This is a genomic window from Caballeronia sp. LZ043 (assembly GCF_031451075.1).
In the GTDB taxonomy this organism is placed as follows: Bacteria; Pseudomonadota; Gammaproteobacteria; order Burkholderiales; family Burkholderiaceae; genus Caballeronia.
Genome location: NZ_JARUXT010000011.1, coordinates 56271 through 111583 on the forward strand (window position 1 = coordinate 56271; position 55313 = coordinate 111583).

The following is a 55313-nucleotide window of genomic DNA, read 5'->3' on the forward strand; positions in this document are numbered from 1 at the left end:
GCTGATCGCCAGCAACGCGAGCGCGCACAGCGCGAAAGACTTGTCACGCATGACCGAGCACTCCTTTGGGACGCACCAGCAGGACCAGCATGACGAGCACGAAGATCGCGAGATTCGCGCTCGACGGATCGAAGTAGTAGCCGCCAAAGCTTTCGATGAGCGCGATGAACACGCTGCCGAGAATCGCGCCGGGCACTGAGCCGAGACCGCCGATGACCACCGCGATGAAGCCTTTCACGAGATAGCTTTCGCCGAACTCCGGCGACACGATCGAGACCGGTGCGATCAGCGCACCCGCGATCGCGCCGAGCGCCGTCGCGACGACGAAGCCGCGAAACGCGATCGTGTTGTAGGGAATGCCTTGCAGCATCGCGGCTTCGTGATCGATCGACACGGCGCGCATCGCGCGGCCCATGCGGGTCGCGTTGAGCGACCACAGCAGGCCGCCCGCCAGCGCCACGGCCACGCCGCACAGCAGCAGCCGCTGCGCGGCGAGGGTCGCGCCGAACAGCTCGACATTGCCGCCGACGAGCGGCGGCACGGAGCGCACCGCGCCGCCGAAGACTTCGCGGAAGATCCCTTCGAACAGCAGCACGAAGCCTGCCGACAGGATGAACGAGCCGGCGAGATCGCGCTGGAAGCGGCGGAACGCGAAGCGGAACACGATGGCCCCGAGTCCCGAGGCGAGCACCACGCCCGCGACGAAGCCGCCGAGATAGGCGAGTTGCACCGGCACGCCGCGCATGACGAGCCAGGGAATCGCGACCGACACGATCAGCGCGGACAGCGTGAAGAACTGTCCGTGCGCGAAGTTCACGATACGCAGCACGCCGAAGATCAGCGTCAACCCGAGCGCGAACAACACGTACACCGAGCCGATCTGCAACGCGGTCAGTGTGAGTTGGAAGAGTGTCTGCATGATATTCGGCGATGACCTGGTTTATTGGCCGGTGCGTTGCTTGAGCTCATCCGGGCTGATGCGCGCCAGTTCCACCAGCTTGTCGCCCTGGATCTGCGTGACGATGACCGGTACGAGAATCTGCTGCGGGCTGCCGTACACGGACTTCTCGCCGAACGCGGCGCGACCGTAGAACGAATCGAAGGTAATGGCCGGCAGGGTGCCGGCGACGACCGTCGGGTCGATGCTCTGCGCCTTTTCCATCGCGGCCTTGAGCGCCTTCACGGAATCGTAGAAGCCGACCTGGATCGCGTTCAGCGACTCGCCCGTCACGCTGCGCGCGCCCTCGTTCAGCTCGCGCTGGCGTGCCGTCACGCCGGGTCCGTCGAAGGTCAGCGCGGCGCCCATGTACGCGTTGTTCGCCGCGCGTCCGCCGGTCGCGAGCAGGCCGTCCGCGCCGGTGCCCACTTCGACCACCTTCACGCCCTTCCAGCCCAGCGCGTCCATTTCCTTGAAGACGAGGCCGCCATCGGCGGGCGGGCTCGAACACAGATCGACGACGTCCGGCTTGAGGCCCGCGAGCTTGGCGGCGACCGGCTGGAATTCCGTCGTGCCACGCTCGTACCAGTCGCTCGCGACGACCTTCACGCCGACCGCTTCCCAGGCCTTGCGCGCGAGCTTCTCCGTTTCCTGGCCGGTGGCGTCGTTGGGATTGAGCAGCGCGACACTCTGGATCTTCGGGTTGGCCTGCTTCACGTAGCGCACCAGCGGCGGCGCGATTTCGATCGGCGTATTCATCTGCGTGAAGGTCAGCGGATATTTCGGACCCTTGATGCTGGCGCCCCAGGCGGTCGTGAACAACAGCACGCCCTCACGCTCGGTGAGCGACTGCAGCGCGCGCGAGGGTGCGGTGCCGAGACTGCCGCCGATATACTTCACGCCGTCGCGGCTCAGCAAGGTCTGCGCGACTTTCGCGCCGTCCGCCGCGTTGTACTTGTTGTCGTACGCGACGCACTCGTAGTTGTAGACCGTGTTCGATACCTTCACGCCGCCCGCCTTGCGGATTTCCTCGGCGGCCGCCTTGCACAGCCATTCGCTGCCCTTGCCCCAGTTCGCGCCCGAGCCCGAGAGAGGCACGGACAGTCCGATCTTGATGACGTTCGGCGAGTCGGCGAAGGCGCCGGGCGTCGCGCCCAGTGCGGCGAACCAGAGCATCAATGCGCGTTCGATCGTCTTGCGCTTCATGTGTGTCTCCTGATGGTTTCGTTTTATCGTGGGCTCATTTGACGAGCGCGGCCTGCGCGGGTCAATCGGGCCATGCGAAGTGATCCGTACGTTGGAATTCGGCTGCGCGCGCTGTGTATCGTGCAGAGCACGCGCGCGCGTAGCCGGACGGGCGTCGAGCCCGAACACGCGATGATTCATCGAACGGAACGAATGTGCGGGTGCTTGAACGCCGCGATTCAGGTGATCGAACGCGCGGCGAGATGCCCTTCGCGAATCGCCGGCTGGATGTCGCGCGCAGAGAGCGCATCGCCGACGACATGCAGTTGCGCCACGCGCGAACGCAACGCCAGCCAGAGTTCGTTCTGCGACTGGCGATAGCCGACGATCACGACCGTGTCCGCGTCGATGGTTTCGGTCCTGGCGCCGAACAGCGGCTTGATCTCGGCGCGGCCCTTGCCGACCGATACCAGTTCCGCCTGCGTGACGATGCGGAAGTCGCCGGCCTTGTGGAAGCGCTGCAGCGCGGACTGAGTGCGGCCCGTCGCTTCCATCGCGGGCGCGAACATCAGATGGCGCGTGACATAGGTCACCTTGACGCCGCGCTCGATCAGCATCTCGCAACAGCCTATCGCCTCATAGTGCCCGACGTCGTCGACGACGATTGCCGTGTCGCCATAGGCCTTCTCCCTATCCGTGATCAGGTCGAGCGATGTCAGCACGCGCGCATCCGGTGCGATCCGCACCTGCGCGGCGGGGCTGGCCGTCTGTACGAATTCATGCGCTTCGGCGGGCTGCGATCCGGTAGCCACGATGACGACGTCGGGATGTTCGGCGAGCACGTCGGCGGCGTCCATGTAGGTCGACAGACGCACGTCCGCGCCCAGCCGATAGATCTCGTTTTCCAGCCAGATCGCGATGTCGCCGATGGCGTGCAGCTTCGGCATGCGTCGCGCGTAGTTCAGCAAGCCGCCGAGATCGGCCATCGCTTCGACCAGCGTCACGCGATGTCCTTGCAGCAGCGCGACGCGCGCCGCTTCCATGCCGGCGACACCGCCGCCGACGACGAGCACGCGGCGCGAATTGTTGGTCTTGACGATCGTATCGTCCGACAAGCTCGCCTCACGTCCGACCGCGGGATTCACCGCGCATCCCATCCGTCCGCTGAAGACCCCGCCGATGCAGCCCTGGTTGCAGCCGATGCACGGCCTGACTTCATGGCCCCGCCCTTCGCGCGACTTCACGACGAGCATCGGGTCCGCGATCATGCCGCGCACGATGTTGATGAGATCGGCCGCGCCGGTCTTGAGTGCCTGTTCGGCGTCGTCGAGCGTCGCGTACCGGCCGACGATGATGCGCGGCACGGTTACGTCCTTGCCGATGTCCTCGCTGAACGGCAATTGATAGCCGACGGGCTGATCCATGCCCGCGTAGCGATCGACATGAAAGTAATAGTCGCCATGCGTGATGTTGACGAAGTCGATCAGCCCTTCGGCTTGTGCGCGCAACGCGATCGCATTGGTCTCACGCGCCGAAAGGATGCGCTGGTCCGAACTGTCGCCGATACGCATGCCGAGCGCGAACCCCGGCGACGTCGCCGCGCGAACGGCGCGCAAGGCTTCCAGCAGGAAGCGGATGCGGTTCTCGAAGCCGCCGCCATAAATGTCGGTGCGCCGGTTCAGCACCGGCGAGAAGAACTGCGAGAACAGATAGCCGTTGCCCGCGAGTATCTCGGCGCCTTGCATGCCCGCTTCCTCGACGCGCACGGCGGCTTTCGCGTACGCTTCGACGAGTTCGCCGATCTGGTCGGTGGTCATCGGAACCGGCGGTGCGACCGCATAACGCCCCGGCAGCGCCGATGCCGCCCAGGGCAAACCGCCACTCGCCGACGGGTCCGTATAGCCGCCGTGCCAGAGTTGCTGGAACAGCTTCATGCCGGTAGGCGCGATCGCCTCGACCAGCCGGCGCATCGGTGCGATGGCGCCGTCGTCGCGTACGCTCAGCGCGAAAGTCGACGAATGATGCACGGATGCACCTTCGATGATCGACAGTCCCGCGCCCCCTTTCGCCCGTTCGAGGTGATAGGCGATCAGATCGTCATTGATGTACTCGCGTGAGAAGGACGTGGCATGCGCTGTCCTGACGATGCGATTCGGAATCTCCACCGCGCCGATGCGGATCGGCGACAACACTCGTTCATACATGTGCGTATCCTGGTTCTCGCGATGCCCGGAATCGCGCCGGTCACGCGAACGCATCCATTGGAAGACCGGGAATGAACATGCGCAACCGCTGCGCGACCGCTGTTCCGTACCTCGGAACCCACTCCTGGCGGACAAAGACATAGGCTCGTCCTATGGCGGGCACACCAAATCGGTATTTCCCTGCTGGACGGTCAGCGTTTTAAAGTGGGGCTTGGACAACCGCTGGCGACGGACGCGCCGCATGCGCGCACGGAGGATTCGAATGAACAAGGAATGCGCGGTCGATATCGTCGCGCCGACTTCGGTGGCCGCACTCGCCGCCACGCTCGACTACGAGGCGTCGCCGGCTGACGGCGAAGCGCTGCCACCGCTGTGGCACTGGATCTTCTTCCGGCCGACCGTGAGGCAAACGCTGATCGCGGCGGACGGCCATCCGCAGAAAGGCGGCTTTCTTCCCGACCTTGGCTTGCCGCGCCGCATGTGGGCCGGCGGGCGCCTGCGGTTTCCGGCCCCGGTACGCGTCGGTGAACGCATCACACGCGAGTCGCGCGTGCTCGATGTGCGCGAGAAGCAGGGACGAACCGGCCGGCTCGGCTTCGTGACGGTCGCGCACCGCATCGAGAGCAACGGGACGCTGGCGATCGAGGAAGAACACGACATCGTGTATCGCGAAGCGGGCACGACGGCGTCGGCGCCCACCGCCGCACCCGCCGACGAAGCGTGGCAGCGCACGCTGATGCCCGATGAGACCTTGCTGTTCCGCTATTCCGCGCTGACCTTCAACGCCCATCGCATTCATTACGACACGCCCTATGTCACGGGAACGGAAGGCTATCCCGGCCTCGTCGTGCATGGTCCGCTGATCGCCACGCTGCTGATGGACCTGCTCAGGCGTCAACGGCCGGATGCCATCGTGCGCGAGTTTTCCTTCAAGGCGCTGCGTCCCTGCTTCGCCGGCAACGCATTGCATCTGTGCGGCCAGCCGTCCGCCGATGGCAAGTCCATCGAGTTATGGTCGAAGGACCAGGAAGGCTGGCTTGGCATGACAGCTCACGCCACGCTCGACTAACGCATACCACCCATCATGATCGAAACCAACGACGCATATCAGGACATTCGCGACGCCGTGCGCGACCTCTGCAAGCAGTTCTCGAACGAATACTTCCGCAAGGTCGATGAAGTGCGCGGCTACCCCGAAGCATTCGTCGATGCACTGACGAAAGCGGGCTGGCTCGCCGCGCTGATTCCGCAGGAGTACGGCGGCTCGGGCCTGGGTCTCACCGAGGCGTCCGTCATCATGGAGGAGATCAACCGGTCGGGCGGCAATTCCGGCGCGTGCCACGGCCAGATGTACAACATGGGCACCCTGCTGCGGCACGGCTCGACGGAGCAGAAGCAACGCTACCTGCCGAAGATCGCGTCGGGCGAATTGCGTCTGCAATCGATGGGCGTCACCGAGCCGACCACCGGCACCGACACCACGAAGATCAAGACGACCGCGGAAAAGAAAGGCGACCGCTATGTCATCAACGGCCAGAAGGTCTGGATCTCGCGCGTGCAGCATTCCGACCTGATGATTCTCCTCGCGCGCACGACGCCGCTCGCCGACGTGAAGAAGAAGAGCGAAGGGATGTCGATCTTCATCGTCGATCTGCGCGAGGCGGTCGGGCACGGTCTCACGGTCCAGCCGATCATCAACATGGTGAATCACGAGACCAACGAACTCTTCTTCGACAATCTCGAGATCCCCGCCGAGAACCTGATCGGCGAGGAAGGCATGGGCTTCAAATACATCCTCGATGGCCTGAACGCGGAGCGCACGCTGATCGCGGCGGAATGCATCGGCGACGGCTACTGGTTCATCGACAAGGTCAGTGAATACGTGAAGGAGCGCGTCGTGTTCGGCCGGCCCATCGGCCAGAATCAGGGCGTGCAGTTTCCGATTGCACGCGCGTATGTCAACGTGGAAGCGGCCAATCTCATGCGCTTCAAGGCCTGCGAACTCTTCGACGCGCACCAGCCCTGCGGGGCGCAGGCGAACATGGCGAAGCTGCTGGCCGCCGATGCATCGTGGGAAGCGGCCAACGCCTGCCTGCAGTTTCACGGCGGCTTCGGCTTCGCTGCGGAATACGATGTCGAGCGCAAGTTCCGCGAGACGCGGCTTTATCAGGTCGCGCCGCTCTCGACCAACCTCATTCTGTCGTACGTGGCCGAGCATATTCTCGGCTTGCCACGTTCTTTCTGAGGAAGCCTCGTCATGCGTCCGCTGCAAGACATCAAGGTCGTCACGCTGGAGCAGGCGATCGCCGCGCCCTTCTGCACGCGCCAGCTCGCCGACATGGGCGCGCGCGTGATCAAGATCGAACGTCCCGGCGCCGGCGACTTCGCGCGTGGCTACGACGAACGCGTCTCGGGACTGTCGTCGCACTTCGTGTGGACCAATCGTTCGAAAGAAAGCATCACGCTCGATGTCAAGCAGCCGCAGGCGCTCGAGATCGTCGAAAAGCTGCTCGCCGATGCCGACGTGTTCGTGCAGAATCTCGCGCCCGGCGCGGCGCAGCGGCTGAGCCTCGACTACGACACGCTGAGCACACGTTATCCGCGCCTGATCGTCTGCGACATCAGCGGCTACGGCGCGGATGGCCCGCTGCGCGACAAGAAAGCCTACGACCTGCTGATCCAGAGCGAGTCGGGGTTTCTGAGCGTCACGGGTTCCGACGGCGAGCCGGCGAAGGCGGGGTGCTCGATCGCGGACATTGCCGCGGGGATGTATGCGTACACGAATATCCTTGGCGCGATCATCGAGCGCGGCAAGACGGGCCGCGGCAAGCGTATCGACGTGTCGATGCTGGAGAGCATGGTCGAATGGATGAGCTTTCCGCTCTACTACGCGATCGACGGACAGACGCCGCCGCGCCCGGCCGGCGCCTCGCATGCGACGATTTTCCCTTATGGTCCGTTCCAGGCCGGCGATGGCAAGACCGTCATGCTGGGCCTGCAAAACGAGCGCGAATGGAAGAAGTTCTGCGAGATCGTGTTGCGCCGTCCCGAACTCGAAATGGATGAGAGGTACTGCGCCAACAGCCGCCGCGCCCGGCATCGCGACGAACTCACGCGCACCATTGTCGAGGCATTTGCGGACATGAGCGCCGCGCAGGTGATCGAGCGGCTGGAAGAAGCGGGTATCGCCAATGCGCGCATGAACGACATGCACGACGTCTGGCGCCATGAGCAGCTCGACGCGCGCGGCCGGTGGACGCGCGTTCGCACGCCCGTGGGCGAGATCGCCGCGCTCTATCCACCGGGCTTGAGCGCGGCGGATGAACCGCGTATGGATGCCGTTCCCGCGCTCGGCGAGCAGACCGAAGCCATACTCGGCGAGCTCGGGTACGATGCGCGTTCGATCGAACGCCTGCGCGCCGAGGGCGCGATCTGATCATCAGGAACGCGCTGTATCGAGGATCGCCTGCGCACGCATCACGACGGGCCGATCGACCATCTTTCCCTGCACCGCAACCGCCGCGCCATTCGCTTGCGCGAACGCTTCGAGCACTTCCCTTGCCCAGGCGAGTTCCGCTTCGCTGGCGGCAAAGCATCGGTTCACGGTATCGACCTGTTTCGGATGGATGCAGATTTTCCCCGCGAAGCCGCGTCGCTTTGCGTTGAGCGTGTCGGCGTGGAGTGCGGCTTCGTTGTCGATGGCGGGTGTCACGCCGTCGATCGGGGCGCCGATGTGCGCGACTCGGGAGATCAATGCGAGTTGCGCGCGGTAAGGGTCCAGTTCGCTGCCATCGGATGCCATGTTCAGGTCGGCGCAGAAATCGAGTGTCCCGAAGATCAGCCGATGCACATGCGGCGCACGCGCGATCTCCAGCGCGCGATGCATGCCTTCGGCGCTCTCGATCAGCGGGAACACGGGCATGCGGCTGCGTGTGCGCGTGACGAGTTCGATCACGTCCGTCGCGCTTTGCGCCTTCGGCAGCACGACGCCCGCAACGCCGCGCACGGTGCAGAGCCGCGCGTCCTGTTCGAACCAGGGCGTGTCGCGCGCGTTCACGCGGATCAGCACCGGGCGCCCGGGCGTGAGCCACGCGGCAATGGCTGCGCGCGCCTCGTCCTTGCGCTCGGGCGCGACGGCATCCTCCAGATCGAGGATGACCGCGTCGGCGCCGCTGTTCAGCGCCTTCGCGAATCGCTCGGGACGATTGCCGGGGACGAACAGCAGCGAACGATGACGGGTCGCGTTGGGCATCGTGGTCATCGGTCGTTACAGGCTTTGCACGAGTTCAGGCACCGCGCTGAACAGATCGCTGACGAGACCGTAATCGGCCACGCTGAAGATCGGCGCTTCCGCGTCCTTGTTGATCGCAACGATCACCTTGCTGTCCTTCATGCCGGCCAAGTGCTGGATCGCACCCGAGATGCCGACCGCCACGTACAGCTGCGGCGCGACGATCTTGCCCGTCTGGCCCACCTGGAAGTCGTTCGGCACGTAACCGGCATCGACCGCCGCGCGCGATGCGCCCAGCGCCGCGCCCAGCTTGTCCGCCAGCGGTTCCAGCGTCTTCGTGTAGTTCTCGCCGCTGCCGAGACCCCGGCCGCCCGACACGATGATGTGCGCGCTCGTCAGTTCCGGACGGTCCAGCTTCGTCACTTCGCGGCTCACGAACTGCGAGATGCCTGCATCGGCGGCGGCTTCGATCTTCTCGACTGCTGCACTGCCGCCTTCGGCTGCGACCGGATCGAAGCCGGTTGCGCGCACCGTGATGACCTTGATCGGATCGCTCGATTGAACTGTAGCAATGGCATTGCCTGCATAGATCGGACGCTCGAAAGTGTCGGCGCTGTCGACGGCCGTGATGTCGCTGATCTGCGCGACGTCGAGATGCGCGGCGATACGCGGCGCGATGTTCTTGCCGTACGCCGTGGCGGGAGCCAGGATGTGCGAATAGTCCTTCGCGATGTTCAGCACCGTGCCTTCGACATTTTCAGCGAGACCGTCGGCAAGTTGAGGCGCATCGGCGAGCAGCACCTTCGCTATGCCTGCGATCTTCGCTGCAGCATCGGCTGCGCCTTGCGCGTTCGATCCCGCGACCAGCACATGCACGTCGCCGCCGATTTTAGTTGCAGCCGCAACCGTATTGAGCGTCGCTGCCTTGATCGACGCGTTGTCGTGTTCCGCAATGATCAGAATCGTCATGTTCAGATTACCTTGGCTTCGCTCTTCAGTTTGTCGACCAGCGTCTTCACGTCCGGCACGGTAATGCCCGCGCTGCGCTTCGCAGGCTCGGTGACCCTCAATGTCTTCAGACGCGGTGCAACGTCCACATTCAGATCCGCAGGCGTCACCGTGCTCAATGGCTTCTTCTTCGCCTTCATGATGCTCGGCAGCGTCACATAACGCGGCTCGTTCAGACGCAGGTCCGTGGTGATCACGGCGGGGAGTGTCAAGGAAAGCGTTTCCGCGCCACCATCGATTTCACGCGAGACCGTGACGCGTCCGTCTGCGATCACGACTTTCGACGCGAACGTCGCCTGGGGCAGGCCCGCCAAGGCAGCGAGCATCTGCCCCGTCTGATTCGAGTCGTCGTCGATAGCCTGCTTGCCGAGAATGACGAGTTCAGGCTTTTCCTGATCGACCAGCGCTTTCAAAATCTTCGCGACGGCGAGCGGCTGAAGCTCTTCCGCCGTCTCCACCAGCACCGCACGATCCGCACCGATCGCCAGCGCCGTGCGCAAGGTCTCCTGGGCTTGCGCGACGCCACACGAAACCGCGATCACTTCCGCAGCAACGCCCGCTTCCTTCAGACGCACTGCTTCCTCGACGGCAATTTCATCGAACGGGTTCATCGACATCTTTACATTGGCGATGTCGACACCGGAGTGGTCCGACTTCACGCGGACCTTCACGTTGTAGTCGACCACGCGCTTGACTGGGACAAGTATCTTCAATGGCGTCTCCTTGCAGTATCGTGAACGGGGCTTTATCGAGGCTCCATTTGAACGTCCGCCCGACGGACGCGCAAATACCAGTTTGTTTTGCCCGTCATAGACTCGCCCTATGACACGGGCAGGCCGGTTTCTTGCAACGCGTCACGACAAGAGCCCACACATCGAGAGGACACGAAGATGAGCGCAGGAAACCGACTCGCGGGCGCACCGCAGCCGATGCATGTCTGGAAATCCGCCTCGGGCATTCCGCTCGCCGCCGACACATGGGGCGACCCGGAAAGCCCGCTCGTGGTGCTGCTGCACGGCGGCGGGCAGACGCGCCACGCGTGGGGCGAAACCGGTGCACGGCTGGGTGACGCGGGGTACTTTGCCGTCGCCTACGATGCCCGCGGGCATGGCGATTCCGGTTGGAGCGAGGACGGCGATTACAGTCTCGACGCGCTTGCGCAGGACCTCCGCAGCGTAATCGAGCAGGTACGCGGCCCGGAGACCAGCGCGCCGCCGGTGCTGATCGGTGCATCGATGGGCGGCGCGACGAGTCTCGTCGCCATCGGCGAAGGCCATGTCCCGGCGAGCGCGCTCATTCTCGTCGATATCGTGCCGTACACGGAGCCCACCGGCGTCGATCGCATTCGCAGCTTCATGCGCCAGCGTCCGGACGGCTTCGATTCGCTCGAAGCCGTCGCCGACGCCATCAGCGAATATCGTCCGACGCAAACCCGCCGGCCCAATCTCGATGGCCTCGCGAAGAACGTGCGGCTCGGCGACGACGGACGCTATCGCTGGCACTGGGACCCGCGCTTCATTCAGCGGCCGCTCGATATCGAAGGACGGCACGCCCGCCTGTCGGCCTGTGCGCGCGCCGTGTCCGTGCCGACCCTGCTCGTGCGCGGCGGCAGTTCCGATGTCGTCAGCGAGAAAGGCGTGCGGGAGTTTCTCGCGCTGTGCCCGCGCGCGGATTACGTCAACGTCGCGGAGGCCGGGCATATGGTGGCGGGCGATCGCAACGACCGCTTCGGCCATGTCGCGATCGACTTTCTTCTGCGGAACGTGCCGGTCGAAGATCGGCACGCCTGAGGCCGGCGAGCCCGGGCTGTCGAAGTACGGAAATATGCCCGCCCCGTCCTTGACGATGGAACGTGCGGACTCGCATCGTGAGCGAACGCATCGTTAATCCCCATCGAAGGACGACTCATGAGAAGAGCAGCCATCGTCTCACCCCTGCGAACGCCGGTTGGCGCATTCGGCGGCAGTCTGCGCGGCGTGCCGGTCGAAGACCTCACGCGGCCCGTGATCCAGGCAGTGCTGGAACGCACGCGCATCGATCCGGCGCGCATCGACGATGTCGTGTTCGCCCAGTCGTACGCGAACGGCGAGACACCCTGCATCGGCCGATGGGCTGCGTTGAACGCGGGCCTGCCCGTCAGCGTGCCCGGCATGCAGCTCGACCGGCGCTGCGGCGGCGGCTTGCAGGCCATCGTCACTGCGGCAATGATGGTGCAGAGCGGCGCGGCCGATGTCGTGCTCGCGGGCGGCGTGGAGAGCATGAGCAACATCGAGTACTACACGACCGACATGCGCTGGGGCAAACGCTCGGGCTCGGTGCGCTTTCACGACCGGCTCGAACGCGGGCGCGAGCGCTCGCAGCCGGAAGATCGCTTCGGCCATATCTCCGGCATGGTCGAAACCGCCGAGAATCTCGCGCGCGAATACGGCATCACCCGCGCCGAAGCCGACGCGTTCGCCGCACTCAGCCATCAGCGCGCGGCGGCGGCATGGAACGCGGGCAAGTTCGATGACGAAGTGGTGCCCATCACGGTGCCGCAGAAAAAGGGCGAACCGTCGATGTTCACGCGCGACGAAGGCATTCGTCCCGACACTACCGCCGAATCGCTCGCCCGTCTCAAGCCGGTCATGAAGGACGGCATCACCACGGCGGGTAACGCGAGCCAGCAGAACGACGCATCGGCTGCGTGCCTGATCGTCGCGGAGGACAAGCTCGATGAGCTCGAACTCTCGCCGCATGGCTATCTCGTCGGCTGGGCAGCGGCGGGATGCGAGCCGGCGCTGATGGGCATCGGCCCTGTTCCCGCCGTCGAGAGATTGTTTGCGCGCACGGGCTTCTCGTTCGATCGCATCGATCTGGTTGAACTGAACGAAGCCTTCGCCGCGCAGGCGCTTGCCGTGCTGAAGGGCTGGCGATGGGACGATCGGGAGCGCCTGAACGTGAACGGCTCGGGCATTTCGCTCGGTCATCCGATCGGCGCGACCGGGGTACGCATGTTGACCACGCTGCTGCACGAACTGCGGCGGCGCGGCGGGCGTTACGGTCTGGAGACCATGTGCGTCGGCGGTGGCCAGGGCATGGCCGCCCTCTTCGAAGCGGCGTAGGTCGAAGGCGAAGCGCGCCGTTCAGATGGGCGGCGTGTTGGGCTCGGTCGAAAAATGATGCTGGCGAATGCGCCACGCGGCATCGTGCGATGCGATCACGAGCGTCGTACGCAGCCGCGATCGCGAAGTTCTGTTGCCGGCGAGCGTGAAGGTGAACTCGCCGTAGCCTTGCGCGAGGAAACAGTCATGCGCGAGCCGGATGACGCGCTGCTCGACCAACGCGAGCGTCGCCGATTCGATCACCCCGCAATACGACGAGAAATACGCGAGGATCGCGCGCGCTCCGGCAGACTGGCCCTTGCGCCCGCCGAAGAACAGCGCGTCCGGCGCATAGAGCGCGGTCAGCGCGTGCGGATCCCAGTTGCGGGCCGCTTCGTTCCAGGCGCGTTCAACCCTGCGAAGCGTATCCAGGCATTCGTTCATGATCAATTCTCGTCGTGACATGGGAGATGCGGGCAGGAACAGGGGCCACGCGCCGTCACTATGCCTGAAACATCGTGCCTTCCCCCGCTACGGGCGCGCTTCCCGCAGCATGTTGCGTGCGATGACCAGTTGTTGCACCTGCGTCGTGCCTTCGAAAATGCGGAACAGGCGAACATCACGATAGAACCGTTCGACGCCGTACTCGCTCATGTAGCCCGCGCCGCCGTGGATCTGCACTGCGCGATCCGCGACGCGCCCGCACATTTCGGAGGCGAACAGCTTCGCGCACGAGGCTTCCGTGCTGACCTTCAGGCCATCGTCGCGACGGCGCGCGGCATCGACCACCATGCAGCGCGCCGCATACAGTTCGGCGCGGCTGTCCGCCAGCATGGCCTGAACCAGCTGAAACTCGCCGATGGCCTGACCGAACTGCTTGCGCTCGATCGCATACTGCACCGTGTCGTCCAGCATGCGCTGCGCGACCGCCACGCAGATCGCCGCGATGTGAATGCGCCCCTTGTCGAGCACTTTCATCGCGGTCTTGAAGCCTTTGCCCTCCACGCCGCCGATCAGATTCGCGGCCGGCACACGGCAGTTGTCGAAGATGACGTCGCAGGTATGGGCGCCGCGCTGGCCCATCTTCTTGTCGCGCTTGCCGAAACTCAGGCCTGGCGATCCGGCCTCGACGATGAACGCCGAGATGCCGCCCGAACTCTTGTCCTCCGGGTCGGTGCGCGCCATCAGCGTGAAGATGCCGGCCTGCGGCGCGTTCGTGATGTAGCGCTTGGTGCCGTTCACGATGTAGTCGTCGCCGTCGCGGATCGCTGTCGTGCGCAGCGACGCCGCATCCGATCCGGCCTCCGGTTCCGTCAGCGCGAACGAAGCGATGATCTCGCCCGTCGCAAGACGCGGCAGATAACGCTCTTTCTGTTCCTCGGTGCCGTCGAGCAAGATGCCCTGCGAGCCGATACCGACCGTCGTGCCGATCAGCGAGCGGAACGCGGGCGATGCACGCCCGAGCTCGAACATCGCGAGCACCTCTTCTTCCATCGTGAGTTGCAGGCCGCCGTAGGCTTCGGGAATCGTGAGTCCGAAGAGACCCATTGCCTTCATGTCGTCGACGACGTCCTGCGGAATCTCGTCGGTGTCGGCAACTTGCGCTTCGTTGGGAATCAGTCGTTCACGCACGAAGCGCGCGATGTTGTCGCGTAACACGTTCATCGTTTCGATGTCGCGGATCATGGTCTGCGGGCTCTCCGAATGCAGGGATGATGCAGTCCATGCTGCGATCCGTTCATGCAGGCGTCAACGGCCTGCCCTGCGCCGTTCCGTACTCTGGATCCGTCACAAGCAGGTACGCCATGCTTCGGTCATGCAGCTGCCTTTCGATGTACGGAAGGGCAAGAGATAGCGCATTGACATGCGCTTGCGCCGCGCATCATCGTCATGACGAACGTCCATGGATTCAACGGAGACAGACATGACGAAGCGCACTATGGAAGGCAAGGTCGTGATCGTATCGGGGGCGGGCGGCGGCATTGGCCGCGACATCGCATTGCTGATGGCCCGTTATGGCGCGCGCGTGGTGGTCAACGATATCGGCGCATCGCTCGAAGGCACCGGGCGCGACAGCTCGCCCGGCGAGCGCGTCGTCGAAGAGATCCGCGCAGCGGGCGGCGAGGCCGTCTCGAACATCGACAGCGTGGCGGACAGCGGCGCGGGCGCGCGCATCGTCGAACAGGCGCTCGATGCGTTCGGCCGCATCGATTGTGTCGTGAACAATGCGGGGATCCTGCGCGACCGCTTCTTTCACAAGATGTCGGATGACGAATGGGATGCGGTGCTCAAGGTGCATCTGTACGGCAGCTTCAATCTGAGCCGCGCCGCCGCGAACCGCTTCAAGGAACAGGAAAGCGGCGCATTCGTGCATATGACTTCGACCTCCGGCCTGATCGGCAATCTCGCGCAGGCCAACTACAACGCGGCGAAGATGGGCATCGCGGGGTTATCGAAGTCCATCGCGCTCGATCTCGGCAAGTTCAACGTGCGCTCGAACTGCATTGCGCCGTTCGCATGGAGCCGCATGGTCAGCTCGATTCCGACCGACACGCCCGAACAGGCCGCGCGCGTCGAGAAGATCAAGCAGATGACGCCCGCGAAGATCGCGCCGCTCGCGGTCTATCTCGCGAGCGACGCCGCGCGCGACGTGAACGGCCAGATCTTCACCGTGCGCAATAACGAGATCTTCCTGATGAGCCAGCCGCGTCCCGTGCGCTCCGTGCATCGCAGCGATGGCTGGACGCCCGAAGCCATCGCCGAGCACGGCATGCCGGCGCTGAAGGCATCCTTCGTGCCGATGGATCGCTCCGGCGACGTGTTCAGCTGGGACCCGATGTAACGCGACGGAGACACCCGTGGCAATCGACTATCACACGCTCAGGAACTGGGCGTTCGACGACGTGCGGCAAACCTACACCGAGCGTGACTGCGCGATCTACGCGCTGAGCGTCGCGTTCGGCAGCGAGCCGCTGGATACGCGTGCGCTGAAGTTCACCTACGGCCCCGAACTCGTCGCCGCGCCGACGATGGCCGCCGTGCTCGGCTTTCCCGGCCTGTGGATGCGCAATCCGGAGACCGGCATCGACTACGCGAAGGTCGTGCATGGCGAGCAGCGCGTGACGCTGTTGCGGCCGCTGCCCGCCGCAGCCACGATCATCGGCCGTACGCGCGTGCAGTCCGTCGTCGATAAAGGCGAAGGCAAGGGTGCACAAGTGCTGACGTCGCGCGACGTCATCGATGCCGCAAACGGTGAAGTGCTGGCGCGCGTCGAGCAACTGAACTTCTGTCGCGGCGATGGCGGCTTTTCCGCGCGTGGCCAAGCCGGCGATGCGCCCCTGCCCGCGCTCTCTCCGATGCCGGACACCCAGGCCGACCTCGTCTGCGATCTGCCGGTGCGTCCGGAGGGTGCCTTGCTGTACCGGCTCAACGGCGACCTGAATCCCCTGCATGCCGACCCGGCGAGCGCACGCGCCGCGGGCTTCGATCGTCCCGTGCTGCACGGGCTGGCGACGTACGGAATAGCCGGCCATGCGATTCTGCGCGCCGTTTGCGCTTACGATGCCACGCGTCTGAAGATGCTGTTCGCGCGCTTCTCCGCGCCCGCTTATCCCGGCGAAACGATACGCGTCGAGATATGGCACAGGCACGGGGCCATGCTGCGCTTTCGGGCGAGATCGCTGGAGCGCGATGTCATCGTATTGAACAATGGCGAGGCTCGAATCGAATGAGAAGAGAGAGCGTGCCGCGCCTGTGCGGCACGCGCCTTCGCTTCATGCACCGCTTGCGGGCGAGACCGGCGTGTCGAGCGGATATTGAGGCGCACGCTTTTCGCGAAACGACGCAACACCCTCGCGCACTTCCGCGCCGCCGAAACCCAGCATCTCCAGCGCGAGCGATGCATCGAACGTGGGACCGGCCTGGCGCAGCCAGTTGTTGAGCGCGTACTTCGTGAGCCGCACGGCGGAAGGCGCACCGTTGACGAGGCGCGTGGCAACGTCCAGCGCCGTGTCCTGAAGCTCGGCGTCGTCCACGGCGAGCGAGACGAGCCCGATCTGCTCGGCCTTCTCCCCGCTCACCGGCTCGCACAGCATGAGGTGGTATTTCGCCTTCGCCATGCCGCACAGCAGCGGCCAGATGATGGCCGCATGATCGCCGGCGGCTACGCCCAGCCGCGTGTGCCCGTCGACGAGCTTCGCGGTTCGGGCCGCCACCGAGATGTCCGCGAGCAGCGCGGCCACCAGTCCCGCGCCGACTGCCGAGCCGTGAATGGCCGAGACAATCGGCTTCGAGCAGTTGATGATGTTGTAGACCAGGTCCTTCGCTTCACGCCAGACGCGCATGCGGGCATCGAACGAGTCGATCATTTCCTCGACCATGTCGAAGTCGCCGCCCGCGGAAAACGCGCGGCCCGCGCCGCACAGGATCACGGCGCCGACTTCGGGATCTTCGTCCACATCGCGCCAGACGCGCGCGAGTTCGTCGTGACCGCGGGCATCGAGTGCGTTGAGACGCTCCGGCCGATTCAGCGTGATGCGCAAGACCCCGCGCGCGGGACGATCGAACGCGAGCGTGGAATACGACGCGTATGACTTCGATTGCTCTGGCATGGATTCCCTCTTCCTCTTCGCAGATGAGTTGAATCCATCGTGATGATCGCATCGCGCGGCGTCAATGCAGCGGGACGCCTCGTTCCGTGCGTTGGAAGCGTGCGTGCCGCGCGTCAGGGCTCGCAGTCGACATCGGCGAGCAGTTGCGTCAGCCGTTGTCCGGCGGCGTGCAACTCGGGAATCGCGCGCTTGCGGATCGCCGCCATGTCCGGTTCGAGTTCGACCGCGCCGCAGTTGAGCGACATCAGCGTGCGCGTGCGGCCCACCCTCAGCGGCAAGGCAATGCCATACGCGTTGCGCTGGAATTCGCCTACCGCCATGCAGACGCCGGTGGTGCGCAGATCGTCGAATGCGGTCTCGAGGTTCCTGCGCACCACGTCCGCATTCTTTCCCGGCGTCGCGAGGATCGCCGCGATACGCTCGCGTCGCTCCGTCTCGGGCAGCGCATACAGATGCGCCCGACCGACCGAGGTGGTTTCCATCGGCAGCAAGGTGCCGACGCCCAGCCGCAGGGTCGCGATCTTCGCGCTCGTTCTGCACGCGATATACAGCATGTCCAGATGATCCGGCACAGCCAGCGCCACGCACAGTTCGAGTTTGTCGGCGAGCTTCTGAAGGAAGGGATTGACGAGGCCCGCAACGGGATTCGCCTCGAGATAAGCATGCCCGATGCTCAGCGCGCCCGCGCTCAGTTCGAACTGCCGTCCGCCGCTCACGCGCCTCAGGAAGCCTACGCGGATCAGCGTGGCGGTGATGCGCGACACGGTCGCTTTCGGAAAGCCCGTGCGGCGCACGAGTTCCGCGTTCGACAGCGGCGCGCGCTCGGCGCGAAACGCGCGCAGGACTTCGAGCCCGCGTTCGACCGTAAGCGTAATGGGCGCGGCAAGCGTGGATTCGGCAACGGTGTTCATGCTCGCCTCATTCATCGAAAGGGACCTGCTCCTGCAGGTGCTGCGCGATCGCGGCCAGGCGCGGACCCAGTTCGCGCTCGATGCGGGCGCGCCCGAGCTTCGCGCTCGGCCCGATGCATGCCAGCACGAGCGGCGTCTGGTCGCGGATCAGCAGCGGCGCGGCGACGATCGCGAGATCCGGTTCCCATTCGCCGAGCGAGGTGCAGTAGCCCGCATTGTGAGTCTGCGAAATGCCCTCGCTGATGCGCCGCCGCAAATGCGGCCAGTCGCGGCCGGCACGACGTTCGACATTGCCCAGCAAATAGAAGCGTTCGAGTTCCGGCAGCGCGGCGAGCAGCGCCCAGCCCATTGGCGATGATGCGATGCGCAAGCGCGCGCCCGCATGCAGATCGAGATCGAGCGTGGCGGGTTTGCTCGCGCAGGTTTCGAGCACGATCACATCGAGACGGTCGCGCGCGGCGAGCACGACATAGGTGCCGCTCGCATCGGCGAAAGCCTGCATGCTCCGGCGCGCGAGCCGCTGCACGCTGGACTGCGCGATGGCGGCATAACCGAGCGAGAGCACCGATGCCGCCAGCCGGTATTTGCGCTGCGCCGGCGCGTAATGCAGGAAGCCGAGCGCGACCAGCGAGCGCAGCATGCGCGACACGGTCGGCGCGGGAATGCCGGTCTCGAAGACGATTTCCTGATTGCCGAGCCACGGCTCCTGTGGCGTGAAGGCGCCGAGTATCGCGAGACTGCGCGCGAGCGGCACGACCATGGTCGGGCTTGCGCCATCGCGTCCCGCATGCGTGCTGTCCAGCAGTGCCGCATTCCAGGCCGGGCGGTTGATCTCCGGTCGTGGCGTGGCGATCCGGCTCGGCTGCGTCGACATGATTGGCTCCAGGGAGGTTCGGCCCGATGCGTTCGATTACAGGATTTCCCGCGCAGCACGTCAATCGCCCTGCGAATGTGTTCCGTGCTTTGAAAGGCCCATTCTTGACCGGAATATCCCGTGCAGCCAGTGTGATCGACCCTTAGCGGGTGGGTGCGGGTGCCTATAGGGGTTTTCACTGTACGGACCGTTCCGCCGCGTGAACGTCCTGAAGACACGTATCAGCAAAGGCGATGCGGGCCGCTCACATTGAGCGGTCGATCTCGCGCAGCGTCACGCCCTTCCACGTTTCGCGTTCGACCAGCTCGGCGATGAGACCCAGCAAGGTCCGGCGAACGGCGACGGTGGCCGCATGCATCGGCATGCTGTTGGGCCAGCAAACGCTCACGGGCCGGCGGATCACGGGCTCGACGATCTTGCGCATGCGCGGCATGCGGGCCGGATCGAGCTGCGCGACGGCCGAGGCCGGCAGTATCGTGCACGCGCGGCCCGAATGCGCGATCAGCAGCAAGGACGGCAAGGAATCGATATCGGCCACGACGTTCAGATCGATCTTCTCGCTCGCGAAGACACGTTCGATCAGCATACGCAGGCCGTTGGACACGCCCGGCGCGACGAGCTTCACGCCGCCGAGTTTCGCGAGCGCACATGTGCCGGAACGCGCGCCGATGTCGCCGCCCGGTTCGCCGAGCAGATACAGCGTTTCGTCGAACACGGGCACGCTGCCGATGCCGGGCGTATCCGATTCGCGGAACAGAATGGCCAGATCGAGGCGGCCGTTCGCCAGCAGTTCGTTCAGATATCCGCTCATGCTTTCGAAGAACTGCAGGCGGATCGCGGGAAACATGTCCTGCACGCGCTCGAACAACGGCACGGCGAGCACGGACGCCATCGTCGTCGGCAAGCCGATGGCCACGGTGCCCGACGCCGCGACGCCGCCTTGCGTGACTTCCTGCCGCAACTGCTCCATCTGCCGCAGCACGACGCGTGCATGACGGTACAGCGCCTCCCCTTCGGCGGTCGGCGTCACGCCATGATTGCTGCGCAACAGGAGCGCCACGCCGAGTTCTTCTTCGAGCCGCGCGATTTGCTGACTGAGCGAGGGTTGCGCGACGAACAGCTTTTCCGCAGCCTTGCCTAGACTTCCGTAATCGACGATGTGAACGAAATAGCGAAGCTGACGGACGTCCATGCAGTGTCTTGAAGCATCGTGAAGAGGTGCGTGCATTCTTGCATGGATCGCTCGAGGAAGGCGCTTTTCAACGGGGTTTCAAAGGACGGAACGCATGTGCTTGCTGCATGGACATCGGACCGGGAGAGCACTTAACGTGTCGCTGGCATGCCCACCCGGGCAACTTCAAGCCAACTTCGCACGATGACCTCATGCACGACCCAGCGACCCTCGATCTCACCGCCGTGATCCGTGCCGGCGATACCGTCATGTGGGGGCAATCGCACGCCGAGCCGATCACGTTGATGCGCGCGCTCGTCGCGCAGCGGCATCGCATCGGACGGACCCGGCTCTTCCTGGGCATCGGTCTCGCGGATGTGCTCGCGCCCGAACACGCCGATGCCTTCGATTTCCTCGCCTACTGCGGCAGCGGCGCGAATCGCACGCTTGCGCGCGCGGGACTGCTCGACATTCTCCCGGCGCATTACTCGCAACTGCCCGGGCTCATGAGCAGCGGATCGTTACGTATCGACGTCGTGATGCTGCAGGTGTCGCCGCCCGATTCATCAGGACGCTACAGTCTGGGCCTCGCGCGCGAGTATCTGGTCGGAGCGCTGAAGCGCGCTCGCGTGATCATCGGCGAGGTGCATCGTGATGTACCGTGGACGCATGGCGGACCTTATCTGCGCCGTGCGGATTTCGACTTGCTCGTGGAGTCCGACGCCGTCTTCGCCAACCCGCCCGCCTCCATGCCGGGGACGGTCGAGACAGCCATCGGCGGGCATGTGGCGAGTCTCATTGTAGATGGCGCGACCTTGCAGACCGGCATCGGCGCGATTCCCGATGCAGTGCTCGCGCAACTCGCGGACCGGCGCGATCTCGGCGTGCACACGGGCAGCATCGGCGACGGCATCGCGGCCCTGTGCGAAGCGGGGGTCGTCACGAATGCGCGGAAGACGATCAATACGGGCATCACGATCGGCGGCGTCATCATCGGTTCGGAACGGGTGCGCCGCTTCGCGCATCGCAATCCGGCGGTTGAGCTGCGCGGCACGGAGTACACGCACGATGCCAGCGTGCTCGCGCAGATCCATCGCTTCGCCGCCATCAACTCCGCCGTCGAAGTGGACCTGACCGGACAGATCAACGCCGAAGTCGCGGCGGGCACGTATGTCGGCGCGGTCGGTGGGGTCGGTGATTTTCTGCGTGCGGCGCAGGCCAGCCGCAACGGAGTGCCGATCGTCGCGATGCCCTCGACGGCGGGCCGGCACAGCCGTATCGTCGCGCAACTCTCCGGTCCCACGACGATCGCGCGCAGCGACGCCTGCGTGATCGTCACCGAATACGGCATCGCGGATCTGCGCGGGCTGTCGATCTCGCAACGCATCCCGCGCATGATGGCGATCGCGCATCCGGATCACCGCGAGCAACTGGAACGGCAGGCGCGGAACGCGGGTTAGCCGGAAACATGTTTCCTTGCTTCCTTGTATAGTAGGCCATCGATTGTCACGCCTCGCCTGCAGGCCATCTACCCGAAGTCGATTGACCGGACGATAAGGGAAACGATGAAATACAAGGACTATTACGCCCTCATGGGCGTTCCGCGAAACGCGACGGAAGCGGAGATCAAGACCGCTTATCGAAAGCTCGCGCGCAAGTTCCATCCGGACCTGAACAAGGAGGCTGACGCCGAGACGCGTTTCAAGGAGATCGGCGAGGCGTATCAGGTTCTCAAGGATCCCGAGCAACGAGCGGCGTTCGACGCGCTCGGCACCGGCTTCAAGGACGGCGAGGAAATCCGCCCTCGCCCGGAGGCGAGCGGCGCATATGGCAGCGATGGCGACGCACAGGCTGCCGAAGACTTCTTCAGCGATCTGTTCGGGAGGCATGCGCGCCAGTCGGCACGCTCCTACACGCCCGAGTGGCCGGGCGAAGATCTTCATGCCAAGGTCACCGTCAGCCTCGAAGACATCTACAACGGCGCGCAACGGACCTTGTCCCTGCAGACGCCCGTGATCGACGATCAAGGACGCGTCACGTATCAGACGCGCACGCTCGACGTAGCCATACCGAAAGGCATTCTCGACGGGCAGCGTCTGCGGCTCGCGAGTCAGGGCGGCCTTGGCATGGGCAACGCGCCGCGCGGCGACCTGTATCTGGAGATCTCCGTCGAGACGCCCAGGCGATATCTTATCGACGGACGAGACGTGACCTCCGATCTTCCGCTGGCGCCCTGGGAAGCCGCGCTCGGTGCGGAAGTCGTCGTACCCACGCCCTCGGGCGACGTGACCGTGACGGTTCCCGCGGGATCGTCGGCTGGCAGGCGTCTCAGGCTCAAGGGTCGAGGCATTCCCGGCAATCCTCCCGGCGATTTCTACGTGATGCTGGGCATCGTCCTGCCTCCCGCGGATACCGACGCCAGGAAGGCCGCCTACGCCGAGATGCGTAAGGCGCTCGATTTCGACCCGCGCGCCCATTTCTACAGGTGACCCTCATGAATGGAAACGATCCTTCTCATCTGCACGGTGAGATCGTCGAGGAACGCATCGAGTTCACGATGGTTGAGCTGTGCCGCATCACGGGTGCATCGCACGAAGATTTCGCCCAATGGGTCGAAGAAGGCGCGTTCGAGCCGCAGGGTGCGCGCGTGGAGGAATGGCGGTTCAGCGGCACGTGCCTGCGCCGCGCCATCACCGCGCAACGCCTGAAGAGCGATCTGGAGCTGAACGCGCCGGGCGTCGCACTCGCGCTGGATCTGCTCGATCAGATCGAGGCATTGCGCAAGCAGCTTGCGCGTTACGGCAACCACGGCCAGGCCCGCGACGCCGCTTGAACATGCCGTGAGCGGCGGCTGATGGCCTACTCGTTCTCCGATCGTCCCTAGCTCAGATGCAGCTTCGCCCCAACGTCGGGAAGCCGCGCCCGGATCTCGGCGAACACGCCCTTCTCGAGCACCCGCCGACTGGTCTGGTAGAGAAATTCCGCCGTATCTTCGTATTCGCCCGCACGCGAAACCTGAAAGATCGTGCGCACCAGCGGCGGATCGGCAACCGGGATGGCCGCGATGTCCTGCAAATGCGCCCGCCCCTGCAACAACGCGAGGGCCGGACAGATCGACCATCCCAGATCGGCCGCGACCATCGCCAGGAGCACGTCCGCCGCGTCGATCTCGAGATGGCGATCGGCGCTCACGCCACGGCGCCGCAGATACCGCTCCGTCACCGCGCCATAGTGCGAGCGCTTGCTGAAGCGGACGAACGGCAACTCGCGCGCCAGCGTCTGAAGATCGGCTGAACGATATTGCTCGCGCCGCGCCGCATGCACGACGAGCAGCGACGGCTCCACGAACAACGGCCGCCGCACGAGGTTATCCATATCGTCCATGGGATCGGAGGTGACGATCAGATCGAGTTGCCGTTGCAGCAGCGCAAGCGAGAGACTGTCGGCGAACCCGGCACGCAGGACGACCTGATTGCCCTGTGCAATCGTGTGCTTGACCACCGCCGGGCCCACGGTGGCCGCGTACGAATCGATCATGCCGATGCGGATCTCCGGCCGGCCGGTCAGGTCCGCTTCACGGACCACCGCAAGCAGCCGCTCCATCTCTTCGACGACCGTCTGCGCGTGCCGCCGCAGCGCGATGCCGGCAGGCGTGAGCAGCACCGGACGGCGGCTGCGGTCGAGCACCTTCGTGCCAAGAATCTCTTCGATCTGCCCGACCGCCTGCGAAACGGCGGACTGCGTGACGCCGAGCGCGCTTGCCGCCGCGGAGATGCTTCCGCTCGACGCGACGGCGTCGAAGACGCGCAAGGCACGGATATCGAGTCGCGATGAATCGCTCACGGGTTATCTCCGGAATTCGGAAGAACGTGGCCGGTTTCTCATCGTTCGACGGGCATGACGCGAATCGTGTCGAGCACCAGTTCGAGCAGCGGCGCCACGGTCTCGCCACTGTCCGCGAGGTTATCGACCCGCGACTCCAGCGCGCGTGCGTGTTGAGTGTCACAGGCCGTTTCGGCAAAGCGCCGGAACTTGTCGCGCAACGCCGCGGCGCCGAACGGCAGATCAGGATCGCCGAGCGCCTGCGTCGGACCTGAATCGAACCGCCGCCCGTCGTTCAGCTCGACCGTCACGCTCGCGTAACGCTGCTGCGGGAACTGCGCATTGAATCCAGGATGCTCTTCCGCGCGAATCAGGCGGCTGACGCGCAGCACCTCGGGATCTTCGAGTCCTGCGCCCTGAAGCGCGTCAAGGGTAACGGCGCCGTGTTTCAGCGCGACCGCCACCGGAAACGGCAAGCTGTATTGCGACACTTCGGTGGTCCTGGGCTCGGGATGATCGAGACGGATCGCGTTGTGGAACGTCTGGATGCGCACGGCGCGTATCTCGCCGATTGTGAAGCTGTGATCCTGCCTGAGCCGCTGCGCCGCGTCGATGGCCGGGTGCGCCCAGCGGCACACCGGCTGCGGCTTGAAGTATTGCTCCATGATGCGCCAGCGCTCGCCGAGATCGTTCCAGTATGCGCGCGACGCTTCCTGCTCGACCGTAATGGCGGGCGCGCCGGTGAAGCCCTGCTGCGCCAGGAAGCCCGCGCTCAGACCCGCCATGCAGCCCCAGCCCGATCCGTCGCGCACCATGGTCGGATGATCGACGCAGCGCATCATCTGGCTGCGCGGACCATGATATTCCGCGATGCCGAGCGCTTCGCGCGTCTGGTTCGCATCGAGCCCGAGCCGCCGCGCCGCCAGCGCCGCCGCCGCCAGCGCGTTCCAGGCGCCCGACGTGTGGTAGTCGCACGCGCTCGCATGCAGCGCGATGCCGGCCCGTGTGCCGACCTCGTAACCCAGCGCGAGACAGGTCAGGAATTCGTGGCCGCTCATGTCGCGTTGCAGATCGGCCAGCGCGAGCAGCGCCGCTATCACGGTCACGCCGACATGGCCCTTGGTCTCCGCGTGCCCATCGTGGCCGTCGCAGCTGTCGATCGTCATCGCCCCGGCCAGTCCCGCGCCGATGGGACTCGCGTGGCGTCCGTCGAACAGCAGACGCGACCGCAGTCTGCCCGCTGCGAAGAACTCAACGGCATGATCGCTGGCGATCCGCGAGAAGTCCGTGCGCCGCCCCATCATCGCGACGCCGAACAGATCGAGCAGGCATAGCTTGCCCTGCTCCACGACGTCGTCGGGCAGATCATCGAAAGTCAGTTCGTGAATGAAGCCAGTCGTGGATGCTTTCATGGAATGTGCGGCGCCAGCCATGTGATCAGAGCAGTCCGGATTGCTGGAGGAAGGCGCGAGCCACGTCTTGCAGCGATTTCTTCTCGAGATCGACGCTGGCATTGAGGCGAATCATGGTGGGCGTGTCGAGCCGGGCGGCCAGTGCGTTCAACGTGGGCGCGAGCGTCGGGTTGGCATCGAGCGTTGCCTTGCGCACCACCGGCGCGAGTGTGTTCGGCTGGATGAACCCCTTGTCGTCCTTCAACACCACAAAATTGAACGCGGGAATGCGGCCGTCTGTCGTGAACACGAGCGCGACGTTGACTTGCCGGTCCTTCAGCGCCTGATACGTGAGGCCCGAATCCATCCGCATGATCTCGCTGGGACCGAAGCTGAAGTCATAGGTCTTTTCGAGCGGACGCAGTCCATCCGCGCGGCCGTAGAACTCCGAGTTGCAGGCGAAGATCATCGACTGGCCACCGCGCACTACCTTGGCGAGATCGCTGATCGACGCGATACCCAGTTTCTTCGCCTCGTCCTGATTCATCGCGAACGCATAGACGTTGTCGACCTTCGATGGAGCGAGCCAGACGAGACCCTTCGGCGCGTCGAGTTCGCTGACCTTGCGGTACATGTCCTGCGCGCTCAGCTTGTCGGTGAATTTGTCGTAGTTGTTCAGCGCAGTGCCGACGTATTCCCAGTACACATCGATTTGCCCATTCTCCTGAGCCTGACGCAGCACCATGCTTCCCATGCCGACTTTCTTGTCGACGGAAAAGCCCTTTGCTTCGAGCAATTGCGCGGTGAGTTCCGCCATCAATTGCTGCTCGGTGAAATTCTTCCCACCAATCACGACCGTTTTCGACCAGGCGGAGACCGGTGGAGCGAGCGTCGTCAGAACGAACAGCAGTGCACACAACTTCCTGAGAAATGAATTCTTCATGGCTTTTCTCGCTGTCATCAAAAGGCGGGATATGGCTGCCTTGGCGAAGGAGCTCATCGCAACGACACCCTTGTCATCTGAATCGACAAAAGAATCTGTGCGGTACATAGTGAGCTGATACTAATGTCATGAGCCGGAAAAACGAAATTAACGCGGCAGATTAAGCAAATCTAATACTGATTTGAAAGGCCGTTAATCTGGTTATCGGAGGAAGGGTGACCTCGGCCGGCATCGTGGAGGCCGTGGCGAGTCTCGTCACGAAATCGATGCTCTCAGCCGAAGTGCGCGGCGACAGTGTGCAGTGTCGTCCGCTCGACACCACGCGCGATCATGCGAGGCGCAAGCTGGAAGAAGCCGGTGAGTCCGACATGATGGCGCAGCGTTCTGCGCAGCGTTCTGCGCAGCGTGCCAGGAGGTTTGCGTGCTGCGAGCGGACAAATAGCGGGCGCGGCTACTGAGGCGCGGGCCCTTCGCGCAACGCCCAATATTTGTTGCCGATGAATCCCACGATGACATACACCGGAATGCCGCTCAACTGTGCAGAGTAGGGCGCATGCGTGATGTGCAGGACGAGCAGGACCACGCACAGATTCGCGAGATACGAAACGAGCACCACGACGAGGAAGCGGAGTGCCGCGTGACGCGTGGCGGCAGTCTGGAACGTGAACTTGCTGTTGAGCGCGAAACTGATCGCGACACCCACGCCGTAACCGATCATGTTCGCGATCACCGGCCGTGCGCCCGCTGCCTGCACGCCCAGGATGATGGCGCCCGCGAGCACGGTGTTCACGCCTCCAACCAGCAGATACTTCAGGAACTGCAAGCGGACATTGCGACTGGAAGTTGCATTCGCAATCATTGATGAGAAGTCAGAGTGGTGAGCGTGGGGATGCCGGCAACACGGAATCAGGCACCGGTTGCGTACACCGCATATTGCGCACCGAGCGGCACGTGAGTCAGATATTTTTCCAGCGGACGCAACGCGGCGAGCGCGTGCGGGAAAAAGATACGGTAGCGCACCTGAACATCGGTAAAACCGGCATCACGGCATGCGCGCTGCATCCTGGACGCGGTGATGAGCCTGGCATTGACATCGAATTCACAGGTATTGACCGCGCGTACGGTCAGCGGATTATAAGGGTTGTGCTCGAATATCACGAGCGTGCCGCGCGCACCGACCACGCGATGCAATTCACGCAGCAGACTCACATGCTCGGCATGATCGATGTGATGAAACACACACATCGCATAGGCGAGGTCGAATTCGCCGGGCTCGAACGGAAGCGTGCGCCCGTCGAAATGCACGAAGCGTGCGTCATCCGCGAAACGGCTCTTCGCAAGCTCCAGAGACCGCTCCGATACGTCCGCACACGTCAGCTGCGCGGCAGGCAGATACTGGCGCACCCACGGCACCGACGTGCCCACGCCCGCGCCGAAGTCCAGCATGCGCGCGGGCACGGCGTTGCGGCGTTCCATTTCCTCGGCGATATCGCGAATCTTGTACTCGGCAAAGAACGCCGGACCTTCTCCGGATGCTGAAATATTTTTTGTATGCAACGCGAGATATTCGTCTGCAAAGCTATCGAATTCGGCCTTGTCCATACGCGTGCTCTCTCCCTTTCATTCATTCGTCTGCCCTATCCGGACTACCCGTTACTGTAGCGCAATGCGCAGTTCGACGATGTCGTGATGATTCATCAGATGTACTTGGCTTACAACTTCTTTCATATGCATAAGACACGGATCGAGTCATGAAATTCTTGTGTTTGATTTCGCACTGCGCTTAGTATGTACGTGACATTCATGTCCCGCATTTGTCTGCATCGCGCGTGCCGCTTCGACATCAAAGGCTGCATTGCCGCGTCCGTCCCTTGCCATCACGGGAAATCCGTTCGCGTTGCACGTCGCCCAACGCCTTGGGCATCAGGGGTTCCGCCTATGACGACGTTGAATCTCATCGTACCCTGCTACAACGAAGAAGAAGTCATCACGGAAACGTGCTCGCGTCTGCTTGCGCTTCTGGAGCGTCTCATTGCCGCGTCCCTAGTCAGTGACGAGAGCAGGATCACCTTTGTAGACGATGGTTCGCGCGACCGGACCTGGTCGATCATCGAGACCCTGCACGCATCCAATGCGCGTTGCCGGGGCATCAAGCTGTCGCGCAATCGCGGGCATCAGAACGCATTGCTCGCGGGCCTGCTGGTTGCGGAAGGCGATGTGCTCGTGAGCCTCGATGCCGACCTCCAGGACGATATCGAAGCCATTCCGCGCATGCTCGAAGAGCATCGAAAGGGCGCGGAGATCGTCTTCGGCGTGCGGCACAAGCGGAAGAGCGATACGTTCTTCAAGCGCTTCACCGCGCGGAACTACTACAAGGTGTTGAAGGCGCTCGGCGTCGATATCTTGCCCGGTCATGCCGACTTCCGCCTGATGAGCCGCAAGACGCTGGATGCCCTCAAGGAGTTTCAGGAAGTCAACCTCTTCCTGCGCGGCATCATTCCGCTGCTGGGATTCAGGACGGCAATCGTGGAATACGAGCGCGCCGCGCGCTTCGCGGGCACGAGCAAATATCCGCTCGCGAAAATGCTGGCCTTTGCGTTTGACGGCATCACATCGTTCTCCGCCGTGCCCTTGCAGTGGAGCACGCGGATCGGCGCGCTCCTCGCACTTGGCTCGCTGTGCTTCGGCGCATGGGCCGTGTATGCGCGTCTCTTCACCAATCTGGCCGTGCCCGGCTGGGCGTCCACCGTGGTGCCGATGTATTTCCTCGGCGGCATCCAGTTGTTGTTCCTCGGCGTCATCGGCGGGTATATCTCGAAGACCTATGCGGAGACGAAGCATCGTCCGCGCTTCATCATCGAACGAACCTTATGAATATGCTTGGGTCGTCCGCGAGTGCGTCGGTATCGCGCAGCGGTTCATTGCTCGAGTGGATGCCGCGAGCGCTGTTCATCGTGACGCTGCTCGGCGGAGCCTTGCTGTTCTGGATCGCGCCACGGCCGCCGCTCGTCGATCTGCCGCAACACGCCGCGCAGGTGATGCTGCTGCGCGACCTGATCGATCATGCGTCGGCGTGGCAGAGCCTCGTGCGCATCAATCTCTTCACGCCCTATCTGATCGGCTATGGTCTGGCGCTGCCGCTCACTTACGTGATGTCGATCTCGTCAGCGCTCAAGCTCGTCCTGATGATCGCGTATGTCGGCTTCGTCATGTCGTGCGTTGGCTTTCGCAGGCATCTGCACGGCGACCCGCGGCTCGATGTGCTCTTCATTCCCGGTTTCTTCGGCTTTGCCTTTGCATGGGGCTTCTATACGTTTCTGGTAGCGGCGCCGGTGGGCATGCTGTTCATGTGGCTCGCCCATCGATCCGCCACGCAGCCTTCGTTCAGCCGCGGCGTGGGCGTGTTCGTCGCGGGCGTGGCGCTGTTCTTCTGTCACGGTCTCGTCTTTCTGTTCGCTTGCGGGATCGGTGCGGGCTTTGCGCTCGTCAAGCCGCGCCAGATCCGGGGCAAACTGCTGGCGCTCGCGGCATTCGTGCCGCTCGGCCTGCTGTGCATCGTCTATACGCTCTGGAGTCACGCCAGCGATCCGGTTCTCGGCCACACCATCGACAATGTCGCGAAGGTCGACTGGGGCTGGTCGGACACCGGCGGCAAACGTCTGCTGCTGTTTCCGATGATGGTGTGGGGCCTCACGAAATGGAGCGCAGTTTATTTGCCGCTCTTCGTGCTGATGGGCATCGCGCCGTGGCTCTGGCGGGACCGTATCAATCCCGATCGCGCGGTGCTGGTGCCGACGATCGTCATGGGGTTCATCTGGCTGGCCGTGCCGAACCTCGCGCTCGGCACGGCGTATCTCTATCAGCGCTTCGCGCTCTTTCTGCTGCCCGTCTATGCGCTGATGTTCGTCGCGCCGGAACCGGTTGCCGGCGTGAAGCGCGACAGGCGCGGCTTCGTCATGCAAGTCGTCATCATTGCGGGCTGCTGGATCTTCCTCGCGAATCAGGCGGTCCGGCTGCATCGTTTCGCGGTGGAAATCGCGCCGCTGGAGCAACTGCTGTCCCGAACGGAGCCGAATCAGCGCGCGCTCAATCTGGTGATGGACGGAGCCAGCGATGCCTACTGGAGTCCGTTCGCGTATCAGCATCAGGCGCTGTGGTATCAGGCGGAGAAGCACGGCTTCGTCGATCCGAACTTCGCCCAGTTCCTTCCGCAGATCGTGCGTTTCAGGCCGGCGCAATTGCCTGTGCATGCGTCACAACTGGATCGCTTTCCAGGCTCGTTCGACTGGAAGCAGGACAACGGCCGCTTGTATCGCTATATCTTCGTCCGGTCGGCAGAGCCCTTGCCCGCCGATTACTTCGCCAATGGCGAGTGCGATGTGGCCTTGCTTGCGCGTGAGGGAAAGTGGGCGCTGTATGAGCGGCATGCATGCCGGTGAATGCGCGACTCGATGACTGCGAGAAGAAACATCAGACCGGCCGCCGTTCCATACTTCCCGAGCGCACTAGTCGATTATTTTTTTCCGCATGGCGCGCGATTTTTGTTCTTGATAACCTGCGCCATCGTCAATAGCTCTTCAGGCATATGACACGAATCCTTCTGCGCACGGTTTGAGGCCGTCGCGGTCGAATGTAACGTCGAGGATGCAATGCTTGCACTAGAGGGCGGCCCGCGGTTCTTTGCCGAGGGGCGCCTCATCACTTTCACGCTGCGGTCGCGCGGCAAGGCCATTACGTGCGCGGTCACGCGCGACGCACTGGAGCGACACTTCCTGCAGCGCCGGACTTCGGACGAGCGAACCTTGCTGTCGGTGTTCGAGCGCGGACTCAAACGGATTCTGGAAGCCGCCGACAAGAAGAGCCGCGTCTTGCGCGGCTCGCGGATCCTGTTGACGGCGCATGACCTCGGCGAGGCTTAGCTCGCTGTTCATCTTCACATCACCGGAATAGCAAAAGTCGCTTGTCCAAAGAAGGCGGGCGGCTTGTTCGGGGCGCTTTGCGCATCGGTGAATTCAAACTCCGATGCCATGAACACCATGCCGGCATGCTTGCGCATTTTCGTGAACGAGAAGCGCATGACGACGTTCCGGCCATCCAGCGTGCGCCTGAACTGTGTCTTCACGGACGTGATGAACGTGCGCGTCAACACGTTTTCCTTGAAGCTCTGAAGATCCGCCGTGCCGATCGCCTCGCGAAAAGCATGAGGGGCATCATCGGTCACGAAGTCGGCAATCGTGAGAAACGCGATCTGATTGAGACAGAGTAGCGATTCCACCGCGTTGAAGTGACCGGTCTGTGAGCCATAGAACGTCTCGGGAACGCAGACTTCGGCAAACGCGACCAATTCATGATCGAACGAAATATCCCGGAAAGCCCTGTCGATATAAACGCATTCCGCCTTGTAAGGCTCGAGAATGGCGTCTTTCAGGAATGCCGGAATGGGTCGAAAGTTATCGGATTGAAAGAGCGGGGATTCGAGTGGTTTCAGTGGCGCGAGCATGATTCTTTCCTCGGGTCGGATTACGTAGATTCAGTCTACGTAGCGACAATTAGCGAGGAATGATCCCCTCGCCTGCTTGCCTGCTTGCGCGCCGGACGTCAATGCAGCTTCAGGCTTTCGATCAACCCGGACGCGCCGATCCACAACAACTGAACGCCGATGCAGAACAGGACAAAGGCGAAGAGTCTCATCGCGATCTGGGTGCCCACTTTTCCCAGCAACTTTTCCAGCCGCCCGCAATATCGCACGCACAGGAAAATGCTCAGGCACAGCAGCACCAGGGCGACGCCGACGCCGGCCAGGTGTACTGGCTGCAGACCTGCGTGCGGCGATCCGGTGCCCAGTGCGATGGCCACCGCGATGGATCCGGGCCCGACGGTAATGGGCAAGGTCAGCGGATAGAACGCCTTGGTGCGCAGCGATGCCGCGCGGTCGGCCGCCGGCGCGACCTCCTCCGCCGTGCTGTCCTCAGTGGGCGCCTGCAACAGGCCCCAGCCTGCCATGGCAATGACGACGCCGCCCGCAACACGCAACACGTTCTCCGAGATGCCGAAGAACGACAGCACATACGCGCCGACCGACAAGGAGGCGAGCAGGATCACGAAACCGTTGATGGCAATCCGGCGCGCAAGCTCCGCGAGATCCCGGTCGCTGGCGCCCCGCACCATGCTCAATACGATCAATGCAACAGCAGGCGGATTGATGATCGGAAAGAGCGTCGTGACGATCAGCAATACCGACTTGGAAAATTCGTTCAACATCGACATGATGGCGGGTCCGTTGTCCCTCTGTGTCCAGTGAAAGCGCGTCAGCTTTGCAGCGAGGTCCAGCGAATCGATCCGTCCAGGGCGAATGCTTCGAAATCACCGAGCCCGCAGTCCCTGACGATGAAGATGGCGGCCATGTCGGAAGCACCCTCCAGACGACGCGGCTGGGAGAACGTCGTGCCCACGCTTTGCAAGAGCACGCGGTCTTCGCCCGAAGGACCGGGAACGATGGCCTTCATCCTCAACAGGCGCTCGCCGAGCGCGCCCGACACGTCTTCGATCCAGTCCAGGGTCTGTTCCCATTCCGTTGCGCGGCGAAAGCGCGCGCAAAAGACCCGCACGCGCGGATGCAGCAAGGCGCGCGGTGCATGGCTGTTGAATCCCGGCGCAGTCCAGTCGAACGCCGTGGCCCCCTGCACTTCGCGAAACGCTTCCGTGGCTCGCATCGCGGCCGTATCGGCATCGACGACACGCGCCAGCGGATTCAGCCGATGGGCATTGTCCCGTGCGAGCCGCCGTTGTTCCGTGCCGATCAAGTCCGTCTTCGTCAGCACGATCGTATGCGCGGCGCCGAGTTGTGCCGACACGCTGTCGAAATCCTCCGTGTCAAGCGGCGGGCGGCTGCAATCATAGGTCGCGACGATATGAATGCGCAGCCCCATCGAAGCAAGCGGACTCAACGAACGCATCACCTGTCCCGGACGGGACAAACCGCTGCACTCCAGCACGATGCGTTCGAACGCAGGCTGTCCGTTTCGCGCGCGTGTGTCGACGAGATCTTCGATCGTCGTCACGAGGTCATCGGACAACGAGCAGCAGACGCAGCCGTTGCTGAGCGTTGCCATGGGAATGCCGCGCGCCGACTCCGACAGCACCGCACCGTCGATATTGATCGCCCCGACTTCGTTGACGATCACGGCGGTCATGGCAGCCGCTTCGTCATCGGCGAGCAGCGCTTCGAGCAAGGTCGTCTTGCCGCTGCCGAGCATGCCGGCGAGCACCACGAATTGAGTGCCGTGCCCGTTCATTTCGCTTGCTCCGTCGCCGTGTGGAAGGGCGTCGCGCCTTTGGGCCAGGTCGTCGCGACCAACTCGCGAACGTCGTGCAGCAGTTCATCGACATCGAACACCACACCGGACTTGATGGTCAATTCCAGCGCACGCTTCTGCTCGACCGTGCCGAGATCGTCGTTGAGGCGCATCGCGCCGGTTCCGTACAGAAGCTTGAAATCCGCCAGAGGATTCTCGCGATGCACCAGCACGTCGCCGCGCCGTCCTACTTCGAGCACGCCCGCCTCTTCGCCAATACCCAGCAGGTCCGCGGCATGCGAAGTCCCGGCACGCAATACCTCGGAAGGCAGGAAGCCCGCTTCCTGGAGCAATTCCAGTTCGCGGATGTAGCCGAATCCGTAGATCTGGTACATGAAACCCGAATCGCTTCCGGGGCAGACACGCCCGCCGCGGTTCTTGTAGTCGTTGAGGAAGTGCATCAGGATGCGATAGCTCTCGCGCCATTCCACCTCGTTCTTCACGGACCAGCGGTAAAAGTACGCACCGTGTCCGCCGCGCTGGGGCTGGAAGTACTTCCACGTCGTCTGATCCGTGTAGGAATCGTGCCATTCCGCGCGACGTGCGCGCATGACATCGCGATTGCCGTCATAGACGTTCAGCGTCGGCACGAACGTATGCCCCGCTTCGAGGAAGGCGTCGAGCACATCGTTCCATTTCTGCGAGCCTGGTTCTGCTGCCTGAAGGAAGGTCTGGCCCGCTGTGGAGAAGCGCAAGTACTCGTCGTTATAGTTGTAGTCGTCGGAGATGGCCTGTAGCGAGCGTCCATCGAACAGGGCTTCTGGAATGCCGTAGGAATGCTCGGTGCTCGTCAGGCCCCAGCGCGCCGTTCTCAACGCATTCATGCTGCCGACCGATGACTGCGCATGATGGCAACACGCCCGCAGGCCCAGCTTGCGGCATTCGTCGAGTGCCGCCTGCATGATCGCGGGCGGCGCACCGAAGAACTTCACGCCTTCCGCACCTTTGTCGCGCGCTGCCCGCAGCCATTCACGGCCCTGCTCGGGACTATAGATGGCCTTCAGGTAATCGTTGACGGCCGGGAAGTACACATAGGGATACAGGTGCGGAGCAGCGATCCGGTTGGCTTCGGCTGCCGCCTTTTGCTCGCGCGTCCAGGCGAGTCCGTTCATGCACCCGGTCTCGCGCACCGACGTGACGCCATGCGCGAGCCACAGCTTGTAGATGTAGTCCGCCGGCATCATCTCGCCGTTTTCGGCGTGAAAGGGCGTGCCGATATGCGCATGACTGTCGATGAAGCCCGGCGTCACGTATTTGCCGGTGCAATCGATTTCCCTGTCTCCTGCTGCGGGACGTCCATCCTGTTTCAGTGGCTTGTGAGGGACGCCGACCACGGCGATGTCAGTGATCCTGCCGTCTTCGATCACGATGTCCGCTGGACCGAACGGCGGCGCTCCGGTGCCGTCGATCACGGTCGCGCCGCGCAGCACGAGCCGGTGAAAAGGGCCCTCGCCGCGGTCTCGCTGCGTCGCGGGCTTCAATTGCTTGAGGCCCTTCTTCGCGAAACCCGCGACCATCTCCTCGCCTACTTCGATATTCGTGCTCGTCACGCTCATCATTCACCTCGGAGTTCAAAAGATCAGATCAACCACGATGACGCATGGCATACCAACCTTCTCTGATAACACTCCCTATGCTGATTGCCATGAATGAGTTGAAAATTATCTGGATCCCGTACTCTGGATTCGTCTGCGTAAATCCAGCTTAATTAATGGCCGTTACTCTGTGAACACTGATTGAAACCAGCAGACGACCCGCAGAGAGGAAAGCATGAACACGAGCACCGCATCATCCCCGGCGACCCGTGCCTATTCGAAGCTCGATCCACGCGGCATCAAGGCCATCGCATTCGACATGCAAGGTACGCTGCTGGATTTCTACGGCACGATTGTCGAGGCTGGATCGAAGTTCGCCGTGAAGGACGCGACGGCCACCGCGTGGTCCGGCTTGCTGGCGCATTGGCGTCACGCGTATCGCGTTCAGCTGGATCAGGTCATCAACGGGACGGCTAGCTGGCGCTCGACGGACCAGATCTATCGGGAAACGCTGGACACGGCTTTACATGCCTCGTTGTGGGAAGACGCATTCACGCAGCAGGATCGCACTGAACTGAGCGCGGCGTGGAGCACGCTGAAGCCCTGGCCGGATACGCGGCCGGGCCTGATGCAGTTACGCGATCGATACACGCTTTCGACGCTTTCAAACGGCTCGATGTCGTCCCTCATCCACATCGTCAAGCAGCACGATCTGCCGTTCGATTGCGTATTGACCGCCGAACTGGTGCGCTCTTCCAAGCCTGATCCGAAGGTGTACGCGCTCGCGCAGCGATCTTTCGGTCTGGATGCAAACGATATCCTGATGGTGGCCTGCCACAAGTACGACCTCGAGGCCGCGAAGGCATTCGGCTTCCGCGTGGCGTTCATTCCCCGGCCGCTGGAATTCGGCCCGGGCGGCAACCCGGATACGAGCGATGAAGCCTGGTTCGACGCGTTCGCCCCGAGCCTGACTGCTTTAGCCGAGCTATTGGACCGCTGAAAGGGCCGAGACGCCCTACTGCCCGAACCCGATCATGCCCGACCGGCTGAGCGTGACGTTCCTGCTCACGCCAGCCGGCGCATTCGCGAGCACCCACGCTGCCGACACTTCGCCGAACGGGTCCTTGCTCGACATGCCGTCGGTCGGCACGACGACCTTGAAGCCGCGCAACGCGGCTTCGCTTGCGGTGTACAGCACCGCGCCGTGCGCCATGGTGCCGGTCACGATCACCGTCTGAATCCCCCTCGACTTCAGAGCGGCTTCCAGATCCGTTCCGAAGAACTTGTCGACGCCCGACTGCACCACCGTTTCATCCCCCATAGCAGCGATGGACGGCGGCACTGCCTGCATCGTGCCCGTGCTCGTCAGGCTATAGACGATCATCAGGTTCGCGCGGCGTGCCTTCTTGAGCAGGTCTTCGACGTACGGCAGCGAGGCCGCACAGGTCGGACGCTCCTTTGTGTTGCAGGTGCTGGTATCGAAATCCAGCAGCAGCAAGGCTGCGTGAGCAGGATCGGTCACGGTGAACGGCTTCAACGGCGGCGGCGCCGGCATCTGCGTCGCTTGCCATGAAGCGATGATGTCGGCCTGTGCCGCACTGTTGAAGGAAGAGAAAAGCCAGAAGGCGCATAGCACACTCAGCACGGCACGCATGATGTCTCCGGGTCGACATGATCCAGGCGGGTCAGCGCCAGACCGAAGATTTTACGCCGACACTCGGCTGACACGCTTCCGGCCGCGCGGCTAGCGTTGCACATCAGCGGAAGACGAGACCGGCATCCCGTTCAATTCCCGCAACACATCGAACATGCGCGGCACATAGGCATCCCCGTGCCCGAGATTGGTCGCCAGCACATACATCTGCCGCACTGCTTCCGCGATCACCGCCGTCGACGATTGCGCGGACGCGAGTTGCGCATACGAGCGCATATCTTTCGCGGCATTGCGGATGGCGAACTGCTGACCGCTGTCGTCGCCTTCGAGCAGATACGGCACGATGCGATCGAAGGTCTTGCTGTGCGCCCCGCTCAGGCGGCACGCAGCGGCGAATTCGTGCAGGTCGAGACCGGCCTTCGCTGCCGTACCAAAGGCTTCCGCGAGAATCGCGCCATTGGCTTGCGCGATGAAGTTATGAACCAGCTTCGCGCAATAGCCCGCGCCGTGGCCGCCGAGATGATGCACGGTCTCCGCGTACGCGGCCATCAATGGACGCACGCGATCGAGCACGCCCGCCTCCCCGCCCACGAGCACATTCAGCCGCCCTTCGCGCGCTTCCTTCGGCGTGCGGTTCACCGGCGCATCGAGAAAGCATGCGCCCTTCCTTTCAAACGCGGCGGCGGCTTCCTTCGCGAACTCGGGATCGGATGTGCTGCTGTCGATGACGATCAACCCTTCATGCGCGCCCGCAAGCAGCCCGTCTTCACGAAACACGACATCGCGCACCTGAGGCGTGCCGGTCACGCAGATGATGATGACATCGGCGTTGCGCGCAAGCTCGGCCGCACTAGCGCTTTCGGTTGCGCCCTGAGCGACGAGCGCATCGATCGCCGTGCGGCTGCGATGCGCGAGCGCCGACAGCCTGAACCCCTTATTGAGCACCTGGACCGCGATGGCACTGCCCATCAGTCCCAATCCCACCATGCCGACGCGCTCGATGCGCGCCCCCGATGTCGTTTCCTGTCCAGTCACGTTCATTGCAACCCCATCTCATGTACCTGTTCGAGCGCTTCTGCACGCAGGCTCCACTTCACATACTGCCGATCCAGCGCGCCGATGCTCCCACAGCCCAGCAGGCCAATCACGCGATCGACCTCCGTCTTCAGTATCTCGATCGCGCGATCCACGCCCGCACGGCCGCCCGCCGCGAGTCCATACGTCGTCGCACGGCCGACGAGGACCGCATCCGCACCATACGCCATGGCCTTGACGATATCGCCGCCGCGCCTGAAACCGCCGTCGAGCATCACGGCGAGACGTCCTTTCACGGCATCGACGACGTCGGGCAACACGTCCATGGCCGAGATGGAGCCGTCGAGTTGTCGCCCGCCATGGTTCGACAGCACGATGCCATCCGCACCCAGCGACGCGGCGCGCACCGCATCGTCCGGATGCAGCAGCCCCTTCACGATGAGCCGTCCCGGCCAGCGATCCCGCAGCCAGCGAATATCCTCCCACGACAACGAAGGGTCGAGTTCCTTCGCCAGCGCCGACGCCGCGCCGCGCACGCTGTCCTGCCCCGGCGGCAGCAGATCGCCGAGATTGGCGAAGCGCGGCATGCCGTGCGGCCATAACACGTCGAGCATCCAGCGCGGATGCGCGAGCACATCGAGCGTATTGCGCAGGTCGAGCTTGAGCGGACGCGCGTAATTGCGCAGATCCCATTCGCGCTTGCCGTAGATGGCGCTGTCGGTGGTCACTACAAGCGCTTCGACGCCTGCAAGTTGCGCGCGCTCCGCGAGCTTCGCCACGAAGTCCCGCGTGCGGTACATGTAGACCTGCATCCACACGCGTCCGCCCGCGCGCTCGATCACGCGTTCGAGCGGCACCGTCGACGCATTGCTCAGGATGAACGGAATGCCGGCTGCAGCCGCCGCTCCTGCCAGCGCGATGTCGCCTTCGTGTGACAGCAAGCCGCTGAAACCCGTCGGCGCGATCATGAACGGCGCCGCGCTGCGCTTCCCGAAGAGATTGATGCCGATGTCGCGCTTCGAGACATCCACGAGCGAGCGCGGCCTGAACGCGATCTCCGCGAACACGTCGCGATTGCGCCGCAACGTGGCTTCCTCTTCCGCGCCGCCTTCCACATATTCGAAGCAGAAGTTCGGCACGCGCCGCGCCGCCATCGCGCGCAAATCCTCGATGCTGTGCGCGCGGCGCGGGTCATTGCCGGAATAAAGACGACGCTGCATGTTCTCGTCTGTCCTCAAACCGGCAGCTTCTTCTGATAGTCGATCGCCAGCACCACGATCATCTGGAACACCGCGACGGCGACGAAGAACATCAGCGCGAGGAAGTACGAGCCGGTCGTCTGCACGATATAGCCGATGAAGATCGGCACGAAGATGCCCGCAATATTGCCTACAAAATTCATGATGCCATTCAGCGTGCCAGTGCGCGCACGGGTGGCGAGCATGGCAGGCGTCGCCCAGTTGCAGCCGCCGCACCAGCGCAGGAAGAACAGCGCGACGCACAACAGCCCGACCACGGCGAACGGTGCGCGCACGTTGGCGACACCGAGCATGGACGCGGCTACCGCGAACGCGCCGATCATCATCATGCTGCGATACACCAGGTTCGAACTGCCGCCTGCCGCCTTCCACTTGTCCGCGAGCGATCCGGCGATCACTTCGCCGACGAAGCCCGCGAAGAAGATGATGAAGGTCGCGCCGCCGAGCGACTTCAGATCGAAACCATGCGCCTTGTAGAGATAGGTCGGCAGCCAGGTCATCAGGCCGAAGAAGATCAGGTTCGTACATGTGTGGCTCGCGCACATGCCCCACACGGAACGGAAACCGAAGAAGCGCAGCATCGAGCCGCCCGCTGCGGTCTTAGGCTCTCGTGCATCTTCTTCCGCATGCGCGCGCTCGATATAATCTATTTCCGCCTGACTGATCGACGGATGCTCGCGCGGCGTATTGCGGATGTACCACCAAGCCCAGATGCCGCAGAGAATCGTACCGACGCCCGCCACGACGAACGCCGCGCGCCACGAACCGAACCACGTCATCAGCGTTGCAACCACCACTGCGCCCACGCCGGAGCCGAGCGCGCTGCCTGCATCGACGATGGATGCGCCGCGCGTCTTCTCGTTCTGCGTGAGCCAGAGCGCGTTGAGCTTGCCGCCGCCCGGATAGATCGGCGCTTCCGTGATGCCGAGTCCAAGACGCGTCAGCAGCAACGCGAACCAGCCCGTGCAGAGGGCGCCGAGCGCCTGGAACGCGCCCCAGCCGATGGTCGCCCACGCGATCAGCGCGCGCGGCTTCAGGCGGTCGGCAAGCATGCCCGAAGGCACCTGCATGAAAAGATAGGTCCAGAAAAACGAGCTGAGGATGAGCCCTTGCCGCTCGGGCGAGAGATCGAATTCCGCCGCGATGGCCGGCATCGCGACGGACAGCGCCGCGCGATCGATATAGTTGATCGACACGAGCAGCAGCAGAAGAAGAAAGATCTTCCATCGCACGCTCGTCATTCGGGCGGTCTGTACACCGGACACATCCATGTCCTGTCTCCTGATTGTTTTTGTGAAGTAAGCCGTAGCGGTGTGCCCTTATTGCGGGCGAAAGGTGTTCAGCGGCCCCAGCGCAGCACGAGCGGATCCAGACGGCGCGCGACTTCGAGCAAGCCTTCACGGATCTTCGGATGCACGGGCGCCAGCGGATGACGCACGGCCTCCGAGCCGATGACGCCGCCTTCCTTCATCAGGATCTTGCAGGCGGCAAGCCCGCATTGGCGGTTTTCGTAGTTGATGAGCGGGAGCCATTGCTGATACAGCGCGGCCGCCGTTTCGCGATCGCCGCGCGCGTGCGCATCGACGATCTTGCGAATGCCGTCCGGATAACCGCCGCCGGTCATGGAGCCCGTTGCGCCCGCATCGAGATCGGGCATCAGCGTAATGGCTTCCTCGCCGTCCCACGGACCGATCACGCTGTCGCCGCCCAGCTCGATGAGCTCGCGCAGCTTCGCCGCGGCCTGCGCCGTCTCGATCTTGAAGTACGACACGTGCTCGATCTCACGCGCCATGCGCGCGAGGAACGGCGCGGACAGCGGCGTGCCCGCGACAGGTGCGTCCTGGATCATGATCGGAATGCGGAGCGCGTCGGACACCTTGCTGAAGAACTCGTAGATGCCCTTCTCGGTCACGCGGATGGTCGCGCCATGGTACGGCGGCATGATCATCACCATCGCCGCACCCGCGGCTTCCGCGGCGCGGCTGCGCTGTGCGCAGACTTCGCTGCTGAAGTGCGTCGTCGTGACGATGACCGGCACGCGGCCGGCCACGTGTTCGAGCACCGTGTGCATGACGGCGTCGCGTTCATTGTCGGTGAGGACGAACTGCTCGGAGAAGTTCGCGAGAATGCTCAGGCCGTTCGAACCCGCATCGATCATGAAGTCGATGCAGCGCTTCTGGCCTTCGAGGTCGAGTGCGCCTGCGTCGTTGAAAATCGTCGGGACGACCGGAAAGACGCCGCGATAGTGGCTATCGTTTGACATGCTGTTGACGTGTAAGAGTGAAGTGAAATGCGCTTACGTGATCGCGCCGATCTGCCAGGGCACGAATTCGTTCTGCCCGTAGCCGTGAATCTCGCTGCGCGTGCGCTTGCCGGAGGCAGCGTCGAGCATCATCTGGAAAAGCTCGGCGCCCATCTGTTCGATGCTCTTCTCGCCGCTCAGAATGGGACCGCAGTTCAGGTCGATGTCCTCCGCCTGGCGGTTCCACAGCGCGTCGTTGGTGGCGATCTTGAGTGAAGGCGTCGGTGCGCAGCCGTAGGCCGAACCGCGTCCCGTCGTGAAGCAGATCAGGTTGGCGCCGCCCGCTACCTGTCCCGTCGCGGAGATCGGGTCGTAGCCGGGCGTATCCATGAACACGAGGCCTTTTGCAGCAACGCGTTCGGCGTATTCATACACTTCGACGAGATTCGATTCGCCCGCCTTCGCAATGCCGCCGAGGGACTTTTCGAGCACCGTCGTCAGGCCGCCGGCCTTGTTGCCCGCCGAAGGATTGTTGTTCATCGCCGCGCGGTTGCGCGCGCAGTAGTCTTCCCACCAGTGAATCCGTGCGACGAGCTTTTCTCCCACTGCGCGACTCACCGCGCGGCGCGTCAGAAGATGTTCCGCGCCGTAGATCTCGGGCGTCTCCGACAGGATCGCCGTGCCGCCGTTCGCCACCAGCAGATCGACTGCCGCGCCCAGCGCCGGATTGCCTGAAATGCCCGAGTAACCATCCGAGCCGCCGCATTGCAGCCCGACGACCAGATGCGACGCCGGCACCGGCTGACGCTCCACGCGATTCGCGGCCGCGAGCATCGCCTGCACGCGTTCGATGCCGTGCGCGATCGTCTTCGCCGTGCCGCCCGTCTCCTGGATGTTGAAGGTCTGCAACGAAGGCGCTTCCGAGAGCCCTTGCGTCTCCAGGAGGCGCGCAATCTGGTTCGTCTCGCAGCCCAGCCCGATCACGAGCACGCCCGCGAAGTTCGGATGCACCGCATAGCCGCCGAGCGTGCGCTGCAGGAGCGCGAGCCCTTCCCCTTCCGGGTCCACCGCGCAGCCCACGCCGTGCGTGAGCGCCACGACGCCGTCGACATTCGGGAAGGCGGCAAGCGCATCGGGATGCGTGTCGCGGCGGAAGTGATCCGCGATAGCCCGCGCCACGGTGGCGGAGCAGTTCACCGAGGTCAAGATGCCGATGTAGTTGCGCGTGGCGATGCGGCCATCGGCGCGCACGATGCCGTCGAAGGTCGCGGGCGTGGCGGCGCGGGGCGTAGGACGGGCATCGGCACAGAACGCGTAATCGCGATCGAACTCGCCCATCGCGAGGTTATGGATATGAACGTGCTCGCCCGCCTCGATCGCGCGGCTCGCGAAGCCGATGATCTGGCCGTAGCGCCTGACCGCTTCGCCCGCGGCGATACTGCGCGTCGCCACCTTGTGGCCCGGCGGAATCAGTCCGGATACGACCATGTTCTCGGCAGGAAGACAGGTGCCGCCGATGAGCTGTTCCCGTGCGATGACGACGTCGTCATCACGATGCAGGCGGATGACAAGGGGGCGTGCAGCGGCTTCAGTGATGGCGCCGCCGGATGAGGCGTGGGTATCGTGCATTGAACTGGCCCGTCTGGCGGGTCTCTGGTGATTGTCTCCGGGGCTCAATATACGGGCGCGCTTCGGCCCCTGTATATTGAATTGTTTCCATCCCCCGATCACTTTTTCTACTCGCCGATGAAGACCGTCCAAATGCTGCTGTCGAGGTTGCGCATGAAGCAACTGCAACTCTTGATCGCGCTCGACGAACACAAGTCGCTGCACAAGGCGGCCGTCGTTTTGTCGATCACGCAGTCCGCTGCGAGCAAGGCGCTGCATGAACTCGAAACCATGCTCGATGCCGCGCTCTTCGAACGCTCCGCCTCCGGCATGATTCCGAACGCGTACGGACGGCGCGTGATCGACTATGCAAGGCTGCTGACGACGGACCTGACGCAGTTGTGCCACGACCTCACCGATATCAAGGCGGGGCGCGGCGGACGGCTGTCCATCGGCGCGATCATGGGCGCGATTCCCGCGCACGTCGTGCCCGCGCTCGATGCGCTGCACGCGGAACGGCCGGACGTGACCATTGAAATCGTCGAGGACACGAGCGCGCGCATGCTGACGCAACTCGATGAAGGGCGGCTCGATCTCGTCATCGGACGCTCGGCGGTCAGCGCGCAACCGGCGAAGTACCGCTATGTGAAGCTCGCCGACGAGCCCTTGTCCGTGGTGGTGGGTTATCGCTCGGCGCCGCGTTCGCGCAAGCCGCTCGACATGCACGACCTCGCGCATTGCCGATGGGTGACGTATCCGAGCAAGATGCCGCTGCGCGAACTGCTGGAGCGCGAGATGGACCTGGCCGGCATCGACATGCCGCCGAATACCGTCTCGACGGCCTCCACGTTCGTCACGGTCGCGCTGCTCAATCAGGGACGCGATCTCGCTTCGCTCCTGCCCACCGATATCGCCGAAATGTTCGCGCGCCACAAGATGCTGAGCATCCTGCCGATTGCGCTGCGTTCGCCGTCGCAGACCTTCGGCATCGTCACGCGGCGGGGCAGCGTGCTCTCGCCGATTGCGGCGCGCCTTATCGAACTGCTGAGGGAGGGGGCGCGAGACTGAGCGAACGAGCCTCCGGCAAGCATTGCGCCGCGATGCCCAGCACGATGGCCACGAATTCCTCCGCCGCCTGCGAAATGGTGTCTTCCTTCCGCGTCAGCACACTGTAGTTCGACATCGTCCGCCGTATCGGTACGTCGAGATAGCCAAGCAGTCCGTGCTTCACATATTTGTCCATCGCCGCCTGGGGCTGCAGGGAGATCATGTCGGTGGCCTGCAGCAGTTCCAGCGTCGTGAAGATCGACGGTGTCTCCACGATGCCCACCGGCGGAAGCAAGCCCGTTGCCGCGAACGTCTCTTCGAACAGCAGCCGCATGGCGGTGCCCTGCGGGTACAGGATCCACGGCCATTCGCCCAGATCGGCAATCTCCATGCGCCGCCGCTTCAGCAGCGGATGATGCCGCCCGGCCACCACGCGCGCCGGCTCGGCCAGCAGATCGACCACATGGAATAGCGCCTGATGGCGCGGCTCGGTGGGCCGCCCGATCATGACGTCGAGCCGTCTCTCCTCGAGCCATGTGGCGAGTTGATCGCTGCTCTGCTCGACCAGCCTGATGATGAGTCTCGGCCGCCTGCGCTGAAGCTCCTTGATCGCGGCCGTCACGAGTTGAGCGGCGGAGGCCGGAATGAAGCCCACCGTGAGATGACCATAACCGCCGTTCTTTAACGTCGCGAACTCGTTCGAGAACTTGCCGAGATTGGACAGAGTGGTAGTGGCATAGCGCACCGAGAGCAGACCGAGGTCCGTGGGCCGCATCTCGCGTGGCAGCCGCTCGAACAGCGGCGCGCCGAACAGCGCTTCCAGGTCGCTCAGGATCTTGGTGGCGGCCGGCTGGGTAACATGCATCTGCTCGGCCGCGATGCGCAGGTTGCGCGTGCGTCCAAGCAGCTCCAGCAACTGGAGATGCCTGAAGCGCAGCTTGGGCAGCACTTGCGCAGCGGACAGCGTGGAATCTTGCGGCATAAGGGTAAGACCTAGGAAGGGAAACGCCGACTCATAACCAGATGGAATTGATTTTACGCAATTCGCGATTGGACCTTTATCGAAAGCCCAAAGGACAATTCAGACCGGCTTCCCGCAATCAGGCAAGCGGCAGTCTTTGCACAATCAAATCAATCATTCCAATCACTCTCACGGACACAATCACGATGAATGCACGAGTCCGATATCGCGCCGATGCATTGCAGGACTTCGCGCGGCGTCTGCTGGTCAAGGCCGGCATGGAAGAGGTCAAGGCGCAGGCGGTCGCGCATACGCTGCTGGACGGCGACCTGATGGGACACGACACACATGGCCTCGCCTTGCTGCCGGGTTATATCGGCGAAATCGAGCGTGGCACGATGACCTGCTCCGGCGAACCCGAAGTCATCTCGGAGCGTGGCGCAAGCCTGCTATGGGATGGCCGCCGTCTTCCCGGCCCCTGGCTGGTGTTGAGCGGCATCGATGCGCTGGTGCCGAAGGCGCGCGAGCATGGCAGCGCGACGCTGGTGATCCGGCGCAGTCACCATATCGCGTGCCTGGCCAGTTATCTGGAGAAGGCCACGGCCGAAGGCTTCCTGATCGTGCTCAGCAGTTCGGATCCCGCCGTGCAGAGCGTGGCGCCTCACGGCGGCACGCGCTCGGTCTTCACGCCCAATCCGATCGCAGCGGGCATTCCCACGTCGGGCACGCCGTTCCTGATCGACATCTCGGCATCGACCGTGACGAACGGCATGACCGCGCGCCAGCACAAGGCCGGGCAAGTCTTCGAGGAAGCCTGTTTTCTCGATGCAGAGGGAAATCCGAGCGGCGATCCCGGCGTGCTGTCAGCCGATCCGCCGGGCTCCATTCTGCCGGTCGGCGGCATGACGTACGGACACAAGGGCTTCGGGCTGGCGCTATTGATCGAGGCGCTGACGGGCGGTCTTGCAGGTCACGGCCGGGCCGATCCCGCCGATGGCTGGGGCGCCACCGTCTTCCTGTCGCTTTATGATCCGGCGGCGTTCGGCGGCCCCGCCGCATTCGCACGGCAGATGGACTGGCTCGGCGAAGCGTGCCGCGATAACCCGCCGCGTCCCGGCACGTCGAGCGTGCGCATGCCGGGTGATCGTGGACTCGCGCTCAAGCGCGAGCAACTGCGCGACGGGGTGGCATTGCATCCGACCATCGCACCGGCACTTGTCGCCTGTGCGCAGCGCTACGACATTCGGCTTCCCGAAGTCCTGGCTGGATGAAGGCAAGCGAGAGCCCAAGGCTCTCGCTTGTTGCACTGAGGTTATGCGTCCCGGCTGAGCGCAGCCGGAGGAATGGGGCCACGCACCAGCAGCCAGTAGCCGATGACGGCAACCGCCGCCACGCCTGCGCCCACGAACAACGCGGGCTGGAACGAGTGCGACTGCTGCACGATGAAGCCCGTGATCACCGGCGCCAGCGCACCGCCGAAGTAGCCGCCGAAGTTCTGCATGGCGCCGATGGACGCGGTGCAGTTGGCGGGCGCCGCCACCGATGCCGTCGCCCAGGCCGCGCTGCTCGATACGTACAGCAGCAACATCGAGATCGAGATGAAGATGACGGCCATGGTTGCGCTGTGCGTGAGACCGGTCAGGACCGTGAACACCGCGACGCCGGCCAGCGAGGCCGCCATCGGATACTTACGGCTGTTGATCGCGGATACGCCCCGGCGCGCAAGCACGTCGCAGATCTTCCCGCCGGACAGGCTGCCCACCACGCCGAACAGATAGGGCACCGCCGCGATCCATCCGGACTTGGAGATGGTCAGGTGAAACTCCATTTGCAGGTAAGTCGGCAGCCACGCGTTATAGAGCCACAGCACGTAGATCGTGCCGAAGAACCCCAGCAACATGCCCCACGTCGTGCCGAATTCGAACAGGCGACGCCAGTCGCTCCAGGTCGGACGCGTCTGGGCTTCTCCTTCGACGTCGGTCAGATAAGCGCGCTCGCTGTGGGTCAGGTCCACTTGCCGCGGATCGCGATGCACGAGATAGAAGCACAGCGCCACGACCAAACCGGCGATCCCCATGATGCCAAACATCCAGCGCCATCCCACGGTCAGCATGACCACGGTGAGGAGCGGCGCGGAGATCGCGGTACCGAGCGTCGATGAACTGTTCCAGATGCCGGTGGCCGCGCCGCGTTCCTTCTTGCCGAACCAGTCGCGCACGACCTTGGCGCTCGTCGGAAACTGCGGCGCCTCGCCGACGCCGAGCACCATGCGCGCAGCGAAGAACTGGCTGAAGCTGGTCACGACGCCGCCGAACGCCTGCGCCACCGACCACGTCGCGAGACTGACGGCGAGCATGACGCGCGCGCCGAAGCGGTCGACCAGTGCGCCTGCGGGCAATTGTGCAAACGCATAGGCCCACAGAAACGCGGAAAGCAGCAAGCCCATCTCAGCGACGGACAATCCCAAATCCTGGCGAATCAGCGGATTGGCGATGGACAGGGTGGCGCGGTCGATGTAATTGATGACGCCGCTCAAAAGCAGCAGGGCCAGCGCGGTACGCTGGATGCGCTTGATCCGGGGTGAGGCCTGATCGCTGGAAGCGAGGTTCTGGACGCCGCCGGCGTCCGACTCCGGCACGCGCGGCGCCGTGGAGGATTGCTCCATGGGAAAGTCTCCTGGATGTTTTGTTCTAATCGGCGAGGCCGTTTTATCGATCCGCACGCGCGCATTGCGGCATTGGACTGACGCACAATAGGTCCGCGACCGTTAGAAATCCAATCAATATTCCTCGCGAAGCAATTCCATTTGTTTATCGCGAACTAGGGGCAAACCCGAGCGCGCCTGGCGCCCGGGTCCCAATGCAGGATCAGAGATTCTCGTCCAGCCAGGTCGTGCGTTGCTGGAGCCAGTTCTTCACATAGTCGATCTCGCCTTGATAAGAGCCGGTCACGACCGGATTCGGCCACACCGACTGGTCGAGAATGGGCCAGCGCTGGAAGTTGCGCGCCTCGCCTCCGCTCGATACGAGCGCCGCCGCGCTGGTATCGAAATACGCAGGCAAGGTATCGATCTGCGCGGCCTTCGCTACCACCCATTTGGCCCGCACGCGCGTCTCGAAGGTGGGATCCACACTCTTCATGCGCGAGATCCACTTGTTGTCCGCGATCCACCATCCAAGCGGATACTGCGCGCCCGAATAGTTGACGTTGCCGGCGCCGATGTCGAAATCCCAAAGCGGACCAAATTTCAACTTGCCGCCGACATCCTTGTAGAGATAAATGCTCGCATAACCTTGCGCATCCTGGTTCTTGAACAGCTCATTGACGAGATACCAGTTGATCAGCGCGGTGACGTCGAAGTACTTTTCATAGCCGGAAGCGGCATCCGTGGCGGAATCCGAGAACAGCGCATCCTCGGCGGCCTGCACGTATTGCCTGATGTAGGCCGCCTGTGCATCCGACGCAGGCGACGGCGTATCGATACAGAGCGGCACACCATGCGTCGTGGTCCAGCACGAATCGCCATCCAGACGCTCGTTGATCTCCAGAATGAAGCCGGTATTCTCCGGAGCAACGGTGTTATCGGTGTCGGCGATATTGACGCGGTTCTTGTCCACGCGGACCGATTCAACCAGATCGTAGACACCCAGGTATTCGCCGTTCAACGTCACTTCGACAGGCAGATCACGCGGTGTCCAGTCCATGCCGAGCCGCTTGCCCAGCTCGAAGGCCGCGCGATTGCGCAACAAGGTCTTGTCGGAGTAGTTCGCCAGCAGGACCCAGTTCTTGTCCTTGGGCAAGCCGAGCAAGCCGGCCTTCTCGTCGAGCTTGATCTTGTACGGCTTTTTTGGCATGTCCCAGGTGCTATGGCCGCGTCCGCGAATGGAGGCCCGCCCTGAATAGACATAGTTGCTGTCGGTTTGCGCGATGCTGATCGTCGCGCCGACATAGTTCACTTTGTCGGCGATGGGTGCGGCGCCGTCTGTCGTGATGCTTACCTTGGCAGGCAGCAGGATGTTGCCGATGACGACCGGCGTGGACGCGCCGTTGTCCGACGTGGCCGGGGTTGAAGCGCCGGTATCAGTGCCTGCGCCTGGAGTCGTACCGCTATCGGCAGGCGCTGTCGACGATCCGGAGTCGTTCGCCTGCGGATTGTCATCCGGCGCAGTGCTGCCGCCTTGAGCAGGCGCCGACGCTTCCGGCGTTGCACTCGCTGAGCTCGTCGGTGATCCGCTTGCGCTGGTTGCAGGAGTCGATGAACCATCGCTGCCGCCTCCGCCCCCGCAGGCAACGAGAAGAACCGACAAGAGCATGGATGCAAGCGTCGACGACGACAGAGGCTTGCGCGTTTTGGTCTGTGTGCCCGGTAACATTTCCAGCATGATTCTCCAAACCGTCCTTGTTATTCAAAGCTATGAGATGACAAAAGATCGCCTCAATAGCGCGTTGATGACAGTTTGATGACTATAGGGAAACGTTCGGAGTGTTACTGGAAGGTTACTGAACTATTACATTTGAATCGTCATTTACCGAGCAATAGCATTGCCGTTTGCGATGCGGGAAAAGTTACGAACCGAAGAAGTTATCAGCGCTTGCCAGAAGCCCTCCCGCGTGACACCGGAAGCCTGACGCCGCGCATCAGCGCCGCAAGCGTGAGCTTTTCGAAGCGCGCCAGCATGACCGCTTCGGCGTCGCGCAGGGTGGCCGAGAGATGCGCATTCACGGCCTGTTCGACGAGACATTCCGGATGATCTTCGGAGACCAGATCGGAGAACAGAGGCGGCTCGCCCACCGCCCGGTAAACATCCAGCAGCGTGATCTTTTCGAGCGGTTGCGCCAGCGCCCACCCTCCGCCATGCCCCTTCTCCGAAGCAACCAGACCGCTGTCCCGCAGCCCGCCGAACAAGCGTCTGACCACCACCGCATTCGTGCCGAGCATTTCGCCGAGTGCTTCGGAGGTCAATGGTCCATCCGCCTGCTTCAGGTGAATCAATGCATGCAGGACGCGTGACAGGCGGCTATCGGTTCTCATGTCGGACGATCATCTCAAGAAACTTTTGAAGTTGCATGAAAGTTTAGCATGCGGCTATCATGAAACTCGTGAAGTTACTTGAAAGGACATCAGATGGAAACGCACTTCGATGTGATCGTGATCGGCGGGAGCTTTGCGGGACTCTCGGCGGCGATGCAGCTGGCGCGTGCCAGACGGCGCGTGCTGGTGCTGGACGGAGGGCGGCCGCGCAACCGCTTCGCGCCGCATTCGCACGGCTTCTTCGGACAGGATGGCAAGACGCCGGCCGATATCATCCGCGACGCAAGGTCACAATTGCTGGCCTACCCGACTGCGCGAGTCGCGATCACCGAAGCGCTCACTGCCGAACGCGAAGCCGGACGTTTCGTGGTGACGTGTGCGGATGGAACTTCGTCGAGCGCGGACCGCCTGATTCTGGCTACCGGCATGCGCGATGACCTGCCTGCCCTGCCGGGACTCGAAGCACGCTGGGGACATTCGGTGCTGCATTGTCCGTATTGCCATGGCTACGAAGTCGCGGACAAGCAGCTGGGCGTGCTGGCGACGCACCCGCTTTCATTCCATCAGGCGATGCTGGTTCCCGACTGGGGACCGACGACATGGTTCACGCAAGGCATCGTCGAACCGACAGCCGACGAAACTGCATTGCTCGAAGCTCGTCATGTGCGGATAGAAGCGTCGCGCGTCGTCGAGGTGCTGGGCAATGCGCCGGAGATGACCGGAGTGCGTCTCGCCGATGGTCGCGTCGTCGGCATCGATGCGCTCTTCGTGGCGCCCCGGACGCACCAGGCAAGCCCGCTCGCGCAGCAACTCGGATGCGCGCTCAAGGACGGCGCGCTCGGGTCGTTCCTCGTCGTCGACGACGGAAAGCAGACGAGCGTCCCGGGCGTCTTCGCCGCAGGCGATGCAGCGACGGAGTGGGCCAACGCAACGTTCGCCTCGGCCGCCGGCGTGACGGCGGGCGTCGCCGCGCATCGATCGCTCATCTTCGGGTTGTAGGCCGCAGGCGGACCGATCAAAGATCGGTGGCCACGATCAGCAGCACTTCGGCCACCGCCGCACCCACCGAGCGAATCCGGTGCGGAATCTGTGCATTGAAGTAGATGGAGTCGCCCGTCGCGAGCTCGACCTTGTGCGTGGCGAACTCCATTTCAATCTTGCCGCGATGCACGAAGAGAAACTCCTCGCCTTCGTGCTCCTTGAACTGTTCACACGGTCGAGAAAGCTCACGAAATACAGCAGCATGACGAGCGGAATGATGCGCCACATCAGCTTGCGCGATACGCGCGCTTCGATGTCGTTCTGCATGTGTCTCCTCCGGACGAGGCGGCGCCGTGCCCTCGCGGAGCCGGCGCTCGAAATAAGATTGTCAGGCCGCGGCCGCGACTTTCTGAAGCAGTGCGCAGACCGCTTCGGTGACTTGCGCGGTGGCCGCCTCGTGCCCGTGCTGACCGACTACGAAACGCCCAACGCCGATATCTACGCGGTCTACCTGCAACGTCACCAGATGTCGACGCGGAGTCGCGCGTTCGTCGACTTCATGGCGCGCACGTTTCAGGATGGCGGAGGCGCTTAGCGGTCCTCCGCGCCGGGCACCACGGCGATCGCCTCGATCTCGATCATCGCCTCGGGCGTGTAGAGCGCGCGGATCTCGGCGATGGTATCGGCGGGATAAGGCGCCGAAAAGAACTTGCGGCGCAGCGCGACGACGTCTTCGAAGTGTCCCATGTCGGTCACGAAGATCGTCACCTTGACCACATCATGCAGGCTCGCACCGCCGGCTTCGAGCGCGCGCCGCAAGTTGGCGAAGGCCTGTTCGCCCTGCGCCATGAAGCCGCCCGTCACGATCTGCCCGTCCTCGTCCGCGCCGGCCTGGCCGGAGATGAACAGCCAGCCGTTGGCCTTGATGCCCTGCGACAGCAGGAAGGACTCGTAGGGATCGGGACGGGTGATGACGCGTTCGCGCATGATTGAGTTCCTTTCATGTATATCGGCGGCGGAAGTGTCGCCGACAAGAAGACGATACTCATGCGATACACGCCTGACAAAGGACGAATAGTCAGCTGTAAGATGAGCCGATCTCATCTATCCCGAGCCTACCGAAGCGCCCATGCACCGACATTCCCTGCCGCTCTCAGCGCTTCGCGCGTTCGAAGCCGCCGCTCGCCTCGGCAGCTTCAAGGCCGCCGCCGACGAACTCGCCGTCACGCCGACGGCCATCAGTCATCAGATCCGGGGCCTGGAGCAGCAGATCGGCGCGTCGCTGTTCAGCCGTCAGGTGCGCCGGGTGACGCTGACCGATGCGGGCGCGCAGCTTTATCCGGTCTTGCGCGACGGTTTCGACGCTTTCCAGGCGGCGCTCGCCCGGCTGACGCAGCTGCGTCAGCGGCCGCGCGTGGTCATCTCGGCGACGAACGCGTTCACTGTGAAATGGCTCGTCCCGCGCATGACGCGGTTTCGCGACAGCCTGCCGGGCATCGACCTGCAATTGCAGGCTTCGGATGAACCCGTGGATCTGCGCTCGACCGCCATCGACATCGCGATTCGTTACGGACGCGGCCCCTATCCGGGCCTCATCACCGAAGCGCTGTTGGCGGACTGGTTCGCGCCGGTGGCCAATCCGCGTCTCGGCGTGCGTTCAGTCGATGATCTCGCGCGCTGGCCGCTGATCTGCTTCGACTGGCATCGCTCCGATCCGCGCAATCCCACCTGGGAGCGCTGGTTTGCCGAGGCGGGTCTGGCGGTGTCGAAATCGGCGGGCGAGTTGCGCTTCTCGGACGAAGGCCACGCGATTCAGGCGGCCGTGGCCGGTCAGGGCATCGCGCTGGTCAGCCAGGCGCTGGTTGCGGAAGAACTGGCTTCCGGCCATCTGCATCAGCCGTTCGGACCGGGCATCGACGGCCATACGTACCATCTGGCCGTCTCCAGCGAACGGACGCTGTCCGCGAGCGCGCAGGCCGTGCTCGACTGGCTGAAGGGGCAGTCCGTGGCGGACGGCGGCCCGCCGCCGCTTGCCGTCACCCCCGCAGGATCACCGTGAACTTCGCGCCCCGCTCCGGCGCAGCTTCACCGATCTCGATCATCCCGCCATGCGCCCGCACGATCTCCCGCGCGATGGCGAGCCCGAGTCCGCTGCCCTCTTCCTCCGACGCCCGGAAAAACGGCTCGAACACCCGCTCGCGCAGTTCCGCCGGAATGCCCGGACCTTCGTCGAGGACGCATACAAACACCGCATCGTCCACGCGCCGCGCTTCGACCGTGACGCGCGTGCCGTCGGGCGAATAGCGGATCGCGTTATCGACAAGATTGGAAAGCGCCGCCGACAGCAACGGCTCGCTGCCTCTGACGACGAGCGCGGCGTCCTCGAAGGACACGGCCAGTTCTATGTCGCGACGGCTCGCCGCCAGCGCCAGCTTCTCCACCGCGCGCGCGATCACGTCCTTCAGGTCGACGGACTCTCGCTCGAACCGCGTGTAATCGGCCGATTCGGCCTGCGCCAGCATCAGCAACTGATTGATCAGCGCGACCATCGCGCGATTGCTGTGATGCATGGCCGCGAGCGTCTCGCGCACTTCGTCGAGATTGTGCTGACGGCGCGCGTACTGAAGCTGCGAGCCGAGCAGCGTGAGCGGCGTGCGAATCTGATGCGCGGCGTCGGCGATGAAGCGCCGCTGCGTCGCGCTCTGCTGCTCGATGACATCGAGCGACGCGTTGAAGGCCGCGACCAGCGGCTGCAACTCGGCGTGCAGATCGGTGGCGTCGATGCGGTTGCGGCCCTGCCGGGGACGCGCGGTGAGCGCGGCGGCGAGCCGTTCGAGCGGCCTCAGTTCCAGCGCGAGACCCGCGCAGATCAGCGCCATCGCCACGGCGATGCTGCCGAGGATATAGGCGAGCTGCGGCTTCCACAGCGAGGCGACGAGCGCGTCGCGCGCCGCCTGCGTGCGTCCCACGGAGACGACCACCTCGACGGTGCGTCCCGCGTCGAACATCGGCCGCGTCAGCGACACCGCGCGCACCGGCAGTCCGGATACGCGCGCGTCGTACCACTGCGGCAGGCCGGCGAGCGGCAGGCCCGGAAAATCGGACGTGCCCGCGATCACCGCGCCGCCTGCAATCTGCACGCGATAGAACACCTGATCGCCCTCCGGCGTGCCGACGATCTGGATCGTGCTCGGCGACACCGACGCCACCAGGTCGTCGCCGCTCCAGCGCACATCGGCGGCGAGCACGCGGGCGGCGGCCAGCAGCGCCGCGTCCTGCAGCAGGTCGGCGGTGCGGCGCGCGTTGGCATGCGTGATCCAGGCCGCGATCAGGCCGAAGGCCGTCATCGGCACGATGAGCCAGAGCAGCAGCCGCGTGCGCAGGCTACGCGTGCGGCTCTTCATGTTCCAGCAGATAGCCGAGCCCGCGCAGCGTGATGATCGCCGCCGTGCTCTTCTCGATCTTCTTCCTGAGCCGCGAGATATAGATTTCGATGGCATCGCCGCTCGGCGGCGCATCGCGGTCGTCCACCGCTTCCGCCAGCACCGCCTTCGATACCGTGCGCCCGGCCTGCAGGATCAGCGCTTCGAGCACCGCGTGCTCGCGCGGCGTGAGGGAGAGCGCGTCGTCGTCGACGAAGAACTGGCGGCGGTCCATGTCGTACAGCAGCGTGCCGCAGCGCAGGCGGTTCGAGCGCACCGGCGCGTGACGCCGCGCCAGTGCCTTGATGCGCGCGACCAGTTCGCGGTCGTCGAAGGGCTTGACGACGTAATCATCCGCGCCGTCGCTCAGGCAGATGACCTTCTCGCCGATATCGCCCGTGGCCGTCAGCACCAGCACGGGCGTGTCGTTGGCGCCGTCGCGCATGCGCCGCAGCACCGCCTTGCCCGACATCCCCGGCAGGTTGAGGTCCAGCAGCACGACGTCGTAGCGCGTGCCGGCGAGCGACGCCTCGGCCGCTTCGCCGTCCGGCGCGTGCTCGACGAGAAAGCCCTCGTCGGTCAGGGTTCTCGCGAGCCAGTGCGCCAGTTGATGATTGTCTTCGATCAGCAGCAGTTTCATTGCTCGGTCACGCCGTGCCACCTGTAGCCGTTGCGGGCCTCGCGCGAGCGGTACAGCACCAGCGTCGCCACCGCGCCGCACACGGCCGCCACGGCCATCCACGCGCCGGGCGCGGCCTTGTCGCCGGTGAAGTGAATCAGCGAGGTCGAGATGGCCGGCGTAAAGCCGCCCA

General features: G+C 63.8%; 55 protein-coding genes and 2 pseudogenes (2 of these 57 cut by a window edge). 20 read left to right on the top strand and 37 right to left on the bottom strand.

The features are described 5' to 3' along the window. From QCE64_RS34615 to QCE64_RS34630, 4 genes are all read right to left on the bottom strand, one after another. A protein-coding gene (locus QCE64_RS34615; RefSeq protein ID WP_310008730.1) for a branched-chain amino acid ABC transporter permease crosses the window boundary here: on the bottom strand, window positions 1–51 show its 5' end (the start). The gene continues 900 nt to the left of window position 1, outside the view; only the first 51 of its 951 coding nucleotides appear in the window; its start codon is at window positions 49–51; the stop codon falls past the left edge of the window. Next, window positions 44–919: a branched-chain amino acid ABC transporter permease gene (locus QCE64_RS34620; RefSeq protein ID WP_309917702.1), complete on the bottom strand. Its 876-nt coding sequence runs from the start codon at window positions 917–919 to the stop codon at window positions 44–46. Before QCE64_RS34620 ends, QCE64_RS34615 begins: the two co-directional genes overlap by 8 nt. Window positions 920–940: 21 nt before the next feature. Next, entirely contained in the window at window positions 941–2143 is a 1203-nt protein-coding gene (locus QCE64_RS34625) for an ABC transporter substrate-binding protein (RefSeq protein WP_404987840.1), read from the bottom strand. A 218-nt stretch (window positions 2144–2361) separates the two neighbouring features. Next, on the bottom strand, window positions 2362–4326 hold the full coding sequence (locus tag QCE64_RS34630) for an FAD-dependent oxidoreductase (RefSeq protein WP_310008732.1): 1965 nt from the start codon (window positions 4324–4326) through the stop codon (window positions 2362–2364). A gap of 262 nt (window positions 4327–4588) precedes the next feature. Between QCE64_RS34630 and QCE64_RS34635 the strand changes: the two genes are divergently transcribed. From QCE64_RS34635 to QCE64_RS34645, 3 genes are read left to right on the top strand one after another with little or no spacing between them, the layout of a single operon-like run. Further along, entirely contained in the window at window positions 4589–5395 is an 807-nt protein-coding gene (locus QCE64_RS34635) for a MaoC family dehydratase N-terminal domain-containing protein (RefSeq protein WP_310008734.1), read from the top strand. A gap of 15 nt (window positions 5396–5410) precedes the next feature. Next, entirely contained in the window at window positions 5411–6571 is a 1161-nt protein-coding gene (locus QCE64_RS34640) for an acyl-CoA dehydrogenase family protein (RefSeq protein WP_310008737.1), read from the top strand. A 12-nt stretch (window positions 6572–6583) separates the two neighbouring features. After that, window positions 6584–7762, top strand: coding sequence for a CaiB/BaiF CoA-transferase family protein (locus tag QCE64_RS34645; RefSeq protein ID WP_310008738.1), 1179 nt, complete (start codon window positions 6584–6586; stop codon window positions 7760–7762). 3 nt (window positions 7763–7765) lie between these two features. On the opposite strand, the gene QCE64_RS34650 is transcribed toward QCE64_RS34645, so the two are convergent. From QCE64_RS34650 to QCE64_RS34660, 3 genes are read right to left on the bottom strand one after another with little or no spacing between them, the layout of a single operon-like run. Beyond that, window positions 7766–8578 (bottom strand): CoA ester lyase, encoded by an 813-nt coding sequence (locus QCE64_RS34650; protein ID WP_309917716.1) that lies wholly within the window; start codon window positions 8576–8578, stop codon window positions 7766–7768. 15 nt (window positions 8579–8593) lie between these two features. Further along, a complete protein-coding gene (locus QCE64_RS34655; protein ID WP_309917719.1) occupies window positions 8594–9526 on the bottom strand; it encodes an FAD-binding protein in 933 nt (310 codons plus the stop codon). 2 nt (window positions 9527–9528) lie between these two features. Further along, on the bottom strand, window positions 9529–10278 hold the full coding sequence (locus QCE64_RS34660; protein ID WP_309917721.1) for an electron transfer flavoprotein subunit beta/FixA family protein: 750 nt from the start codon (window positions 10276–10278) through the stop codon (window positions 9529–9531). Between the two features lie 177 nt (window positions 10279–10455). Between QCE64_RS34660 and QCE64_RS34665 the strand changes: the two genes are divergently transcribed. Both QCE64_RS34665 and QCE64_RS34670 read left to right on the top strand, forming a co-directional pair. Beyond that, the gene (locus QCE64_RS34665) at window positions 10456–11355 is read left to right on the top strand and encodes an alpha/beta hydrolase (protein ID WP_309917725.1); all 900 of its coding nucleotides are present in this window, start codon (window positions 10456–10458) and stop codon (window positions 11353–11355) included. A 117-nt stretch (window positions 11356–11472) separates the two neighbouring features. After that, window positions 11473–12669: an acetyl-CoA C-acetyltransferase gene (locus QCE64_RS34670; RefSeq protein ID WP_310008740.1), complete on the top strand. Its 1197-nt coding sequence runs from the start codon at window positions 11473–11475 to the stop codon at window positions 12667–12669. Between the two features lie 21 nt (window positions 12670–12690). Here QCE64_RS34670 and QCE64_RS34675 read toward each other — a convergent pair whose 3' ends face one another. Continuing rightward, window positions 12691–13092 (bottom strand): SgcJ/EcaC family oxidoreductase, encoded by a 402-nt coding sequence (locus QCE64_RS34675; RefSeq protein WP_310008742.1) that lies wholly within the window; start codon window positions 13090–13092, stop codon window positions 12691–12693. Window positions 13093–13179: 87 nt separating this feature from the next. Next, entirely contained in the window at window positions 13180–14334 is a 1155-nt protein-coding gene (locus QCE64_RS34680; RefSeq protein ID WP_309930601.1) for an acyl-CoA dehydrogenase family protein, read from the bottom strand. Window positions 14335–14572: 238 nt separating this feature from the next. Between QCE64_RS34680 and QCE64_RS34685 the strand changes: the two genes are divergently transcribed. Continuing rightward, entirely contained in the window at window positions 14573–15490 is a 918-nt protein-coding gene (locus QCE64_RS34685; protein WP_309917737.1) for an SDR family oxidoreductase, read from the top strand. Window positions 15491–15506: 16 nt separating this feature from the next. Continuing rightward, the gene (locus QCE64_RS34690; protein ID WP_310008744.1) at window positions 15507–16379 is read left to right on the top strand and encodes a MaoC/PaaZ C-terminal domain-containing protein; all 873 of its coding nucleotides are present in this window, start codon (window positions 15507–15509) and stop codon (window positions 16377–16379) included. Window positions 16380–16421: 42 nt separating this feature from the next. Here QCE64_RS34690 and QCE64_RS34695 read toward each other — a convergent pair whose 3' ends face one another. From QCE64_RS34695 to QCE64_RS34710, 4 genes are all read right to left on the bottom strand, one after another. Further along, window positions 16422–17258: an enoyl-CoA hydratase/isomerase family protein gene (locus tag QCE64_RS34695; RefSeq protein WP_309930606.1), complete on the bottom strand. Its 837-nt coding sequence runs from the start codon at window positions 17256–17258 to the stop codon at window positions 16422–16424. 113 nt (window positions 17259–17371) lie between these two features. Beyond that, a complete protein-coding gene (locus QCE64_RS34700) occupies window positions 17372–18169 on the bottom strand; it encodes an IclR family transcriptional regulator (protein WP_310008747.1) in 798 nt (265 codons plus the stop codon). 7 nt (window positions 18170–18176) lie between these two features. Then, window positions 18177–19043 carry a helix-turn-helix domain-containing protein gene (locus QCE64_RS34705; RefSeq protein ID WP_310008749.1) on the bottom strand — a complete coding sequence of 289 codons (867 nt, stop codon included), beginning with the start codon at window positions 19041–19043 and terminating at the stop codon, window positions 18177–18179. Between the two features lie 244 nt (window positions 19044–19287). Further along, a complete protein-coding gene (locus tag QCE64_RS34710) occupies window positions 19288–20235 on the bottom strand; it encodes a LysR substrate-binding domain-containing protein (protein WP_309917751.1) in 948 nt (315 codons plus the stop codon). 191 nt (window positions 20236–20426) lie between these two features. On the opposite strand from QCE64_RS34710, the gene QCE64_RS34715 reads away from it, so the two are divergent. From QCE64_RS34715 to QCE64_RS34725, 3 genes are all read left to right on the top strand, one after another. Next, on the top strand, window positions 20427–21674 hold the full coding sequence (locus QCE64_RS34715) for an acetyl-CoA hydrolase/transferase C-terminal domain-containing protein (RefSeq protein WP_310008751.1): 1248 nt from the start codon (window positions 20427–20429) through the stop codon (window positions 21672–21674). A 105-nt stretch (window positions 21675–21779) separates the two neighbouring features. Then, the gene (locus QCE64_RS34720) at window positions 21780–22703 is read left to right on the top strand and encodes a DnaJ C-terminal domain-containing protein (RefSeq protein WP_310008754.1); all 924 of its coding nucleotides are present in this window, start codon (window positions 21780–21782) and stop codon (window positions 22701–22703) included. A gap of 5 nt (window positions 22704–22708) precedes the next feature. Next, window positions 22709–23047, top strand: coding sequence for a chaperone modulator CbpM (locus tag QCE64_RS34725; RefSeq protein ID WP_309917761.1), 339 nt, complete (start codon window positions 22709–22711; stop codon window positions 23045–23047). 47 nt (window positions 23048–23094) lie between these two features. On the opposite strand, the gene QCE64_RS34730 is transcribed toward QCE64_RS34725, so the two are convergent. Genes QCE64_RS34730 through QCE64_RS34740 form a run of 3 tightly spaced genes read right to left on the bottom strand, consistent with a single transcriptional unit; the run spans window position 23095 to window position 26370 of the window. Continuing rightward, the gene (locus QCE64_RS34730; RefSeq protein WP_309917763.1) at window positions 23095–24057 is read right to left on the bottom strand and encodes a LysR family transcriptional regulator; all 963 of its coding nucleotides are present in this window, start codon (window positions 24055–24057) and stop codon (window positions 23095–23097) included. A gap of 38 nt (window positions 24058–24095) precedes the next feature. Further along, on the bottom strand, window positions 24096–25448 hold the full coding sequence (locus QCE64_RS34735; RefSeq protein ID WP_310008756.1) for an MmgE/PrpD family protein: 1353 nt from the start codon (window positions 25446–25448) through the stop codon (window positions 24096–24098). A 25-nt stretch (window positions 25449–25473) separates the two neighbouring features. Further along, on the bottom strand, window positions 25474–26370 hold the full coding sequence (locus QCE64_RS34740) for a glycine betaine ABC transporter substrate-binding protein (RefSeq protein WP_310008758.1): 897 nt from the start codon (window positions 26368–26370) through the stop codon (window positions 25474–25476). A 215-nt stretch (window positions 26371–26585) separates the two neighbouring features. On the opposite strand from QCE64_RS34740, the gene QCE64_RS34745 reads away from it, so the two are divergent. Next, window positions 26586–26828 carry a hypothetical protein gene (locus QCE64_RS34745; protein WP_310008761.1) on the top strand — a complete coding sequence of 81 codons (243 nt, stop codon included), beginning with the start codon at window positions 26586–26588 and terminating at the stop codon, window positions 26826–26828. On the opposite strand, the gene QCE64_RS34750 is transcribed toward QCE64_RS34745, so the two are convergent. Both QCE64_RS34750 and QCE64_RS34755 read right to left on the bottom strand, forming a co-directional pair. Next, a complete protein-coding gene (locus QCE64_RS34750; protein WP_310008763.1) occupies window positions 26822–27193 on the bottom strand; it encodes a GtrA family protein in 372 nt (123 codons plus the stop codon). The two genes, QCE64_RS34745 and QCE64_RS34750, sit on opposite strands and share 7 nt — an antisense overlap. Window positions 27194–27276: 83 nt before the next feature. After that, window positions 27277–27972, bottom strand: a complete 696-nt coding sequence (locus QCE64_RS34755; RefSeq protein WP_309917775.1) for a class I SAM-dependent methyltransferase — start codon at window positions 27970–27972, stop codon at window positions 27277–27279. Between the two features lie 336 nt (window positions 27973–28308). Between QCE64_RS34755 and QCE64_RS34760 the strand changes: the two genes are divergently transcribed. From QCE64_RS34760 to QCE64_RS34770, 3 genes are all read left to right on the top strand, one after another. Then, window positions 28309–29244 carry a glycosyltransferase family 2 protein gene (locus QCE64_RS34760; protein ID WP_309930617.1) on the top strand — a complete coding sequence of 312 codons (936 nt, stop codon included), beginning with the start codon at window positions 28309–28311 and terminating at the stop codon, window positions 29242–29244. Beyond that, window positions 29241–30809 (top strand): hypothetical protein, encoded by a 1569-nt coding sequence (locus QCE64_RS34765; protein WP_310008765.1) that lies wholly within the window; start codon window positions 29241–29243, stop codon window positions 30807–30809. Before QCE64_RS34760 ends, QCE64_RS34765 begins: the two co-directional genes overlap by 4 nt. Before the next feature lie 210 nt (window positions 30810–31019). Continuing rightward, window positions 31020–31289 carry a DUF1488 family protein gene (locus QCE64_RS34770; RefSeq protein ID WP_309812929.1) on the top strand — a complete coding sequence of 90 codons (270 nt, stop codon included), beginning with the start codon at window positions 31020–31022 and terminating at the stop codon, window positions 31287–31289. Between the two features lie 14 nt (window positions 31290–31303). On the opposite strand, the gene QCE64_RS34775 is transcribed toward QCE64_RS34770, so the two are convergent. The 4 genes from QCE64_RS34775 to QCE64_RS34790 all read right to left on the bottom strand — a co-directional run bounded on the left by QCE64_RS34775 (window position 31304) and on the right by QCE64_RS34790 (window position 35281). Continuing rightward, window positions 31304–31870, bottom strand: coding sequence for an FcoT family thioesterase (locus tag QCE64_RS34775; RefSeq protein ID WP_310008767.1), 567 nt, complete (start codon window positions 31868–31870; stop codon window positions 31304–31306). A gap of 98 nt (window positions 31871–31968) precedes the next feature. After that, window positions 31969–32637: a MarC family protein gene (locus QCE64_RS34780; RefSeq protein ID WP_309812925.1), complete on the bottom strand. Its 669-nt coding sequence runs from the start codon at window positions 32635–32637 to the stop codon at window positions 31969–31971. Between the two features lie 41 nt (window positions 32638–32678). After that, the gene (locus QCE64_RS34785) at window positions 32679–33665 is read right to left on the bottom strand and encodes a GTP-binding protein (protein ID WP_310008769.1); all 987 of its coding nucleotides are present in this window, start codon (window positions 33663–33665) and stop codon (window positions 32679–32681) included. Further along, a complete protein-coding gene (locus QCE64_RS34790; RefSeq protein WP_404987849.1) occupies window positions 33662–35281 on the bottom strand; it encodes an amidohydrolase in 1620 nt (539 codons plus the stop codon). The genes QCE64_RS34785 and QCE64_RS34790 overlap by 4 nt, the downstream gene beginning before the upstream one ends. A gap of 214 nt (window positions 35282–35495) precedes the next feature. On the opposite strand from QCE64_RS34790, the gene QCE64_RS34795 reads away from it, so the two are divergent. Further along, a complete protein-coding gene (locus tag QCE64_RS34795) occupies window positions 35496–36260 on the top strand; it encodes a haloacid dehalogenase type II (protein ID WP_310008770.1) in 765 nt (254 codons plus the stop codon). 15 nt (window positions 36261–36275) lie between these two features. On the opposite strand, the gene QCE64_RS34800 is transcribed toward QCE64_RS34795, so the two are convergent. The 6 genes from QCE64_RS34800 to QCE64_RS34825 all read right to left on the bottom strand — a co-directional run bounded on the left by QCE64_RS34800 (window position 36276) and on the right by QCE64_RS34825 (window position 43079). Then, on the bottom strand, window positions 36276–36914 hold the full coding sequence (locus QCE64_RS34800; RefSeq protein ID WP_310008772.1) for an isochorismatase family protein: 639 nt from the start codon (window positions 36912–36914) through the stop codon (window positions 36276–36278). Between the two features lie 90 nt (window positions 36915–37004). Continuing rightward, window positions 37005–37955: an NAD(P)-dependent oxidoreductase gene (locus QCE64_RS34805; protein WP_310008774.1), complete on the bottom strand. Its 951-nt coding sequence runs from the start codon at window positions 37953–37955 to the stop codon at window positions 37005–37007. Further along, window positions 37952–39169, bottom strand: coding sequence for an alpha-hydroxy acid oxidase (locus QCE64_RS34810; RefSeq protein ID WP_310008776.1), 1218 nt, complete (start codon window positions 39167–39169; stop codon window positions 37952–37954). The genes QCE64_RS34805 and QCE64_RS34810 overlap by 4 nt, the downstream gene beginning before the upstream one ends. Window positions 39170–39183: 14 nt before the next feature. Continuing rightward, window positions 39184–40479: an MFS transporter gene (locus QCE64_RS34815; RefSeq protein ID WP_309812896.1), complete on the bottom strand. Its 1296-nt coding sequence runs from the start codon at window positions 40477–40479 to the stop codon at window positions 39184–39186. Between the two features lie 68 nt (window positions 40480–40547). Beyond that, window positions 40548–41471: a dihydrodipicolinate synthase family protein gene (locus QCE64_RS34820; protein WP_309930627.1), complete on the bottom strand. Its 924-nt coding sequence runs from the start codon at window positions 41469–41471 to the stop codon at window positions 40548–40550. A gap of 33 nt (window positions 41472–41504) precedes the next feature. Next, window positions 41505–43079, bottom strand: a complete 1575-nt coding sequence (locus tag QCE64_RS34825) for an altronate dehydratase family protein (protein ID WP_310008778.1) — start codon at window positions 43077–43079, stop codon at window positions 41505–41507. Window positions 43080–43232: 153 nt separating this feature from the next. On the opposite strand from QCE64_RS34825, the gene QCE64_RS34830 reads away from it, so the two are divergent. After that, the gene (locus tag QCE64_RS34830) at window positions 43233–44126 is read left to right on the top strand and encodes a LysR family transcriptional regulator (protein WP_404987853.1); all 894 of its coding nucleotides are present in this window, start codon (window positions 43233–43235) and stop codon (window positions 44124–44126) included. On the opposite strand, the gene QCE64_RS34835 is transcribed toward QCE64_RS34830, so the two are convergent. Next, entirely contained in the window at window positions 44092–45087 is a 996-nt protein-coding gene (locus tag QCE64_RS34835) for a LysR family transcriptional regulator (protein WP_310008780.1), read from the bottom strand. The two genes, QCE64_RS34830 and QCE64_RS34835, sit on opposite strands and share 35 nt — an antisense overlap. Before the next feature lie 185 nt (window positions 45088–45272). Here QCE64_RS34835 and QCE64_RS34840 point away from each other — a divergent pair, with 185 nt between their 5' ends. Further along, window positions 45273–46337 (top strand): Ldh family oxidoreductase, encoded by a 1065-nt coding sequence (locus QCE64_RS34840; RefSeq protein WP_309917820.1) that lies wholly within the window; start codon window positions 45273–45275, stop codon window positions 46335–46337. Between the two features lie 41 nt (window positions 46338–46378). Here the strand turns inward: QCE64_RS34840 and QCE64_RS34845 are convergent, their stop codons facing one another. The 3 genes from QCE64_RS34845 to QCE64_RS34855 form a co-directional block, all read right to left on the bottom strand. After that, complete coding sequence (locus tag QCE64_RS34845; protein ID WP_309917823.1) at window positions 46379–47731, bottom strand: MFS transporter; 1353 nt, start codon at window positions 47729–47731, stop codon at window positions 46379–46381. A gap of 202 nt (window positions 47732–47933) precedes the next feature. After that, the gene (locus tag QCE64_RS34850; protein ID WP_310008782.1) at window positions 47934–49448 is read right to left on the bottom strand and encodes a CotH kinase family protein; all 1515 of its coding nucleotides are present in this window, start codon (window positions 49446–49448) and stop codon (window positions 47934–47936) included. A 203-nt stretch (window positions 49449–49651) separates the two neighbouring features. After that, window positions 49652–50098 carry an Rrf2 family transcriptional regulator gene (locus tag QCE64_RS34855; RefSeq protein ID WP_309917829.1) on the bottom strand — a complete coding sequence of 149 codons (447 nt, stop codon included), beginning with the start codon at window positions 50096–50098 and terminating at the stop codon, window positions 49652–49654. Between the two features lie 93 nt (window positions 50099–50191). On the opposite strand from QCE64_RS34855, the gene QCE64_RS34860 reads away from it, so the two are divergent. Then, window positions 50192–51097, top strand: coding sequence for an NAD(P)/FAD-dependent oxidoreductase (locus QCE64_RS34860; protein WP_310008784.1), 906 nt, complete (start codon window positions 50192–50194; stop codon window positions 51095–51097). Between the two features lie 16 nt (window positions 51098–51113). Here QCE64_RS34860 and QCE64_RS34865 read toward each other — a convergent pair. After that, window positions 51114–51287, bottom strand: a pseudogene (locus tag QCE64_RS34865) (cupin domain-containing protein); the annotation flags it as partial. A 231-nt stretch (window positions 51288–51518) separates the two neighbouring features. Here QCE64_RS34865 and QCE64_RS34870 point away from each other — a divergent pair. Then, window positions 51519–51674, top strand: a pseudogene (locus tag QCE64_RS34870) (LysR family transcriptional regulator); the annotation flags it as partial. Here the strand turns inward: QCE64_RS34870 and QCE64_RS34875 are convergent. Next, entirely contained in the window at window positions 51671–52066 is a 396-nt protein-coding gene (locus tag QCE64_RS34875) for a RidA family protein (protein ID WP_310008786.1), read from the bottom strand. The pseudogene QCE64_RS34870 and the gene QCE64_RS34875 overlap by 4 nt on opposite strands. A 142-nt stretch (window positions 52067–52208) precedes the next feature. Between QCE64_RS34875 and QCE64_RS34880 the strand changes: the two genes are divergently transcribed. Next, a complete protein-coding gene (locus tag QCE64_RS34880) occupies window positions 52209–53138 on the top strand; it encodes a LysR substrate-binding domain-containing protein (RefSeq protein ID WP_310008788.1) in 930 nt (309 codons plus the stop codon). Here QCE64_RS34880 and QCE64_RS34885 read toward each other — a convergent pair. The 3 genes in view from QCE64_RS34885 to QCE64_RS34895 are tightly spaced (each overlapping or abutting the next) and all read right to left on the bottom strand, a layout consistent with a single transcriptional unit that may run on beyond the window. Next, window positions 53116–54483, bottom strand: a complete 1368-nt coding sequence (locus tag QCE64_RS34885; RefSeq protein WP_310008791.1) for a sensor histidine kinase — start codon at window positions 54481–54483, stop codon at window positions 53116–53118. The two genes, QCE64_RS34880 and QCE64_RS34885, sit on opposite strands and share 23 nt — an antisense overlap. Further along, a complete protein-coding gene (locus QCE64_RS34890) occupies window positions 54464–55141 on the bottom strand; it encodes a response regulator transcription factor (protein WP_309812846.1) in 678 nt (225 codons plus the stop codon). The genes QCE64_RS34885 and QCE64_RS34890 overlap by 20 nt, the downstream gene beginning before the upstream one ends. Beyond that, window positions 55138–55313, bottom strand: the 3' portion of a protein-coding gene (locus QCE64_RS34895; RefSeq protein ID WP_310008794.1) for an MFS transporter. It continues 1132 nt past the right edge of the window; only the last 176 of its 1308 coding nucleotides appear in the window; its start codon lies off the right edge, out of view — the gene reads right to left on this strand; its stop codon occupies window positions 55138–55140. The genes QCE64_RS34890 and QCE64_RS34895 overlap by 4 nt, the downstream gene beginning before the upstream one ends.

Bases quoted from the DNA above. Each gene is read 5' to 3' on its own strand.
- QCE64_RS34890 (WP_309812846.1), bottom strand. From the start codon at position 55,141: ATGAAACTGCTGCTGATCGAAGACAATCATCAACTGGCGCACTGGCTC.
- QCE64_RS34655 (WP_309917719.1), bottom strand. From the start codon at position 9,526: ATGACGATTCTGATCATTGCGGAACACGACAACGCGTCGATCAAGGCA.
- QCE64_RS34700 (WP_310008747.1), bottom strand. From the start codon at position 18,169: ATGAACACCGTTGCCGAATCCACGCTTGCCGCGCCCATTACGCTTACG.
- QCE64_RS34695 (WP_309930606.1), bottom strand. From the start codon at position 17,258: ATGCCAGAGCAATCGAAGTCATACGCGTCGTATTCCACGCTCGCGTTC.
- QCE64_RS34715 (WP_310008751.1), top strand. From the start codon at position 20,427: ATGCACGACCCAGCGACCCTCGATCTCACCGCCGTGATCCGTGCCGGC.
- QCE64_RS34760 (WP_309930617.1), top strand. From the start codon at position 28,309: ATGACGACGTTGAATCTCATCGTACCCTGCTACAACGAAGAAGAAGTC.
- QCE64_RS34795 (WP_310008770.1), top strand. From the start codon at position 35,496: ATGAACACGAGCACCGCATCATCCCCGGCGACCCGTGCCTATTCGAAG.
- QCE64_RS34640 (WP_310008737.1), top strand. From the start codon at position 5,411: ATGATCGAAACCAACGACGCATATCAGGACATTCGCGACGCCGTGCGC.
- QCE64_RS34630 (WP_310008732.1), bottom strand. From the start codon at position 4,326: ATGTATGAACGAGTGTTGTCGCCGATCCGCATCGGCGCGGTGGAGATT.
- QCE64_RS34855 (WP_309917829.1), bottom strand. From the start codon at position 50,098: ATGAGAACCGATAGCCGCCTGTCACGCGTCCTGCATGCATTGATTCAC.
- QCE64_RS34755 (WP_309917775.1), bottom strand. From the start codon at position 27,972: ATGGACAAGGCCGAATTCGATAGCTTTGCAGACGAATATCTCGCGTTG.
- QCE64_RS34650 (WP_309917716.1), bottom strand. From the start codon at position 8,578: ATGCCCAACGCGACCCGTCATCGTTCGCTGCTGTTCGTCCCCGGCAAT.
- QCE64_RS34705 (WP_310008749.1), bottom strand. From the start codon at position 19,043: ATGTCGACGCAGCCGAGCCGGATCGCCACGCCACGACCGGAGATCAAC.
- QCE64_RS34820 (WP_309930627.1), bottom strand. From the start codon at position 41,471: ATGTCAAACGATAGCCACTATCGCGGCGTCTTTCCGGTCGTCCCGACG.
- QCE64_RS34825 (WP_310008778.1), bottom strand. From the start codon at position 43,079: ATGCACGATACCCACGCCTCATCCGGCGGCGCCATCACTGAAGCCGCT.
- QCE64_RS34725 (WP_309917761.1), top strand. From the start codon at position 22,709: ATGAATGGAAACGATCCTTCTCATCTGCACGGTGAGATCGTCGAGGAA.
- QCE64_RS34850 (WP_310008782.1), bottom strand. From the start codon at position 49,448: ATGCTGGAAATGTTACCGGGCACACAGACCAAAACGCGCAAGCCTCTG.
- QCE64_RS34830 (WP_404987853.1), top strand. From the start codon at position 43,233: ATGAAGCAACTGCAACTCTTGATCGCGCTCGACGAACACAAGTCGCTG.
- QCE64_RS34785 (WP_310008769.1), bottom strand. From the start codon at position 33,665: ATGAACGGGCACGGCACTCAATTCGTGGTGCTCGCCGGCATGCTCGGC.
- QCE64_RS34765 (WP_310008765.1), top strand. From the start codon at position 29,241: ATGAATATGCTTGGGTCGTCCGCGAGTGCGTCGGTATCGCGCAGCGGT.
- QCE64_RS34680 (WP_309930601.1), bottom strand. From the start codon at position 14,334: ATGATCCGCGACATCGAAACGATGAACGTGTTACGCGACAACATCGCG.
- QCE64_RS34885 (WP_310008791.1), bottom strand. From the start codon at position 54,483: ATGAAGAGCCGCACGCGTAGCCTGCGCACGCGGCTGCTGCTCTGGCTC.
- QCE64_RS34810 (WP_310008776.1), bottom strand. From the start codon at position 39,169: ATGCAGCGTCGTCTTTATTCCGGCAATGACCCGCGCCGCGCGCACAGC.
- QCE64_RS34675 (WP_310008742.1), bottom strand. From the start codon at position 13,092: ATGAACGAATGCCTGGATACGCTTCGCAGGGTTGAACGCGCCTGGAAC.
- QCE64_RS34735 (WP_310008756.1), bottom strand. From the start codon at position 25,448: ATGAAAGCATCCACGACTGGCTTCATTCACGAACTGACTTTCGATGAT.
- QCE64_RS34780 (WP_309812925.1), bottom strand. From the start codon at position 32,637: ATGTCGATGTTGAACGAATTTTCCAAGTCGGTATTGCTGATCGTCACG.
- QCE64_RS34635 (WP_310008734.1), top strand. From the start codon at position 4,589: ATGAACAAGGAATGCGCGGTCGATATCGTCGCGCCGACTTCGGTGGCC.
- QCE64_RS34720 (WP_310008754.1), top strand. From the start codon at position 21,780: ATGAAATACAAGGACTATTACGCCCTCATGGGCGTTCCGCGAAACGCG.
- QCE64_RS34685 (WP_309917737.1), top strand. From the start codon at position 14,573: ATGACGAAGCGCACTATGGAAGGCAAGGTCGTGATCGTATCGGGGGCG.
- QCE64_RS34645 (WP_310008738.1), top strand. From the start codon at position 6,584: ATGCGTCCGCTGCAAGACATCAAGGTCGTCACGCTGGAGCAGGCGATC.
- QCE64_RS34840 (WP_309917820.1), top strand. From the start codon at position 45,273: ATGAATGCACGAGTCCGATATCGCGCCGATGCATTGCAGGACTTCGCG.
- QCE64_RS34800 (WP_310008772.1), bottom strand. From the start codon at position 36,914: ATGCGTGCCGTGCTGAGTGTGCTATGCGCCTTCTGGCTTTTCTCTTCC.
- QCE64_RS34875 (WP_310008786.1), bottom strand. From the start codon at position 52,066: ATGCGCGAACGCGTCATCACCCGTCCCGATCCCTACGAGTCCTTCCTG.
- QCE64_RS34880 (WP_310008788.1), top strand. From the start codon at position 52,209: ATGCACCGACATTCCCTGCCGCTCTCAGCGCTTCGCGCGTTCGAAGCC.
- QCE64_RS34625 (WP_404987840.1), bottom strand. From the start codon at position 2,143: ATGAAGCGCAAGACGATCGAACGCGCATTGATGCTCTGGTTCGCCGCA.
- QCE64_RS34805 (WP_310008774.1), bottom strand. From the start codon at position 37,955: ATGAACGTGACTGGACAGGAAACGACATCGGGGGCGCGCATCGAGCGC.
- QCE64_RS34770 (WP_309812929.1), top strand. From the start codon at position 31,020: ATGCTTGCACTAGAGGGCGGCCCGCGGTTCTTTGCCGAGGGGCGCCTC.
- QCE64_RS34740 (WP_310008758.1), bottom strand. From the start codon at position 26,370: ATGAAGAATTCATTTCTCAGGAAGTTGTGTGCACTGCTGTTCGTTCTG.
- QCE64_RS34775 (WP_310008767.1), bottom strand. From the start codon at position 31,870: ATGCTCGCGCCACTGAAACCACTCGAATCCCCGCTCTTTCAATCCGAT.
- QCE64_RS34860 (WP_310008784.1), top strand. From the start codon at position 50,192: ATGGAAACGCACTTCGATGTGATCGTGATCGGCGGGAGCTTTGCGGGA.
- QCE64_RS34845 (WP_309917823.1), bottom strand. From the start codon at position 47,731: ATGGAGCAATCCTCCACGGCGCCGCGCGTGCCGGAGTCGGACGCCGGC.
- QCE64_RS34835 (WP_310008780.1), bottom strand. From the start codon at position 45,087: ATGCCGCAAGATTCCACGCTGTCCGCTGCGCAAGTGCTGCCCAAGCTG.
- QCE64_RS34620 (WP_309917702.1), bottom strand. From the start codon at position 919: ATGCAGACACTCTTCCAACTCACACTGACCGCGTTGCAGATCGGCTCG.
- QCE64_RS34815 (WP_309812896.1), bottom strand. From the start codon at position 40,479: ATGGATGTGTCCGGTGTACAGACCGCCCGAATGACGAGCGTGCGATGG.
- QCE64_RS34665 (WP_309917725.1), top strand. From the start codon at position 10,456: ATGAGCGCAGGAAACCGACTCGCGGGCGCACCGCAGCCGATGCATGTC.
- QCE64_RS34790 (WP_404987849.1), bottom strand. From the start codon at position 35,281: ATGAGCGTGACGAGCACGAATATCGAAGTAGGCGAGGAGATGGTCGCG.
- QCE64_RS34670 (WP_310008740.1), top strand. From the start codon at position 11,473: ATGAGAAGAGCAGCCATCGTCTCACCCCTGCGAACGCCGGTTGGCGCA.
- QCE64_RS34710 (WP_309917751.1), bottom strand. From the start codon at position 20,235: ATGGACGTCCGTCAGCTTCGCTATTTCGTTCACATCGTCGATTACGGA.